55 protein-coding genes (1 of these 55 only partly in view) are annotated in these 57,671 nt (G+C 46.2%); 36 read left to right on the top strand and 19 right to left on the bottom strand.

What is annotated here, in order from left to right; translation table 11 throughout:
- Positions 1-120, top strand: the end of a protein-coding gene (locus ACZ45G_RS20400) for a methyl-accepting chemotaxis protein (RefSeq protein WP_464172343.1). The gene continues 2,007 nt to the left of window position 1, outside the view; only the last 120 of its 2,127 coding nucleotides appear in the window; the start codon falls outside the window, past its left edge; it ends in the stop codon at positions 118-120.
- Between the two features lie 16 nt (positions 121-136).
- Complete coding sequence (locus ACZ45G_RS20395; RefSeq protein ID WP_464172342.1) at positions 137-1,915, top strand: aminopeptidase P family protein; 1,779 nt, start codon at positions 137-139, stop codon at positions 1,913-1,915.
- Between the two features lie 80 nt (positions 1,916-1,995).
- On the opposite strand, the gene ychF is transcribed toward ACZ45G_RS20395, so the two are convergent.
- From ychF to ACZ45G_RS20380, 3 genes are all read right to left on the bottom strand, one after another.
- On the bottom strand, positions 1,996-3,105 hold the full coding sequence (gene ychF, locus ACZ45G_RS20390; protein ID WP_464172341.1) for a redox-regulated ATPase YchF: 1,110 nt from the start codon (positions 3,103-3,105) through the stop codon (positions 1,996-1,998).
- Between the two features lie 260 nt (positions 3,106-3,365).
- Positions 3,366-4,277: a TraB/GumN family protein gene (locus ACZ45G_RS20385; RefSeq protein ID WP_464172340.1), complete on the bottom strand. Its 912-nt coding sequence runs from the start codon at positions 4,275-4,277 to the stop codon at positions 3,366-3,368.
- Entirely contained in the window at positions 4,274-4,855 is a 582-nt protein-coding gene (locus tag ACZ45G_RS20380; RefSeq protein ID WP_464172339.1) for an LOG family protein, read from the bottom strand. The genes ACZ45G_RS20385 and ACZ45G_RS20380 overlap by 4 nt, the downstream gene beginning before the upstream one ends.
- Positions 4,856-5,126: 271 nt before the next feature.
- Here ACZ45G_RS20380 and ACZ45G_RS20375 point away from each other — a divergent pair, with 271 nt between their 5' ends.
- The 6 genes from ACZ45G_RS20375 to ACZ45G_RS20350 all read left to right on the top strand — a co-directional run bounded on the left by ACZ45G_RS20375 (position 5,127) and on the right by ACZ45G_RS20350 (position 9,982).
- Complete coding sequence (locus ACZ45G_RS20375; RefSeq protein WP_464172338.1) at positions 5,127-5,948, top strand: ABC transporter substrate-binding protein; 822 nt, start codon at positions 5,127-5,129, stop codon at positions 5,946-5,948.
- Positions 5,949-6,071: 123 nt separating this feature from the next.
- Positions 6,072-6,731 (top strand): amino acid ABC transporter permease, encoded by a 660-nt coding sequence (locus tag ACZ45G_RS20370; RefSeq protein WP_464172337.1) that lies wholly within the window; start codon positions 6,072-6,074, stop codon positions 6,729-6,731.
- A gap of 7 nt (positions 6,732-6,738) precedes the next feature.
- A complete protein-coding gene (locus ACZ45G_RS20365; RefSeq protein WP_464172336.1) occupies positions 6,739-7,479 on the top strand; it encodes an amino acid ABC transporter ATP-binding protein in 741 nt (246 codons plus the stop codon).
- 32 nt (positions 7,480-7,511) lie between these two features.
- Positions 7,512-8,183, top strand: a complete 672-nt coding sequence (locus ACZ45G_RS20360) for an amino acid ABC transporter permease (RefSeq protein ID WP_464172335.1) — start codon at positions 7,512-7,514, stop codon at positions 8,181-8,183.
- A gap of 40 nt (positions 8,184-8,223) precedes the next feature.
- A complete protein-coding gene (locus ACZ45G_RS20355; protein WP_464172334.1) occupies positions 8,224-9,324 on the top strand; it encodes an alanine/ornithine racemase family PLP-dependent enzyme in 1,101 nt (366 codons plus the stop codon).
- 190 nt (positions 9,325-9,514) lie between these two features.
- Positions 9,515-9,982, top strand: coding sequence for an Lrp/AsnC family transcriptional regulator (locus ACZ45G_RS20350; protein WP_464172333.1), 468 nt, complete (start codon positions 9,515-9,517; stop codon positions 9,980-9,982).
- Between the two features lie 6 nt (positions 9,983-9,988).
- Here the strand turns inward: ACZ45G_RS20350 and ACZ45G_RS20345 are convergent, their stop codons facing one another.
- The 6 genes from ACZ45G_RS20345 to ACZ45G_RS20320 form a co-directional block, all read right to left on the bottom strand.
- Complete coding sequence (locus ACZ45G_RS20345; protein WP_464172332.1) at positions 9,989-11,602, bottom strand: N-acyl-D-amino-acid deacylase family protein; 1,614 nt, start codon at positions 11,600-11,602, stop codon at positions 9,989-9,991.
- 26 nt (positions 11,603-11,628) lie between these two features.
- On the bottom strand, positions 11,629-12,624 hold the full coding sequence (locus ACZ45G_RS20340; RefSeq protein ID WP_464172331.1) for an ABC transporter ATP-binding protein: 996 nt from the start codon (positions 12,622-12,624) through the stop codon (positions 11,629-11,631).
- A gap of 4 nt (positions 12,625-12,628) precedes the next feature.
- Positions 12,629-13,600 (bottom strand): ABC transporter ATP-binding protein, encoded by a 972-nt coding sequence (locus tag ACZ45G_RS20335; protein ID WP_464172330.1) that lies wholly within the window; start codon positions 13,598-13,600, stop codon positions 12,629-12,631.
- Positions 13,600-14,472, bottom strand: coding sequence for an ABC transporter permease (locus ACZ45G_RS20330; RefSeq protein ID WP_464172329.1), 873 nt, complete (start codon positions 14,470-14,472; stop codon positions 13,600-13,602). Before ACZ45G_RS20330 ends, ACZ45G_RS20335 begins: the two co-directional genes overlap by 1 nt.
- Positions 14,473-14,492: 20 nt before the next feature.
- Positions 14,493-15,419 (bottom strand): ABC transporter permease, encoded by a 927-nt coding sequence (locus tag ACZ45G_RS20325; protein WP_464172328.1) that lies wholly within the window; start codon positions 15,417-15,419, stop codon positions 14,493-14,495.
- A gap of 103 nt (positions 15,420-15,522) precedes the next feature.
- On the bottom strand, positions 15,523-17,100 hold the full coding sequence (locus ACZ45G_RS20320; protein ID WP_464172327.1) for an ABC transporter substrate-binding protein: 1,578 nt from the start codon (positions 17,098-17,100) through the stop codon (positions 15,523-15,525).
- Between the two features lie 383 nt (positions 17,101-17,483).
- Here ACZ45G_RS20320 and ACZ45G_RS20315 point away from each other — a divergent pair, with 383 nt between their 5' ends.
- The 5 genes from ACZ45G_RS20315 to ACZ45G_RS20295 all read left to right on the top strand — a co-directional run bounded on the left by ACZ45G_RS20315 (position 17,484) and on the right by ACZ45G_RS20295 (position 22,712).
- Entirely contained in the window at positions 17,484-18,614 is a 1,131-nt protein-coding gene (locus ACZ45G_RS20315; RefSeq protein WP_464172326.1) for an iron-containing alcohol dehydrogenase, read from the top strand.
- A gap of 148 nt (positions 18,615-18,762) precedes the next feature.
- Positions 18,763-19,887 (top strand): acyl-CoA dehydrogenase family protein, encoded by a 1,125-nt coding sequence (locus tag ACZ45G_RS20310; RefSeq protein ID WP_464172325.1) that lies wholly within the window; start codon positions 18,763-18,765, stop codon positions 19,885-19,887.
- Between the two features lie 25 nt (positions 19,888-19,912).
- The gene (locus tag ACZ45G_RS20305; protein ID WP_464172324.1) at positions 19,913-20,821 is read left to right on the top strand and encodes an electron transfer flavoprotein subunit beta/FixA family protein; all 909 of its coding nucleotides are present in this window, start codon (positions 19,913-19,915) and stop codon (positions 20,819-20,821) included.
- Positions 20,821-21,819, top strand: a complete 999-nt coding sequence (locus ACZ45G_RS20300; RefSeq protein WP_464172323.1) for an electron transfer flavoprotein subunit alpha/FixB family protein — start codon at positions 20,821-20,823, stop codon at positions 21,817-21,819. The genes ACZ45G_RS20305 and ACZ45G_RS20300 overlap by 1 nt, the downstream gene beginning before the upstream one ends.
- A 68-nt stretch (positions 21,820-21,887) precedes the next feature.
- Entirely contained in the window at positions 21,888-22,712 is an 825-nt protein-coding gene (locus ACZ45G_RS20295) for a thioesterase family protein (protein WP_464172322.1), read from the top strand.
- 141 nt (positions 22,713-22,853) lie between these two features.
- On the opposite strand, the gene ACZ45G_RS20290 is transcribed toward ACZ45G_RS20295, so the two are convergent.
- Positions 22,854-22,997 (bottom strand): hypothetical protein, encoded by a 144-nt coding sequence (locus tag ACZ45G_RS20290; protein ID WP_464172321.1) that lies wholly within the window; start codon positions 22,995-22,997, stop codon positions 22,854-22,856.
- Positions 22,998-23,247: 250 nt separating this feature from the next.
- On the opposite strand from ACZ45G_RS20290, the gene ubiE reads away from it, so the two are divergent.
- The 14 genes from ubiE (at position 23,248) to ACZ45G_RS20220 (ending at position 37,926) form a co-directional block, all read left to right on the top strand.
- Positions 23,248-24,042, top strand: coding sequence for a bifunctional demethylmenaquinone methyltransferase/2-methoxy-6-polyprenyl-1,4-benzoquinol methylase UbiE (ubiE, locus tag ACZ45G_RS20285; protein WP_464172320.1), 795 nt, complete (start codon positions 23,248-23,250; stop codon positions 24,040-24,042).
- Positions 24,043-24,240: 198 nt separating this feature from the next.
- Positions 24,241-27,282 (top strand): 4Fe-4S dicluster domain-containing protein, encoded by a 3,042-nt coding sequence (locus ACZ45G_RS20280; RefSeq protein WP_464172319.1) that lies wholly within the window; start codon positions 24,241-24,243, stop codon positions 27,280-27,282.
- A 25-nt stretch (positions 27,283-27,307) separates the two neighbouring features.
- Positions 27,308-28,612 (top strand): NrfD/PsrC family molybdoenzyme membrane anchor subunit, encoded by a 1,305-nt coding sequence (gene nrfD, locus ACZ45G_RS20275; RefSeq protein ID WP_464172318.1) that lies wholly within the window; start codon positions 27,308-27,310, stop codon positions 28,610-28,612.
- A 3-nt stretch (positions 28,613-28,615) separates the two neighbouring features.
- The gene (locus tag ACZ45G_RS20270) at positions 28,616-29,128 is read left to right on the top strand and encodes a DUF3341 domain-containing protein (protein ID WP_464172317.1); all 513 of its coding nucleotides are present in this window, start codon (positions 28,616-28,618) and stop codon (positions 29,126-29,128) included.
- The gene (locus ACZ45G_RS20265) at positions 29,125-30,372 is read left to right on the top strand and encodes a hypothetical protein (RefSeq protein ID WP_464172316.1); all 1,248 of its coding nucleotides are present in this window, start codon (positions 29,125-29,127) and stop codon (positions 30,370-30,372) included. The genes ACZ45G_RS20270 and ACZ45G_RS20265 overlap by 4 nt, the downstream gene beginning before the upstream one ends.
- Entirely contained in the window at positions 30,372-31,001 is a 630-nt protein-coding gene (locus ACZ45G_RS20260; RefSeq protein WP_464172315.1) for a cytochrome c3 family protein, read from the top strand. Before ACZ45G_RS20265 ends, ACZ45G_RS20260 begins: the two co-directional genes overlap by 1 nt.
- Before the next feature lie 16 nt (positions 31,002-31,017).
- A complete protein-coding gene (locus ACZ45G_RS20255; protein ID WP_464172314.1) occupies positions 31,018-32,391 on the top strand; it encodes a cbb3-type cytochrome c oxidase subunit I in 1,374 nt (457 codons plus the stop codon).
- Positions 32,388-33,323 carry a cbb3-type cytochrome c oxidase subunit II gene (locus ACZ45G_RS20250; protein WP_464172313.1) on the top strand — a complete coding sequence of 312 codons (936 nt, stop codon included), beginning with the start codon at positions 32,388-32,390 and terminating at the stop codon, positions 33,321-33,323. Before ACZ45G_RS20255 ends, ACZ45G_RS20250 begins: the two co-directional genes overlap by 4 nt.
- A 29-nt stretch (positions 33,324-33,352) precedes the next feature.
- Positions 33,353-33,604, top strand: coding sequence for a cbb3-type cytochrome oxidase assembly protein CcoS (ccoS, locus tag ACZ45G_RS20245; RefSeq protein ID WP_464172312.1), 252 nt, complete (start codon positions 33,353-33,355; stop codon positions 33,602-33,604).
- 23 nt (positions 33,605-33,627) lie between these two features.
- A complete protein-coding gene (locus ACZ45G_RS20240; RefSeq protein WP_464172311.1) occupies positions 33,628-33,903 on the top strand; it encodes a hypothetical protein in 276 nt (91 codons plus the stop codon).
- Entirely contained in the window at positions 33,904-34,131 is a 228-nt protein-coding gene (locus ACZ45G_RS20235; RefSeq protein ID WP_464172310.1) for a hypothetical protein, read from the top strand.
- A complete protein-coding gene (locus ACZ45G_RS20230; RefSeq protein WP_464172309.1) occupies positions 34,132-34,644 on the top strand; it encodes a c-type cytochrome in 513 nt (170 codons plus the stop codon).
- 55 nt (positions 34,645-34,699) lie between these two features.
- Positions 34,700-37,153, top strand: a complete 2,454-nt coding sequence (locus tag ACZ45G_RS20225) for a heavy metal translocating P-type ATPase (RefSeq protein ID WP_464172308.1) — start codon at positions 34,700-34,702, stop codon at positions 37,151-37,153.
- A 410-nt stretch (positions 37,154-37,563) separates the two neighbouring features.
- Entirely contained in the window at positions 37,564-37,926 is a 363-nt protein-coding gene (locus ACZ45G_RS20220; RefSeq protein WP_464172307.1) for a hypothetical protein, read from the top strand.
- A 198-nt stretch (positions 37,927-38,124) separates the two neighbouring features.
- Here ACZ45G_RS20220 and ACZ45G_RS20215 read toward each other — a convergent pair whose 3' ends face one another.
- From ACZ45G_RS20215 to ACZ45G_RS20205, 3 genes are read right to left on the bottom strand one after another with little or no spacing between them, the layout of a single operon-like run.
- Positions 38,125-38,832: a FadR/GntR family transcriptional regulator gene (locus ACZ45G_RS20215; protein WP_464172306.1), complete on the bottom strand. Its 708-nt coding sequence runs from the start codon at positions 38,830-38,832 to the stop codon at positions 38,125-38,127.
- 17 nt (positions 38,833-38,849) lie between these two features.
- Complete coding sequence (locus tag ACZ45G_RS20210) at positions 38,850-39,983, bottom strand: serine hydrolase domain-containing protein (protein WP_464172305.1); 1,134 nt, start codon at positions 39,981-39,983, stop codon at positions 38,850-38,852.
- On the bottom strand, positions 39,980-41,308 hold the full coding sequence (locus ACZ45G_RS20205; protein WP_464172304.1) for a branched-chain amino acid transport system II carrier protein: 1,329 nt from the start codon (positions 41,306-41,308) through the stop codon (positions 39,980-39,982). Before ACZ45G_RS20205 ends, ACZ45G_RS20210 begins: the two co-directional genes overlap by 4 nt.
- A 1,016-nt stretch (positions 41,309-42,324) precedes the next feature.
- Between ACZ45G_RS20205 and ACZ45G_RS20200 the strand changes: the two genes are divergently transcribed.
- Entirely contained in the window at positions 42,325-42,807 is a 483-nt protein-coding gene (locus tag ACZ45G_RS20200; protein WP_464172303.1) for an adenosine-specific kinase, read from the top strand.
- A 153-nt stretch (positions 42,808-42,960) separates the two neighbouring features.
- On the opposite strand, the gene ACZ45G_RS20195 is transcribed toward ACZ45G_RS20200, so the two are convergent.
- Positions 42,961-43,110, bottom strand: a complete 150-nt coding sequence (locus tag ACZ45G_RS20195; RefSeq protein ID WP_464172302.1) for a hypothetical protein — start codon at positions 43,108-43,110, stop codon at positions 42,961-42,963.
- An 86-nt stretch (positions 43,111-43,196) separates the two neighbouring features.
- Positions 43,197-43,340 carry a hypothetical protein gene (locus ACZ45G_RS20190; protein WP_464172301.1) on the bottom strand — a complete coding sequence of 48 codons (144 nt, stop codon included), beginning with the start codon at positions 43,338-43,340 and terminating at the stop codon, positions 43,197-43,199.
- 430 nt (positions 43,341-43,770) lie between these two features.
- Here ACZ45G_RS20190 and ACZ45G_RS20185 point away from each other — a divergent pair, with 430 nt between their 5' ends.
- From ACZ45G_RS20185 to ACZ45G_RS20175, 3 genes are all read left to right on the top strand, one after another.
- Positions 43,771-43,923: a hypothetical protein gene (locus ACZ45G_RS20185; RefSeq protein ID WP_464172300.1), complete on the top strand. Its 153-nt coding sequence runs from the start codon at positions 43,771-43,773 to the stop codon at positions 43,921-43,923.
- A 594-nt stretch (positions 43,924-44,517) separates the two neighbouring features.
- The gene (locus ACZ45G_RS20180) at positions 44,518-44,997 is read left to right on the top strand and encodes a YbhB/YbcL family Raf kinase inhibitor-like protein (protein ID WP_464172299.1); all 480 of its coding nucleotides are present in this window, start codon (positions 44,518-44,520) and stop codon (positions 44,995-44,997) included.
- 162 nt (positions 44,998-45,159) lie between these two features.
- A complete protein-coding gene (locus ACZ45G_RS20175; RefSeq protein WP_464172298.1) occupies positions 45,160-46,593 on the top strand; it encodes an aldo/keto reductase in 1,434 nt (477 codons plus the stop codon).
- Between the two features lie 158 nt (positions 46,594-46,751).
- Here ACZ45G_RS20175 and ACZ45G_RS20170 read toward each other — a convergent pair whose 3' ends face one another.
- Positions 46,752-48,083, bottom strand: coding sequence for an anaerobic C4-dicarboxylate transporter (locus ACZ45G_RS20170; RefSeq protein WP_464172297.1), 1,332 nt, complete (start codon positions 48,081-48,083; stop codon positions 46,752-46,754).
- An 860-nt stretch (positions 48,084-48,943) separates the two neighbouring features.
- On the opposite strand from ACZ45G_RS20170, the gene pta reads away from it, so the two are divergent.
- The 4 genes from pta (at position 48,944) to ACZ45G_RS20150 (ending at position 53,312) form a co-directional block, all read left to right on the top strand.
- Positions 48,944-51,052 (top strand): phosphate acetyltransferase, encoded by a 2,109-nt coding sequence (gene pta / locus ACZ45G_RS20165; RefSeq protein WP_464172296.1) that lies wholly within the window; start codon positions 48,944-48,946, stop codon positions 51,050-51,052.
- A 258-nt stretch (positions 51,053-51,310) separates the two neighbouring features.
- Positions 51,311-52,219, top strand: coding sequence for a sensor histidine kinase (locus tag ACZ45G_RS20160; protein ID WP_464172295.1), 909 nt, complete (start codon positions 51,311-51,313; stop codon positions 52,217-52,219).
- A gap of 325 nt (positions 52,220-52,544) precedes the next feature.
- The gene (locus ACZ45G_RS20155; RefSeq protein WP_464172294.1) at positions 52,545-52,739 is read left to right on the top strand and encodes a hypothetical protein; all 195 of its coding nucleotides are present in this window, start codon (positions 52,545-52,547) and stop codon (positions 52,737-52,739) included.
- 9 nt (positions 52,740-52,748) lie between these two features.
- The gene (locus tag ACZ45G_RS20150) at positions 52,749-53,312 is read left to right on the top strand and encodes a peptide-methionine (S)-S-oxide reductase MsrA (protein ID WP_464179981.1); all 564 of its coding nucleotides are present in this window, start codon (positions 52,749-52,751) and stop codon (positions 53,310-53,312) included.
- Positions 53,313-53,641: 329 nt separating this feature from the next.
- Here the strand turns inward: ACZ45G_RS20150 and ACZ45G_RS20145 are convergent, their stop codons facing one another.
- Positions 53,642-54,577: a UbiA family prenyltransferase gene (locus ACZ45G_RS20145; RefSeq protein WP_464172293.1), complete on the bottom strand. Its 936-nt coding sequence runs from the start codon at positions 54,575-54,577 to the stop codon at positions 53,642-53,644.
- 311 nt (positions 54,578-54,888) lie between these two features.
- Between ACZ45G_RS20145 and ubiG the strand changes: the two genes are divergently transcribed.
- On the top strand, positions 54,889-55,587 hold the full coding sequence (ubiG, locus tag ACZ45G_RS20140; protein WP_464172292.1) for a bifunctional 2-polyprenyl-6-hydroxyphenol methylase/3-demethylubiquinol 3-O-methyltransferase UbiG: 699 nt from the start codon (positions 54,889-54,891) through the stop codon (positions 55,585-55,587).
- On the opposite strand, the gene ACZ45G_RS20135 is transcribed toward ubiG, so the two are convergent.
- Together ACZ45G_RS20135 and ACZ45G_RS20130 are read right to left on the bottom strand one after the other, a co-directional pair.
- Entirely contained in the window at positions 55,574-56,818 is a 1,245-nt protein-coding gene (locus tag ACZ45G_RS20135) for a 3-dehydroquinate synthase (protein ID WP_464172291.1), read from the bottom strand. The genes ubiG and ACZ45G_RS20135 overlap by 14 nt on opposite strands.
- 2 nt (positions 56,819-56,820) lie before the next feature.
- Positions 56,821-57,663, bottom strand: coding sequence for a sugar phosphate isomerase/epimerase family protein (locus tag ACZ45G_RS20130; RefSeq protein WP_464172290.1), 843 nt, complete (start codon positions 57,661-57,663; stop codon positions 56,821-56,823).
- Positions 57,664-57,671 lie beyond the last annotated feature (8 nt).

Genomic DNA, 57,671 nt, shown 5'->3' with positions numbered 1-57,671 from the left:
GTGAATCAGGCCAGTGGGAAAATGTCTGAAAACTGCACCAATATTAACAAGGATACCCAGGAAATGGGGACCCAGACAGCCAAACTGGATCAGTTGATTAACCGATTTATAATAAAATAGTTAAAGGATATATCTTTTGGATACCAATAAAAAAATAGCCCTGTTAAGGGAAAAAATGGCAGGGAAGAATATCGCAGCCCTTGTAGTTCCCAGCGGGGATCCCCACCAGAGTGAATATATGGCAGATTTTTGGCAGGCAAGGCAATGGCTCACCGGTTTTACCGGTTCTGCCGGTACGGCCGTGGTCACACGAGATGCCGCCATTCTCTGGACAGATTTTCGATACTGGATCCAGGCCGTCTCCCAGATAGGGCCATCGGACTTTGAGTTGTTCAAGCAAGGGGAGTCTGGCGTTCCAGAGTTTGAGACCTGGCTGTCCCAGACCCTTTCCTCGGGGGATACCATTGCCATGGACGGAAAAATCGTTTCTGCATCAAATATTAAAAAATATAAGAAGGTGTTCACGGAAAAAGGAATGACCCTTGCCACGGATGTTGATCTTATCGCCGATATCTGGACAGACCGGCCCCCCATGCCGGCATCCAGGGCCTGGATGCTCTCAGACACCTATGCGGGAAAAACACGAGGTGAAAAGCTGGATCAGATTCGCTCTGCCATGGAAAAGACCGGTGCCAATACCCACTTGATGACCACCCTTGACGACATTGCCTGGACCTTTAATTTAAGGGGAGAGGATGTTCGCAACACCCCCGTGAACCTGGCCTTTGCCCTTGTCACCCTTGACCGGGCCATTCTTTTTATCAATCCATCTAAGGTGGATGAAACGCTTGTGTCCGCGTTTGAACAAGACAATATTGAGCTGCTTGCCTATACCCGGGTGGAAGAAATCCTGGGTCGTCTGGGCAAGGAGACCCGGATTCGTCTGGATCCAGATTTTGTGGGGGGTGCATTTTATCAGGCCGTGGACCCCAGGGCCCGGATTATTGAGAAAATCAATCCCGCCACAGAACTCAAGGCGGTTAAAAATGAGACAGAAATCAATCATGTGCGCCAGACCGCAGTTAAAGACGGGGTGGCAATGGTCAATTTTCTTCATTGGATTGAAACCAGAACAGATAGTGACCAGGTTTCTGAAATGAGTGTGGCCAAAACACTCTTTGACTTCAGGAAACAACAGCCTGATTTTTATATCAATAGTTTTGACCCCATCATGGCCTATGGGGAGCACTCGGCCATGTGTCATTATTCGGCAACTCCTGAAAGCGATGTCCCTCTTAGACGTGAGGGCATGTTCCTAACCGATTCCGGTGGCAATTATCTCACCGGCACCACCGATATTACCCGGACCCTCAATTTGGGAACGCCCTCAAAACAGGAAATCAAAGATTATACCCTGGTGCTCAAAGGTCATATCTGTGTGGCCACGGCCTTCTTCCCCACGGGAACCAAAGGGTTTCAAATTGATACCCTGGCCCGGCAGTTCCTCTGGAAGGAGGGTATGAATTTTGGCCATGGTACCGGCCACGGTGTGGGATTTTTTCTCTGTGTCCACGAAGGCCCGGCACGGATTAGCCCCTCACCCATAGATGTGGAATTGAAAAAGGGCATGCTCCTGACCAATGAACCCGGGCTTTATCGGGAAGGCCGCTACGGGATCCGTCTGGAAAATATGATTTTAGTGGCCGAGGACCGCAAGACCGAGTTTGGTCAGTTCATGCGCTTTGAGAACATGACGCTTTGCCATTTTGAAACCTCCATGGTTGACAAAGAGATGCTTTGCCAGGAAGAAATTGATTATTTTAATACCTATCATCAACAGGTTTATGAACGCTTAAGTCCCGGCCTTGACCCGCAAGTTGCGGCATGGCTTAAACAAAAAACAGCGCCGCTTTAACGCCCATGAATCAGAACTGCTTGAGTTGTTAGACCCGTTGGTCCGGACCAGGGCCAACGGGTTCCATATATTAAGCCTGATTACACATTAAACCTGAAGTGAAGCACATCTCCATCCGCCACAACATACTCTTTGCCTTCCACCCTCAGCTTTCCGTTCTCTTTGAGTTTTAGCTCTGTTTTATACTCAAACAGATCGGTGCAGTGGTATGTTTCGGCCCGGATAAATCCGTGTTCAAAATCCGTATGAATAATGCCTGCCGCCTGGGGGGCTTTAGCGCCATTGGGAAAGGTCCAGGCCCGGACCTCTTTTTCGCCTGCGGTAAAATAGGTATGAAGTCCCAGCATCCCATAGGCTTCCCGGATAAGTTGGTCCAGGCCGGATTCTTCCAGGCCTGCAGCTTCAAGAAATTCTGCTTTTTCTTCGGGTGAGTCCAGATCGCTGATTTCAGACTCCAGCTTGCCCGAGATAACCACCACACCGGAGCCATCATTTTGGGCAAGGGTGCGAACTGTTTTTACATGATCGTTATCCTCGTCCAGTTCATCATCTCCCACGTTGCAGCAATAGAGCTGCTTTTTCATGGTAATCAGGTGAAGATCGGCAATCATCTCTGTCTGGCGTTCATCCAGGTCCACCCGGCGCGCGGGTATCCCCTCTTCCAGGGCCTGTATCAACAACGTCAGGACAGGTTCTGTTGACTTTGCTTTTTCTGAAATCTTTTTGTCATTGGATTTTTTCAGCCGGACAAGGTTCTCCTGTCGTTTCTGAACCGTTTCAAGGTCTGCAAAGGCAAGCTCAATACCGATGGTCTCAATATCACTCGCGGGATCAACCCTGCCATCCACATGCACCACATCGTCATCTTCGAAACACCGGACTACATGGACAATGGCACCCACCTGTCGGATATGCCCTAAAAACTTGTTCCCAAGGCCTTCTCCCTTGGAAGCCCCTTTTACAAGGCCTGCAATGTCCACGAATTCCACAACGGCAGGAATAATTTTCTGGGGAACGATATACCCGGTGATCTGACCCAGTCTTTTGTCCGGAACATGTACAATGCCCACATTGGGTTCGATGGTACAAAATGGATAGTTCGCCGCTTCGGCAGGCGCTGAGGTCAGTGCCGAAAATATGGTTGACTTCCCAACATTGGGAAGTCCCACGATTCCACAATTAAGCTGCATAATATGATACCCTTATTACTAATAAAGAAAATCCGACAGGCTATCCTGCCGGATCAATATTCAAAAAAAAATACAAGAAACGAGTTATACAGTATATTGGGTAATTTACAAGTTTAATTTGTCAGAAAGACGGGAATATACCATTCCCCTAAGCCCGGGGCCTGGGTTTTCCATAGGCCTTTTGCACCCGGGGGGGGGGGCGGCAAGCTTTAGAGCGCCGGACAAACAGGTTTGCCGGCATGGCCTATCCACGCAATGCCCTATTGATTTGTAATGGTGAATCCCCGGGTTTTGAGCAGGGCAAAAAGGCCTTGTTCCCCGGCCAGATGGGCCGCACCCACCAAAATAAATTCAACCTCTGGCGTTGCCGCCATTGCTTGAATTTTGGGCATCCAGCGTTGGTTTCTCTCCATAAACAATGAGTGGTAAAGTTCCGGGAAGTCATTTTTCAGAGGGGCCAGTATGGCCTTGTAAAGGCCCGGGAGGTCTCCTGTTTTCCAGGTGGACTTGATGACCGGCAGCAGGCCGGGAAGGGTTGCGAGATCTTTGATGATATAGGCGATCAATTCGTCTTCATTCCCCTGTCCCATGGTTTCAAAAAATGAGATTTGCTCGTCAAGGCTTTCAAGGTGATGAATCATTTTGTCGTCCTTGACCGCTTTTGAAAAAAAGAATTCATCCACTCCGATTCCGCCAACCCCAAGTCGCTCCACTTCCAGCAGGGTCAATGATACCAGAACCAGGCCGGGCTTGAATCGATTCAATGCATCAACCGGTACATCCCGATCGGCCGCATAAATGGTAAGTGCCCGGAAGGTGTCAGGTGTCAATAGATTTTTCAGGGTCCGGTTGTCCGAATAGACCATTTTTTTCATGAATCTTTCTGTGAATTCGGGGTCCTGACTTTTTTGGATGTCAGTTTCAAAGACCAGGGTATCGGATTTGGCATAGGCCGCATCAAAGGCCTTGGGCAAGGGATAGTCTGATTTTCCCAGAATATGAATGGTGCCTCCCAGATAGAAGTGGCGGTCTCCTTGGCTGACCTTCCACACGGGAGATCCGGCCTGGGCTGTTTCAGTCTGGACTGTTTTAGTCTGGGTTGTTTCGGCCAGGGCTGTTCCGGCCAGGAAAAAAAAACACAGGGCCCCGATACAAAATTGTTTGAATTTCATGTGTCCTCCCTGTCAATCCATTTGTTCACCAGTGGAGGGACATAGGTGGTAAACCGATCCAAGAGTGTGGCCGGGTTTTTTTCAACAATGAGCATGGACCGGTGGACATCCTTGACAAATCCTTCCTCAACCGTGTGGTCCAGGAAAGAGGATAAATGGTCATAGTAACCGTTTGCATTGAGAAGGCCGCAGGGTTTTTTGTGAAACCCCAGCTGGGCCCAGGTCAGGACTTCGAATAATTCTTCAATGGTCCCAAGTCCCCCGGGCAGGGCGATGAATCCTTGGGACAGGTCTGCCATCATGGCCTTGCGCTCGTGCATGGACTTAACGATGATAAGCTCGGTCAACCCGGTATGGGAAACCTCCCAGTCCACCAGGGCCTGGGGCATGATGCCGATGACCTCTCCTCCGCCCTTGAGGACCGTATTGGCGATTTCTCCCATTATTCCCACATGGGCGCCGCCATAGACCAGTCCGATTTCTCGGAGCAATAATTCTTCAGCCAGAAAACGGGCCGCTGCCACATACTCGGGTCGCCGGCCAGGGCTTGACCCGCAGTATACGCATATTTTTTTCATCCTTTTATATCCTTTTTATATTTATAGAGCTTTGAATATCCCAGAAGGGAAGGCATTGTCAATATGAATCCTTGTCTGCACGTCTCCGGTCACGCCGACACAATAAGCCATATAATATTTAAACTTTTAAATTTTAAAAATATAATATTCAAAAGTATTATATTTTATATTTTTATAATTGATTGACAAGTAATTATCTTTATATTAAATCAAATTGGATTATAGTGAGTCGTCATGATTTTGATAATGTTAAATGATAAAAGGAGAGCGTATGTTTAAATTTAGTAAAAAGATTTTAGGCGGGGTTTTCATTTTTACAGCACTTTTTATGTGCAGCATCACCTATGCTGCTGATCTTCCGGTGTACAAACTTGGAATTGATGCTGCATTTCCTCCCTGGACATGGGCGGAAAAGGGCGAGATCAAAGGATTTGACTGGGAACTTCTTCAATATATCGGAGAAGTTGAAGGGTTTAAGGTTGAAGCAGCAGACATCCCCTGGTCCGCCATTATTACCGCACTCTCAAAAGGAAAGATTGATATACTGGCAGGGGGCCTGTCCTATACGTGTAAGCGTTCACAAGTCATAGACTTTGCCCTGCCGCATTGGAAAACAGACTATTGGACCTTGGTTAAAACCAATTCAAAGCTCAATTGTGTGACCGCCATGACCAAGGGCGCTAATGTGGGTGCCCAGGCTGGAACAACCGGCTATAGATGGCTCAAGGAAGAACTCAAGGACAAGGGTGTTGACATAAATATCAAAGCGTATGAATCCGTTGAACTGGGCATCAAGGAACTTGAGAATGGACGGCTTGATGCCCTTCATGTTGACTCACCAACAGCCAGAGGCTTTATTGATGCCAAAAGAGATGTAAAATATGTTTGCAAGGGATTGCATTTTGATTACAGCGCCTATGCTGTTACGCCTGGAGATCCCAACAATTTGATTGAAAAAATTAACTCGGGTATTAAAAAGGCATATGAATCCGGAAAAATAGAAGAATTGGTTCGAAAATACCTGCCATGGGCAACTGCAGAGCAAGTTCCGTATCAGGTGGATTATAAAAAGTTTTGCAGCGAATCTAAATAATTATTTTTCACTATGTAGGGTGTCCTCTTATCAGAACAACTGATCTTCCGGTCCGGGTCAGATGACCCGGACCGGAAAGGATGCTGATCTGTTCAACCATTGTTGTTTTCAGGAACAAGGTTTATGGAAATCATTAAAATACTTATTTCAGAGCTTCCCCAATTTGCAAAGGGCACACTGGTTGCAATAGAAGTGCTGATAGGCCTGCTGTTTGTAGGCATTGTGATAGGGCTTGCCATTGCACTGGCTGAAATCTTTGGCAACTCCCTGACAAAATTTCTTGCAACAACCCTGCGGAAATTTTTATGGGCAATTCCTCAACTGGTTCTGTTGTTTCTTGTGTTTTATCTTCCCTTTGACCTGAACCCCATGCTTGCGGCCATCATCGCTTTGGGGCTTTGCTCTTCCGCATTTCAATCCCAGATATTCAGGGGGGCGATCCTGTCGGTACAGTCCGGACAGATTGAAGCGGCAAAAGCCATGGGAATGAGCCGACCCCGAACCATCTTTTATATCGTCATCCCCCAGATGATCCGTCTGTCCATCGGACCCTGGACCAATGAATTTTCTTCGGAGCTCAAGGACACCTCCCTTGCCTATGTCGTGGGTGTGGTGGAAATCATGCGAAATGCAAAATATATTATTGCATATACCTATGGAAATACTGCGGCTGTCTATTTGTTTGTGGGAATTCTTTATTTTACCTTGACCCGAATAGGAACATATTTCTTCTACAAATTAGAAGATAGGCTTTGGGTTCCTGGCTTTGAAAAAAGGAGCTGATCATTTTATGTCCACTATACTTGAAGTTAAAAATCTTACCAAAAAATTTGATGACAACGAAGTTCTCAAGGATGTTTCTTTTGAATTAAAAAAAGGTGAGACCCTTGCCGTAATTGGGTCATCTGGCTCTGGGAAAAGCACATTGCTTCGATGTCTCAACCATTTATCACCACCGGATTCCGGCCAGATTCTGCTGGAAGGCGTCAACATCAACACCCCTGAAACCGACATCAACAGCGTCCGGGCTGATATGGGGTTTGTGTTTCAAGATTTTAATCTGTTTACCCATTTAACCATTCTGGAAAATGTCATGTTCGGACCGTTAAGGGTGAGAAGATGGTCCAAGGATAAAGCCCGGCAGATTGCAACGGCGGAAATCAAGACGGTGGGCATGCTGGATAAAATCGATTCCTACCCGGCACAATTGTCCGGTGGACAGCAGCAGCGAATTTCCATTGCCAGGGCATTGGCCTTAAAACCAAAATTAATTTTGTTTGACGAACCCACTTCAGCCCTTGATCCTGAACTGACAGGTGAAGTACTGAGCGTCATGACAGACCTTGCACACAGCGGCATGACCGCCATTGTGGTCACCCATGAAATGGGCTTTGCAAGATCCGTTGCCGACAAGGTTATTTTTATCGATCAGGGCCTTATTGTGGAGCAGGGACCATCAAAAACACTGTTTTCATCACCACAGCATGAACGAACCAAGCTTTTTCTGAAAAATTTTAGCGGCCTGGAATAGCCGATATCCTGTAAACCGGAGGTGTTAAACAAATGGTCAGCTTTTTAAATTATGCCATTGAGATATTACCCGATATGCTGTCAGGCGCATGGGTCACCATACAGCTGTCCATCGTCTGTATCACCGTGGGTATTCTTTTTGGGATGGCCCTGGGCGTTGCCCGGGTCTATTCCACCCGATTTGTTTATTGGATTGTCACTGCCTATGTTGAATTTTTAAGGGGAACCCCCTGCCTGCTCCAATTATTTTTTATCTATTATGGTCTGGGTGATATGGGTATCTTGCTCAAGCCCATCCTTGCGGCCGGGATTGCCCTGGGCATCAACACGTCTGTATATCAGGCCGAGTATTTCAGAGGGGCCATCCAGTCGATCAAACCCGGACAGATGGTTGCGGCCAGAGCCATGGGGCTTGGAAAATGGGGGGCCATACGGTATGTGATCCTGCCCCAGGCATTGCGGTTGGTGATTCCATCCTCTTCCAATGAAATTATCTATATGTTCAAATACACGTCCATTGCCTTTGCCGTGGGGGTTCCTGAACTTTTGTCCCAGGCAGACATTACCGGTGCCATGAATTTTCGGTACTTTGAATCATATCTGGTGGCAGCCGGTTTTTATATTATCATGGTGTTTTTTGTGGCCAAAGTCATGAGTATCATTGAAAAAAAAGTATATGTCCCCGGGCTGCAGCTGGCGCAATAAGCCCATGATATCTTAATACGAACAGGATTTTACACAGCCGATGACACATCCATGCAGCAATTATCCAAGTTTCCCGAGAATAGAAATCGATCTTGCCAAGATATATCGAAACGCAAAGTCTCTAAGAAAGATATTTCTGGCAAAAGGGATTTCTATGATGGGGGTAACCAAAAGTTTTCTTGGCAGCCCTGAGGTTGCTGGGGCAATGGCTGCAGCCGGAATAGAGCTTCTTGGCGACTCAAGAATAGAAAACATTAAAAAGATGAGGGATGCCGGCATTAAAAATACCCTGGTCCTCATTAGAACACCGGCCATGAGCAAGATTAAACAGGTGGTAACCTATGCCGATATCAGCCTTAACTCTGAATTGGAGATTATCAGGCTGTTGTCCGAGGAAGCAGAGGCCCAAAGCAAGATTCATCGCATCATACTGATGGTGGACCTGGGTGATTTACGGGAAGGTATTCTGCCCGAGGATATGGAAGAAATCCTTGGCAGGTCGCTTACCTTTGGCGGAGTAAAGCCCATTGGCATCGGCACCAACCTGGGGTGTGTCGGGGCGATTCTTCCGGACCAGGAAAAAATGGATGAACTCTCCCGGATTGCCAAAGGATTGGAAAATAAATTCAACCTTCATTTTGACTTAATTTCCGGCGGCAATTCTGCAAATTATCCATGGGTAAAAAACACAGACCGGCTGGGAAAAATCAATAACCTGAGGATCGGCGAGATGATCTTTACCGGATGCAACACCATTGATTATAAGCCGATTGAGGCCCTTGAAACAGACACAAGCTGCCTTGTGGCAGAAGTCATAGAAGTTAAACTCAAAGATTCTTTGCCCCATGGCATCATCAGTACGGATGCCTTTGGGAATGTTCCCGTCTTTTCAGATCGGGGCTCTATCAAAAGGGCCATTCTGGAAATTGGCCGACAGGATGTATTAACCCAGGGGTTAACCCCGGTGGGGGATATGGAAATTATCGGTTCCAGCAGCGATCACACGATTGTTGATTTAAAAGGGACCGATGTTAAAGTGGGAGACCAGATTCGCTTTCATTTGAACTATGCTGGCCAGTTGTCAGCAATGACCTCGACCTACATTGAAAAAGTATACCTGAATGAAGGCCAGTATGAATAATCCCACAAATTTATAATTGAAATTTTTATAAAATCGGAGGGGGAAAATGGATTTGCTTGAAATTGAACGAAAATTGGGTGCAAACAATTATAAACCCCTGGGGATCACAACGGACGATATTGAATAGGCGCTTAAAAAAAATCATGCGGTGATTGGTTAGAACAGCAGATCAAAATGTGGGGTGGGCGATATGAAAAAATTGGATGCTCTGGACAAAAAGCTGATATACTATCTGAGCCAGGATGGTCGGATGCCGGTCAAAGAACTGGTCAAAGAACTGGAAATCACAAGCCCCACCCTGCAGGTACGAATTAAAAATTTACTGCAGTCCGGTGTTTTCAAAATCGCTGGGCTGATCGATGTCTTTAAAATTGAAAAGTTGTTTATGGCGCTGGTGGCCATCCGGGTCATCGACGACTCAAAAATAGATGAAACCCTGAACGACCTGGCAGAATTTCAGGAAGTGGGCAGTGTATATGCAGTGACCGGGCGGTATGATATTTTTGCGGAAATTCTTTTTTCAAACAACATGGAGGAACTGTATAGCTTTATGTCCTCCAAGCTACCTCAACAGGGCAATATAGACTATAGCGAGTCTTTTGTTGTGATGAGATCAAAGAAAAAGTGGACCCTTCTGCCGCCGGGTATATCTTTGTAGAGATCTTTATTGAATCACCTGGCCTGCCATTTTATTCGTGTGTTCTCCTTCATGGATAATACTATGCCCCGCTAGGATCACATGTTCAATCCCCTTTGAATATTGATGGGGGTTCTCATAAGTTGCCAGATCTGATACGGTTTTGGGATCAAAAATTGTAATATCGGCAATCATGCCGGGTGCCAGTGTACCGCGATCCTTCAGACCCATGATTTCAGCAGGCATTGAGGTCATTTTTTGAATGGCTGTTTCCAGGGAGAGCACCTTTTCTTGTCTTACATACTTGCCCAGGACCCTGGGAAAGGCACCATAATACCGGGGATGGACGCTTCCCTTATGCAATTGTCCATAGGTTGCAACGGCCCTGCCGTCACTGGCAATAATGGTCAACGGATGTTTCATGATGGTTTTTATATCCTGGTCATCCATACAAAAAACCAGTGTTGCAACAGACCCTTTTTCCGCGACTAACAGATCAAACACAAACTCAATGGGGTCGACATCAAGATCTTTGGCGATTTGGGACACCCGTTTTCCTTCAGCAAACTTGTATTGGGCCGATTTTACCATGGAGATCTGGACATTTTCCCAGGGCGCAGTGTTATAGGCATGATTCCCTGTTTTAATGGCCTGTTCTATTTCCCGGCGGATCTTTTCCCGGGTGGCATGATCCCTTAAATAGGTCCCAAGTTTTTGATGACCGTCCTGGCAAACCCAGCGGGGAAGATAATCGCTCAAACCGGTTCCCCAGGCCGTATAGGGATACTGATCCCAGGAAAGGCGGACGCCCTTTGAGAGCGCATTTTCCAGAAGGGCAAATAATTTTTCTGTTTTACCCCAGTTGAATGTTCCGCCCAGCTTTAGATGGGAAATTTCAACACGACATCCTGATACTTGTGCCGTATGAATCGCCTCGGCCACCGAAGAGAACAGGGTCTGGGATTCTCCCCTGATATGGGAGGCATACAGTTTGTTGTTACGTTCAATCACCCGGCACAGCCGAATCAATTCATCTGGATGGCTCAGGGAATCGGGAATATATTCAAGCCCGGTTGACAGGCCGGCAGCTCCTTGTTCCAGGCTTTTTTCCAGCAAGTCCTCCATTGCCCTCATTTCCTTTGAGGTCGGTATTGTATTTTTCAGGCCCATTACGGCACAGCGCAATGTCCCAAACCCCACCATGGGCATCAGGTTGATTCCCAATGGCAGATTATTTAAATGATCGATATACTCGCCAAAGCTCATCCAGAATTTTCCAATGTCCCCAGGCTTACCATAATCAGAGGTTACCCCCAGATGATCCTTTAACTGGGGTAAAAATTCAGGGGTCAGGGGGGCTGCACTCATCCCGCAGTTCCCTACGATTTCCGTGGTGATGCCCTGCCGGATTTTGCTCTCGGCTTTGGGATTGATTAAAATGGTCGTGTCGGTATGGGAATGAATATCAATAAATCCCGGACAGACAATCTTTTGTGACGCATCTATAATGGATTGACACTCTATCTCAAGGGAAGGTCCGATCCTTTGAATTTTTCCGTTTTTCACAAAAATATCTGCCAAGAAACCAGGGGAACCTGTGCCATCAAAGATTGTGCCGTTTTTTATCAATACATCACACATGAAAACTCTCCATAAAAAAAAATTTTTTAGACATCATGATCTGAGTCAATGGCATTTAAGGGGAAATGGCATGCCACCTGGCCGCCCTGGGCAGTATTTTTCAGAACCGGTAATTTTTCCCGGCACAGGGGTTGGACATATTTGCATCGTGACACAAACACACAACCGGGCGGCAGATTAAAGGGACTTGGGACCTCCCCTTCCAGGGGGACAAGCTCGTTTTTTTCACCGGGAACAGTTTTAAAGATGCTCTCAATCAACGCTTTTGTATAGGGATGATAGGGTGTTTTTCCAATCAAATCCGCCGAAATAGTCTCCACAATTCGGCCCAGATACATGACAATGACCCGGTCGCAAAAATAAGAGACCAAAGACAGATCATGGGAGATGAACAAAAATGTCAGATTCAACCGTTCCCTTAACCCTTCCAGCAGTTTAATAATCTGGGCTTGAACCGATACATCCAGGGCGGCAGTGGGTTCATCGAGTATCACAAACTGTGGGTTCAAGGCAAGGGCCCGGGCAATGTCCGCCCGTTGTTTCTGCCCGCCGGAGAGTTCATGGGGATAGGCAAATCCATGGTCTGAATTTAACCCCACCAACTCAAGGAGGGCATCCACTTTTTTTTGCTGTTCCCCTTGGGTGAGTTTGATTTTTTGAATTTGAAACGGCTCGCACAGGCTTCTGTAAATGGTATAAAGGGGGTCCATGGCGGAATAGGGGTCCTGAAACACCATTTGCATGTGCCGCCGTTGCCATTGGATCTGTTTTTTTGACATCTTCATCAGATCTGTCCCGTTAAAAGAGATGCTGCCGCTATCGGGTTCAACCAGCCTGAGAATTAGCCGGGCCAGGGTTGACTTCCCGCACCCGGACTCACCAACGACACCGACAATTTCCCCTTTATTAACCGAAAAGGTGGCGTTGTTCACCGCTTGTATGGTCCCGATCTTGCGCAGTAAAAGTCCTCCTCTGACGCCAAAGGAGACTGAAAGATTATTAATTTCTAAAATTTTTTCCATCAGATCAATCCTTATTCCCATTATATTTATGGCAGGCGACCCGTGTGTCTTGTCCCAGTTCAATCAGTTCAGGGACCAGGGTTTCACACGTCTTAAACCGGTCTGGACAGCGGGGCTGATAGCGACATCCCTTGGGGTAATTTCCCACGGTGGGCACATTCCCATAAATGGCATCCAGGGAACCTTTTTTCATCCCAATTGTGGGGATGCAGTTGAGCAACGCTTTGGTATAGGGATGACGGGGGGTGTTAAACACGGTTTTGATGGGACCCAATTCAACAATGTTCCCCGCATACATGACGGCTATTTTATCCGACACCTGGGCTATGACCCCTAGATCGTGGGTAATGAGCAGCAAACCGATCCCCTTGTCCTTGGTCATCTTCAGGAACAATCGCATGATCTGGGCCTGCACCGTAACATCCAGGGCGGTTGTGGGTTCATCTGCAATCAATAATTGAGGGCTGGTGCACAAGCCGATGGCAATGACAATTCTTTGTTTTAATCCACCGGAAAGCTGATGGGGGTATTGTTGAAAAACACGGTTTGCCTTTGGGATCTGCAGCTTTTCCATGATCTCCAATGCCTTGAGCTTTGCATTTCGCTTGCTGATTTTCCTGTGTTTATATAACCCCTCAACAATTTGATCCCCCACCCGATAAACTGGATCCAGAGATGTCATGGGATTTTGAGGGATAAAGGCGATCTGTGATCCCCGAATGGTCTGCATCTCTCGTTCAGATAAAGACAAAAGATCTTTTTCCCCGAACTCAACCCGCCCGCGAATTTTACCCCCGACCAGGGAGGACAATCCCATGATGGCATGGGCTGTTAAAGATTTACCGGATCCGGTTTCGCCTACCATGCCCAGGACTTCGCCTTTTTTCATCTCAAAGGAAACCCGTTCAATGGGGGTTATTATTTTTTTATCCACGCAAAATTCAACTTCCAGATCGCTTACTTTTAAGAATGTCATTAATCGGATTCCTTATTTTTAACATCCAAAAGGTCGATCAGGGCATCTCCGAACAAATTAAAGCCCAAGACTGTCAGCATCATGGCAAGACCCGGGAATAAAATGACCCAGGGAGAAATAAACAGATATGCCGTGCCATTGCTCATCATGGCTCCCCAGCTGGGTGTGGGGGGTTGGGCGCCCATGCCTAAAAATCCCAGGGTGGCTTCCAGGACAATTGCATTTCCAATTCCAATGGTGGCTGCCACAATAACCGGTCCGATGCTGTTGGGTATCAAATGTTTGAAAAGGATGACCATATCACTGGCCCCCAGGGATTTTGTGGCCTCGATAAACACCGCACTTTTCAATGACAGGATCTGGCCTCGGATTAACCGGGCGTATTGCGCCCAGTAGGAGAGTCCAATTGCCACCACCACACTTTCCAGGCCCGTTCCAATGATCGCCACGAGCAGGAGTGCGATTAAAATTTCCGGCATGGACCAGGTCAAATCGGCAATGGTGGTCAGGGCCAGATCAATTACCCCGCCATAGAATCCGGCAAGGGCACCGACGATGACCCCGATAAACACCGATATGGCCACGGACACGACACCGACCATAAAGGAAATCCGCGCTCCTCTGATGACCCGGCTCAATACATCCCGGCCAAAATCGTCGGTTCCCAGAAAATGGGTTAAAGACGGGGGTTCATTCATTATTTCAATGTTTTGTTCCTTGTAGGAATAGGGTTCCAGCAGAGGGGCCAAAATGGCAACAAGAATCAGAAAGAGTATTAACGCGGTTCCGATGAGACCCAGTTTGTTCTTTGACAGTTTTTTCAGGATGACCACCCATGGCGGCTTGTGCTCCCTGACTATGTTTTCTATCATGTACGACTCTCCAAATCCTTTTATTTATAGACATCCCTGACCCGGGGATCTGCATAGGCATACATCAAATCTGCCATAAAGGCGCCAATGATAACCGCCATGGTCAGAAAGATAAGCGATGCCTGTACCACGGGATAGTCCCGCCGGTATAGGGCCGACAGCAGCATGCTTCCAATTCCGGGACGGCTGAAAACGATCTCAATGGTTACCGTGCCTCCTAAAATCCACCCCAGCCGCAACCCGAAAATGGTAATCACCGGCATCAGGGCATTTCTGAAAATATGCTTGATTACAATGGTGGCGCGGCTTAACCCTTTTGCGTATAATAAGAGCACAAACTCTTTGTTGTACATTTCCAGCATGCTGACCCGGGTAATTCGTGCAACAAGGCCAGCCCCCCCCATGCCAACGGTTATTGCCGGCAGGAAAAGGGTTTTTAAACTGCCGGAACCGGAAACCGGAAACCATCCCAGCATCACGGAAAAAATCAACATGAGAATCAGGCCCAGCCAGAAGGCCGGAACTGTCACGCCGAGCAGGGCAATAATCATGGAGATATAGTCAATGAAGGTGTTTTTTGCAACTGAGGAAATAATCCCAAGGGTAATCCCCAAAAAAAAGGAGACAAACAGCGATGCCACCCCCAATCGAATCGTAAACGGCATATTATAGAGAATCATATCCTTTACCGGCTGCTTTTCAATGATGGATTGTCCCATGTCGCCGGTAATAAATTTTTGAAGCCAGAGCCCGTACTGGACCGGAAGCGGTTTATCCAGTCCATAGGCCTTTGTTAATTCCACCCTGTCTTGAGCGGTTGATCCGGGTATGAGCAGGGAGTCGATGGGATCTCCGGGCACAAGATGGATCAGGGAGAAAACCACCAGGGAAATAATAAAAAATATCGGAATTAACAATAATGTTCGTCGTAAAATATAAATCCACATGGGTCTTCCTTAATTCATCCGGTACTAACAGAACGTAAAAAAAACGTCTTACCAAAAAAATAAGGGAGGAAGGGCCCTGTGGCACGTCCTCCCTTTTAGGTGGTTACTTTATCGTCATATCCAAAATTGGAGGGCCGACTAAATTCTTAAACCGTGGTGGTGACGACATGGTCACGCGTTTGCTTATGGCATGGTTGTTGGCTGTATTAATCAGTGGGGCCCAAAGATACTGGGACAGCAGGTATTCATGGTATTTCTTGAAATTTTCAATTCGTTCCTCAGATGTTTTGGATCGGGTCATGGCCTTGTGCATCAAATAATCAGACTCGTTGTCATGCCACATGGACACGGTTGGATATCCCGGCCGGGTGGAATTGAAAAACCATTCCAGAATATCGGCATTGTCCCAGCCATAGGATCGAACCACCAGATCATGATTCCCTTTTTTGAATTCCGCCTTGATTGAGCTTGGATCAAATTGTTCGATATGAATCGCAACCCCCAGTTTTAACAACTGGGCCTGGATAATTTCAGCAATTTTGCGTTCATCTGAATCACTTTTACACCAGAGGGCAAGGGAGAGCTTTTTGCCATCTTTTACCAAGATTCCATCACTTCCGGTTGTCCAACCCTCTTTTGCCATGATAGCCTTGGCGGTGGCAAGGTCAAAATGAATTTCATATTTTTTGTCCACCTTGCGTGCCGGCAACCGGTCGATCAGGTAGGTATAGGCAGGCGCACCAGATCCTTGAAATACTGCTTTTAGAATGCTTTCCTGATTAACAGCAAGGGCAATGGCCTTTCTGATATTCACATCACTTAAAAATTCACGTTTTGTGTTCATGACCATATGAAAATTGGTGTTGCTCGCCATGGTGATGACATTTGCCTTGGGATCCTTTCTAATTTTGTCTAAGAAAAGCGTGGGGGCTTTTTCCAGAATATCAATCCCGCCGGTTTTGAACTCAAGAAACCGGGTGGAATCTTCAAGGATCTCCTTAAAGATTATTTTATCTATCTTTGCGGGCCCCTGATTGTCGGAAAGCGGGCATCCCCATCGATAGTCTTTATTTTTCTTTAAAACGATTTCATCCCCGGTTTTCCAGGAAACAAATTCAAAGGGTCCGGTCCCCACAACATATTTTCGGCCATATTCCTCTTTATATTTTTCCAGGGCCTGTTTACTGGGGATTCCTGTAAAAGAGGAGGTGAAATTATATAAAATATTGGGGTCAGGCCGGCTTAAATTTAAGACAACGGTTAAATTGTCCTTGATATCAACGGAGTCAACTGCAGCAACCATATACTTGGACTGGCCTTTACCCAGATTCTCCAGGAACCATTTGAGCACATCCGCATTCAAGTCAGAGCCATCGTGAAATTTGACCCCTTTTTTTAGTGTAAACTCGATTGTCAATCCATCCTCTGATATTGTCCAGGATTTTAATAAATGGGGATAAATAATTCCGTCAGCCCCCATTTCCACCAATCTGTCATAGACCAGGTTATACACAGTGTTGGTGTTGCTGGTTGTAAACGGATTAAAACTGGACTGACCTGCATCAACCGCGTCCATGGAAATCTTAAGGACTTTTTCACCAGCATGTAGCGGTGAACATAACAGCCCTAAAGTTAAGATTAAAAAACAAAAAAATCGCATGAAATTAAACCGGTTTGCCATGATGTTTCTCCTTTATAATGCATTGAATGATCTTGTCTCAATATGGTGTGGCATACTATAAAAATCTGTTGCCCTGTCCCCCCCCCCCCCCCGCAAGGTTACATTTAACGGCACCTGTCCGGGGGGAAGACTGTTAAAACTTTTAATATAAAATATTTAATATAAGAAAAATTAATTGGTAAAAAATTTTATTTAATAAAATAACACATATTAAAAATATTAACTTTATAAAATTTATTATTTTTATTCTGCTCACCAAGCTTAAGAGAAAAAGACTCGACAACTTGTTCAGAATGGTTTTTAATGCAGGCCTAATAAAAGGGGCGCAAAAATAAAGGCGCCTGGTGCTAATATAAAAAATTAGACATTAAAAAGGAGATTCCATGCAGTTTCATATGCCGGTAAAACTTTATTTTGGCCCGGGTGAGATTCAAAATCTTGCCAAAATACTCGCCCAGGATTTAAAGGCGAAAACTCCGATTCTCGTTACAGATAAGGGTATTGTTGCCTCGGGCCTGGTGGAAATCGTTACCCGGATGCTGCCCGGGATAAGGATCTTTGATACCATTGAGGCAAATCCCAAGTCTGATACCATCAATGGGATCGGAAGGGAACTGCGGCAGATTAAACCGGATCTTGTCATTGGCCTTGGCGGGGGCAGTCCCCTGGATGCGGGCAAGGCCCTGGCCCTGCTGGCAACAAATGACGGGCCCATTGAGGCCTTTGAAGGAAGGGAAAAATATGTCCATGATCCCCTGCCGTTTCTGGCCATTCCCACCACCTGCGGCACGGGCAGTGAGGTGACCTGGGTGTCGGTGATTACCGATGTGACCCGAAAATTTAAGATGAGTATCAAGGGGCCCAAATTGTACCCCACGGTTTCCATTGTGGACCCGGATCTGATCAAAACCCTGCCCAAATCCATTATCGCCTCCACCGGATTAGACGCACTGACCCATGCCGTGGAAGCCTATTTATCAAAACCTGCCACCCTCATTACCGATACAAATGCCCTGAAAGCGGTGCAATTAATTCTGGGGTCACTGGAGAATGCCGTTGCGGACATTGAAAATAACCATGGGGACCGTGAACGTCTGATGTATGGGTCCACCATTGCCGGGTTTGCCTTTGGCAATTCCGATGTAACCGGGGTTCACTGCATTTCTGAATCCATTGGTGCGCTTTATGATGTTCCCCATGGGGTGGCCAATTCCATTTTTTTGCCCCATGTGCTGGCCTATAATCTTCCGGCCTGTGTGGAAAAATTTGCATATCTTGCCAGGAAGAACGGTTTTTTGGCAAAAGAGGATGCCGTTGCCGCTCAATTGTTCATCGCCCATATCACAAATCTTTCCAAACGGCTTGGGATTCCGGCGTTTAAAGACTTAAATATTGGTAAAGGGCAGTTTGAGACCATTGCACAGATGTCTTTTCAAAATAATTCAAATGGGTCCAACCCAAGATCAATGGAACCCAAAGATTATTTGAAAATACTTGAAAATGCATTTGAATAGGGTGTATATCCCTATGTTCTGGTGTATAGTTTTTTTGAAACCAGGGTTGGGATGCGTTTGCAGCGCAGTAATTAAAGGATCGCCTAAAGGATCGCCATAACCAAAAGCATAAAGGATAGGGAGTGTTTACGTGGATTTTAATCCCTGTATGAAACATCAGCTCATTTCCAAAATTGTCAGGGAATTTGCGGAAAATGAGATACAACCCATGGTTGCCGAACTGGACAGGGAGGCAAGGTTTCCCCATGAAATTGTTGAGCGGATGAAACCCCTGCATTTTTTTGGACTCCAGGTTCCCAAAAATCTTGGCGGGGCAGGGTTGGACACCATCAGCTATGCCATTGTGATCGAAGAGTTGTCCCGTGTGTCAGCGGCCCTGGGGCTTTGTGTAACGGTCCACAACAGTGTGGGCATCTCCCCGATCCTGGAGTTTGGCACCCGGGAACAGATCAATCGGTTTGTCCCGGCCATGGCCGCAGGGGATTCTATTGGTGCCTTCTGTCTGACCGAGGCCAATGCCGGATCCGATGCCGGCGGGGTGGAAACAAGTGCTCGGGAAATTCAAGACGGGTATATCATCAACGGCACCAAAATTTTTGTGACCAACGGGGGCGTGGCCGGCACTATCCTGGTGTTTGCCGTGACAGAAGGGGCGGGCAGCACAGCCAACGTTTTTATCGTTGAACAAGATCGGCCCGGGTTTTTGGTGGGTGAAATAGAGGACCTTTGCGGCATGCGGGCCAACCCGGTGTCGTCTCTGTTTTTTGAAGACTGCAAGGTTCCCAGGGAAAATCTTTTGGGGAAACCAGGACAGGGACTAAAGATCGGGCTCAAAGGTCTTGATACCGGTCGTATTGGTATTGCTGCCCAGGCCCTTGGCATTGCCCAGGCAGCCTTTGAAGCGTCGGTCACCTATGCCAAGGAACGCCAGCAGTTTAATAAACCCATTTCTCGGTTTCAAACCATCCAGAACTATTTGGCGGACATGGCCACAAGTATCGATGCCGCACGACTCCTGCTCCATAGGGCAGCGGCTTTTAAGGATAAGGGAACCCCTTTTTCAGCCCAGGCCGCCATGGCCAAACTTTTTTGCAGTGACACGGCAAGAACGGTCACGGACATGGCGGTTCAAATCCATGGCGGTTATGGATACAGCAAGGAATATGACGTGGAGCGGTACTTTCGGGATGCCAAGGTGACACAGATTTACGAAGGCACCAGTGAAGTTCAGCGAATGGTCATTGCCAGGCATATTTTGACCCAACCCAGTTAACCCGTATGGAAATCAGGGCAAGACAATGAAAACATTTAAAATCATCATCTGTATCAAGCAGGTGCCCATGGTATCCGAGCTCCCTTGGGACGCAAAAACCGGTACCCTGAAACGGGAACTGGCCCAGGGAATGATGGACCCCTCCTCAAGGCGGGCTGTGGAAGCTGGCCTTCAGATCAAAGAAATTAGGTCAGCGGCGGGGGAACATACCCAAATTATTGCGCTTTCAATGGGGCCTCCCATGGCAGCAGAAATTTTATACCAGGCCAAGGCGGTGGGGGCGGACAAAGGCGTGCTGCTTTCCGACCGTCGCATGGCCGGGGCAGATACTTTTTTGACCTCGTTTATTCTGGCTCAATATATCAAACGACAAGAGCCAGATGTGGATCTGGTGCTCTGCGGTTCCCAGACCAGTGACAGCGAAACCGCCCAGGTGGGACCCCAGCTGGCAGGGGAGCTTTGCGTCCCGGCCATCGGGTATGCATCTGATATAAAATTGCAGGGGAACATGGTAAGGGTCCAGCGCCATGTGGATGATTTTTTAGAAATCCTCGAAATGGATCTTCCCGGCCTTGTCACCATTGACCAAGGCGCCTATGATCCCCGGTATACTTCCCTTGGCGGGGTTCAGGATGCCTTTTATAACGCTGAAGATACCGCCTCTGAAGATACCGCCTTTGAAGATGCTGCCTCTGAAGAGGGTGATATCGTCCAGGTGGATGCAAAGGGGCTGGGGCTTGATCCCGCGTTTAATGCAGTAAAGGATTCCCCCACCCGGATTCTGGATGTGTATTCTCCCACCACCCAAAAAGAGAACATTGTATTGAAAGGGGCTCCAAAAATAGTTGTGGACCAGCTATTTGACGGATACGGTAAAATAATCAGCTCTGCCATGGGTAAGGATTTAAAAACCCACAGCCATACGGGGGAATAATGACAACAACAAAAGATATATGGGTATTGGGGGATTATCGGAATTATTTTCAAAGCCGGGTCACCCTGCAGATCCTTGCCCGGGCCACAACGCTTGCCCGACGAACAGGGGGAAAGGTCTGTGCCGTGATTTTTGGCCATAAAATGGATGAATATGTGGGCGAATATCTTGCCCATGGGGCAGACAAGGTCTTGGTGATGGATGATCCGGCCCTGAAGACCTATTCCATTGAAACCTATTCTTTTTTACTGACCCGGCTGGTCGAAGAATTCCGGCCCGAGACCCTGTTGGTGGGGGCCACCCGGTTCGGCCAGGAAATTGCCCCCCGGGTGGCAAAACAATTGAAAACCGGGCTGACAGCCGATTGTATCGACCTTGAGATTGATGAGTGCGGCCGGTTGGTTCAGATTGCCCCTTCCTTTGGGGGAAACCTTGTGGCCCGGATCATCACTCCGGAAACCAGACCCCAGATGGCCACCGTTCGGCCGGGGACATTTCATGAACTTGCCCATGACAACCAGGCCAAGGGTGAGGTTATTCGCCTTGCTTTGCCCAAAAAAATGCCCAGAGAAAAAATCCGGTGCATTTCTTCCGAGTACAAACCCTCCAAGACCAAAGGAATTGAACAGGCCGATATTGTGATCACCGGCGGCAGGGGAATGGGGAGCAAGGGTAAATTTAAAAAGCTATTTGATTTGGCGGCCCTCATGAATGGTGAGGTGGGTGCCACAAGGCCCGTGGTCTATTCCAATTGGATCGGCCATGATGCCCTGGTGGGCCAGGCCGGTAAATCCATCAAACCTAAAATTCTTTTTGCCTTCGGGATCAGCGGTGCCATCCAGCACACGGCCGCCATTGTGGATGCCGATTTTATTGTGGCCATCAATAAAAACCCCAACGCCACCATGATGAAAATGGCGGATGTGGCCATTGTGGCGGATGCCAACCAGGTGTGTTCCGGCATTATCCGGGCCATAAAAGAAAAAATCCGGGATTGACCTTTGAAATGAACCCGTGAAATTGACCCGCCAGATTGACCAGATCAAACAGGATAAAGGAAAGTTATATGCATGCATTTGACAGGGATATGGGATTTGTAAAGGAATCAGACGGGGTGCTGACTGTGACCATGTCAGATCAATGGTCCATTAACCATGTCCCCAACGGCGGATACTCCATGGCCCTGTTGACCCGGGCCATGATGGGCCAGGAATTGTCGAACCAGGGAAAGTCGTCGGACAAAGAGCTTGTCGCCTGTATTGCCACTGCAAATTATATGGATCGGTGTGACCCTAAGCCTGCTCAAATTTTCATGGAAACCATTTGTGAATCCCAGCATTTTATCCGGAAACAGGCCCGGCTTGTCCAGGATGGCAAGGAAAGAATACGGGCCATGGGGACCTTTGTTAAATCTTCGGAGACAAGCCTGCCAAACCGCTATGAAAAAAAACCGGAAACCGTTGCCCCGCCGGACCAATGCCTTGAAGTCCCGCCCATGGGGGGAGGTTATTCTCTTTTTGACCAGGTGGATATGCGTCTGGATCCTGCGTGTGCCGGGTGGACAAGGGGCGAACTTACGGATAGATCTGTTCAGAAAGGATGGATACGGTTTAAGGAAAATCGGGCGATGGATGTGCCTAGTATTGCCTTTTTTGCCGATAGTTTTCCCCCCTGTGTTTTTGCCAGCCAGGGCATGCTTGCCTGGGTTCCCACCATTGAGTATTCGGTAAATGTCAGACAATTGCCGGTGCCGGGATGGCTGAGGGCAATTTTTACCACCCGTTTTATTTCCAACGGCCTGGTGGAAGAAGACGGAGAGCTCTGGGACGAAGAGAATAATTTGATTGCCATCTCCCGCCAGATTGCCAAGTATCACCTGCCCCTTAATTAAAAAGTCTTAAAAGTATTGCGGGCACTCAATTTAAGATTAACAATAGAACCCGCTGGACAATAAAAAAGGCAGTCACCCTGGCAAGGAGTGGCTGCCTTTTTTCGGAGGCAATTAATAACTGTATTAAGGAGGGTTGTACGTCTATCCTGCTACATCGACCCCAGTGTCACATCCAATGGAGTCAAAGCTTTCACATTCAAAATTAAGATGTCTTGTGTCAACATGTCCGGCTTCTCTTTCTTCGTCACTTTCAATATAACTTTGTTCGTTTTTATATTCACTCATGGCTGTTTCCTTTGCATAAGTTTGTATTTTTTGTTCAATCAAGCCAAGTTTGTTTGTTTTGCCTGATTGTTAGATATACTATGTGCATAAAACAATAAGTTGTCAAGAAAAAAGTTTATATAACCTAACTTTTTTTATCAGCCCCATGGTCAAAAAGACGGCAGGACATAGAAAAAAATATTTTCATTTATTGTGGCAAGTGTTATGACGGGGCATCTTTCATCACTATCAAATGGACCTGGACAAGAAAATGATCTTCAATATTGATAAATGGTATACTAGAGAAAAACGACTCGAGCAGCTTGAAAAGCATGTATCTGTTACCCGGACGGCAAAATTTGGGTTTACCGACTATGCCGAATCCGATAAACATCACCGGGTCAACCGGCATTTTGATACGATTGCAACGCGATACGACTTGATGAATACCATCCTGAGCGGCGGAATTCATTATGCATGGAAACGAAGGACCGTTGAAACACTGATGATCAAACCCGAACAAAAAATTCTGGATGTATGTGGTGGAACCGGAGATATAGCCTGTCTCTCTGCATCCCGAACAGGTGAAAAAGGGATGTCCGTTGTCTACGACATTAACCGGAAAATGATCGAACAAGGGAAAAAAAAATCCATAAAAGGGGTAACCTTTGTTCAAGGGGATGCTGAATGCATCTCTTTTCCGGATGAGGCATTCGATGCGGTTTCCATCGGATTTGGAATTCGAAATGTCACCCATCTTGAAACCGGTTTCAAGGAGATTTTCCGTGTGTTGAAAAAAGGCGGCACCATGTGTTGCCTGGAATTCTCAAAACCGGATAACACCCTGTTCAGAACGCTTTACGATTTTTACTCGTTTAGGATAATGCCTTTATTAGGAGGGCTCTTCACCGGTTCAACCGAAGCCTACACCGCATTCCCGGAATCCATAAGAGCGTTTCCCCTGCCCGAAGAGTTACGCCTGATTTTAAAAGATATCGGTTTTAAGGATATCAAAATAAAAAAGTTGACAAATGGAATCGCAGTGATCCATTCAGCAAGGAAATAAGGAAAACGATTGACAATTTAAAATCGTTTCTATACATTTATACCATAGCTTTTGGCCGATACTATCTGTGGTGTTCCTGACCGGCCAGCCTTTCGATCCAAAACTTAAGTTTACTCAATAGTCCCACTGAATTGGGAAAATGTATGATAATTTATCAATACCAATGCCAAAAATACCAATGCGACAAAGGGATGCATAATGGATAGGCGAACATTTCTCAAGACCGCCGGGATTGGCAGCATTGCAGCGGTCTATGGCTGTAAGTCAGACTATGACAAAAATATTTTTTCGCTGGTCACGGCACCTGAAGATTTTGTGACCGGTCAAGCCACCTGGTATGCATCCACCTGCATGGAGTGTCCGGCAGGATGCGGTGTCCTTGCCAAAAATCGTGAGGGCCGCGTGATCAAGCTGGAGGGAAATCCCGCCCACCCGGTCAACCAGGGGAAATTGTGCATCCGGGGCCAGGCTGCCCTGCAGTCTGTTTATGATCCGGACCGGCTGTTGACACCCCAGCTCAAAACAGGCCAGACATTTAAACCCATCTCCTTTGATCATGCTTTCGGCATTCTTAAAGAGCGGATGCAGGCCGCATCAGAAAAAGGAAGCAACCGCATCAAAGTGTTGACCGGCATCACATCCGCACCGCTCGCTGCCCTGTTTGCAAGTACTTTGGAAGAATTTGGCGCAAGCCCTGCCGCCATGTACGAACCCTACTCCCATGATGCGTTGAGAGCAGCTCATAAGGCCCTGTTTTCAAAACCAGTGCTTCCCTCTTTTCGTATGGAAAACGCCGATTTTATTCTGGGCTTTGGAGCAGATTTTATAGAGACCTGGCTGTCACCGGTTGAATATATCCGCAAATTCAAAGCCATGCACAGCGTTAAAGACGGTAAAAAAGGGATGTTTGTTCATGTCGGTCCTTACATGTCCCTGACCGCCGCCAATGCAGACAAGTTCCTCCCCATCACTGCGGGAACGGAATATATGGTGGCCCTGGGGTTGATTCGTAAAATTTTGGAAACCAGAACAATTGATCATCTGCCGGATCCGTTTTTAAAGGAACTTGCGGCGGTTGCCGCAGCATATGATGCCAAGTTTGTTGAACGAAACACCGGGTTTTTGGCCGCGGATCAAACCCTTCTGGCCGAATCCTTGCTCGCATCCCACAGCCCCCTGGTCCTGGGGTCAACAGGCGCGACAGCGGCAGACACCTCCTTTGCCCTGGAAATGGCCGTGACCCTGATGAATCTTTTACTGGACAAGGATCTTTCCCTGTATGATTTTGAACGAAGACATGCCCTTGAAAAGGTCATGACGGCAAAACAAACAGCCACTGTCTTTGAAACGGCCGTCACAGACCCCACAGATCTTTTTTTGTTTTATAATACCAATCCATTGTTTACGTTTCCTGCAAATACAAATTTGACAGAGATTTTCAATCGCAAGGATATCTTCAAGATAAGTTTTTCAAATTTCATGGATGAAACCTCCCAAAACGCAGACCTTGTCTTCCCGGTTCAGCTATCCCTGGAGACCTGGGACAGTTATGAGAGCAACACGGCATGTATTTCAACGCTTCAGCCTGCCATGGGTCGGCTCACCCAGGCCCCTTCCATCGGTGATGTCTTCCTTGACCTGTCAGGCCGGGACCTGTCAGGCCGGGACCGGCAATTTGATGACTACTATAAATATCTGGCCGACTACCTGTATACGCATCTGGCGGAAAAGAGCAAAGTCCATTTTATTAAAACAATTCAAATCGGCGGGATATTTGATTCCGACAGCAACGCCAGGGCCGGCAGACCGCCCCTTGATACGGGAGCGGTTCAGGTGTTGAAAAAAACAATAGACACCATCCAACCCGTTGAAAAACAAGGATTAACCTTTCTGGCGGTTCCATCAATTCGGTTGTATGACGGCCGGGGGGCCAACAAGTCCTGGCTCAATGAAATTCCCGATCCGGTTACCAGTATCGCCTGGGAAACCATGGTCATGATTCATCCAGCCACCCTTGAAGAAAATGGATTCGCACACGCAGACATCCTGAGCATCGAAGCGGGTGATAAAATCATTCAAGTGCCTGTTTATTCCTACCAGGGGGTTGCTCCGGGACTCATGGTCATGCAGGCAGGTCAGGGACACAATGCCTACGGCCGTTATGCCGCAGGATTCGGCAGCAGTCCCATTGATCTTTTATCCGGTAATGATCTTTTGTCCGGCAATCCTGGTACCTCTGATTTTCTTTCCTATCTTATCACCCCCAGTTCAGTTAAGCGGACAGGCAAGGTTGATGCGCTTCCCCAGACCGACGGCAGCCGGTCCCAGTATAAAAGAAAAATTGCCCTGTCCATGACCATGGGCCACCACAGCCAAGAAGGCGGCCACGGCGATTCTGTCGGGCATGGCGAATATAGCGGTCATGGTGACGCCGGCGGACATGGGGAAAAACCAGGCGGAGGCCTGGATATGAACCAGTTCCCCCTGACCCTTCCCACCGAGGAAGGGTACGATAAAAAACGGGATTTTTACCCGGCCCACACCCATGAAGGCTACCGATGGGGAATGGTCGTGGACCTGGACAAATGCGTGGGATGCTCTTCCTGTGTGGCGGCCTGTTACGCGGAAAACAATATCGGCGTCTCCGGAAAAACCCAGCTCACCAAGGGCCGGGAGATGGCCTGGCTGAGAATCGAACGGTACCAGGATCAGAACTCTGAAGACCGGTTGATATTTCTTCCCATGATGTGCCAGCACTGCGATAATGCGCCCTGTGAATCCGTGTGTCCTGTGTATGCCCCCCACCACTCAAAAGAGGGGCTCAACAACCAGGTTTACAACCGCTGTATCGGCACACGGTTCTGTGCCCAGAATTGCCCGTATAAAGTGAGAAAGTTCAACTGGTTTGACTGGGATTTGCCCAAACCCCTCAACCTTCAGCTCAACCCCGATGTCACCGCCCGGAGCAAAGGCGTCATGGAAAAATGCTCGTTTTGCGTACAGAGAATAAAAAAGGCCCACAATCAGGCAAAAAATGAAAACCGGGATATCCGGGATGGGGAGGTTCAGCCGGCATGTGTACAGACCTGTCCTGCGGGTGCACTGACCTTTGGCAACTTTCTCGACAAGAATTCTGCGGTTTCCATCCTTGCCCGTGATCCAAGGGCATACCAGGTGCTGGGCTATCTGAATACCAAACCTGCCGTTATTTATCTGAAAAAAATGGTGCAGGCGTTATGAAACTTCAACCGGGGATTTTAAACATATGTCTCAATTGACGTTTGAAACAATCAACACCACGGTCCTGAACACGCTGTCCCGTCCGGGCAAGGGTTACTGGAGCATCATTGCGCTGCTGTTTTGCGGGGCAGCCCTCGGAGCATCTTGCTGGGCATACCAGATCTTTGTCGGCGTGGGCGTGGCCGGCATGAACACACCGGTCCACTGGGGCACCTATTTGATCAATTTTGTCTTCTGGGTGGGAATCGCCCATTCCGGCACCCTGATCTCGGCCATATTGTTCCTTTTTCGTGCAAGTTGGAGAAATCCCATTGCCAGGGCTGCTGAGACCATGACCGTCTTTGCCGTGTGCGTAGCAGGCCTCTTCCCTTTCATCCACCTGGGCCGGGCCTGGCTGGTGTTTTACATGCTGCCCTTTCCCAACCAGCGGACCTTGTGGCCCAATTTTCAGTCTCCCCTGATGTTTGATGTCATTGCCATCAGTACCTACCTGACCGTGAGCAGCCTTTTTTGGTATACCGGGCTGGTTCCGGATCTGGCCATTATCAGGGACCGGTCCGAAGGGGTACGCAAAAAGATTTTTGCCGTACTCTCCCTTGGATGGTCCGGTAAAACCGGGCAATGGCTGAACTATTCAAGGGCCTATATGCTGTTTGCAGGTCTTGCCACCCCCCTTGTCATTTCCGTTCACAGCGTGGTGTCCTGGGACTTTGCCCTGAGTGTGACACCCGGCTGGCACACCACCATTTTTGCACCCTATTTTGTTGCCGGTGCCATTCACTCCGGCCTTGCCATGGTCCTCACCCTGAGCATTCCCTTGAGAAAAATTTTCAAGTACGAGGCGCTTATCACCATGGAGGTTCTGGAAGCAATCGCAAAAACCATTGTCTTTACCGGTATCATCGTGGGATTTTCCTATGCCACGGAATTGTTTATTGCCTGGTACAGCCGGAACACGATTGAAATGGAAACCTTCTGGTGGAGAGCTTTCGGTCATTATGCACCCGAATACTGGATCATGGTGGTCTGCAATACCGTGATTCCTTTGCTGTATTTATCTAAACGAATCAGAACCCATGTTATCCCTTTGTTTATCATCTCAATTTTTGTCAATATCGGCATGTGGTTTGAACGGTTTGTCATCATCGCGGGCAGCGTTGCCCATGACTTTCTTCCCAATGCCTGGGGGCATTACCGTCCCACATGGGTCGAGGGAGGCATCATGGTGGGGGCGTTCTGTTTCTTCTTTTTTCTGTTTCTGCTGTTTATCAAACACCTGCCGTCTGTTTCCATGACTGAAATGAAAGAAATGATACATAAAACGGAGTAATTCATGAGCACAGCCATCATTGTAACAGGTCTTTTTAACACCCAGGAAGACACCCTGGCTGCTGTGGAAAAAATACAGAAAGAAGGCTTTGAGGTAACGGAAGTACACAGTCCCATCCCAAGCAGTGCCCTTGCCCGGGCCCTGGGCAGGAAAAAAAGCAAGATCGGGTGGTTTACCCTGACCGGCGGGATCATTGGATTTGTTTCCGGATTTTCCCTTGCCGTGTTCACAGCCACAAGATGGAGCCTTATTGTCGGCGGAAAGCCCATTCTTTCCTGGATACCATTTTTTGTGATCGCCTTTGAGTTTACCATCCTGTTTGCCGTGCTGGGCAATGTGCTGGGTATCGTTACCCAGGTGGGGCTACCTGACCGAGACTATGAAAAAAATTATTACCCGGAATGCTCAGGCTCCCTGTATGGGATTGAAGTGGCTTCAGCGCCTGAGAATCTTGACAGTCTAAAAGATCTGCTTCACCATACAGGGTCTTTAAAAGAATTAAGGGAAAACAAATGACGTCCATGGATCCAGCATTAACAGAAGGTACGGCATTAACAAAACCGTCCGCACCTTTGAAAAAAAGTGTGTTCATCATTCCTGCGCTCATTGCCGGAGGCGGATTTCTATTCTTTACTTTTTTGGCAGCAGGTGCTCATCCGGAAAAAGCCTGGCTGGTTTACCTGACAAATTTTTTGTTCTTTACCATCCTGTCCTGTGGAGGGCTTTTATTTTCGACCCTCATGCATTTTACCCGAGCCAAATGGAGCCACTCTTTTGCGGCAATTGCAGAGGCCTTTTCCGCTTTTTTCCCTGTGTCGTTTGTCCTGTTCCTCCTGCTTTTCATCGGACAGGACCACGTGTTTACGTGGCTGGGACAAGAGCTGCACGGAAAAGAGGTGTGGCTCAATGTTCCTTTTTTATTCTTCCGGGACTGTGTGGCGTTTCTGATTCTCTATTGCCTTGGGTTTGCCTACCTTTACTACTCCCTTAAATTCAGGTTAAAGGCCGCCCCAAAAAATACGCGGCTGAAAGCTTTTTTGTTCCGCCATTTTGAACAAAACCTCCAAAATCCTGAAACCATCAAACACCGGATGACGGTTTTTGCCGGCTGGTATATGTTTGCCTTTGCCATGTGTCTGGCCCTGATAGGGTTTGATCTGGTCATGAGCACAGACCCCCACTGGTATTCGACCCTGTTTGGTGCCTACACCTTCATCAAAGCCATCTACGCGGGTTTCGGTGCCATTATCCTGCTGGTATCGATTCTTCACTTAACCCCCAGTGTTCCCTTTACCCTTACCCCGGCCCAGCTGGGCGACATGAGCACGCTATTTTTTGGCTTCAGCATTGTATGGGGAGATTTTTTCTATTCCCAGTTTGTGGTCATCTGGTACGGGAACATTCCCGAAGAAACCGCCTATATCATTGAACGAACCATGACCCAGCCCTGGAGCATCCTTGCATGGACTGTTTTTATCGGCTGTTTTATCCTGCCCTTTATCATCCTTTTAAGCAGGAACATCAAAAAAACCCCCTGGTGCATGATTGTTATCAGCTCCTGCGTTCTGACAGGACTGTGGATCGAACATTTCCTGCTTTTGGGACCCAGCTTTCTTGAGCACGATCCGGCTGTGTTTCCCATCGGCATCAATGAAATCATCATTAGCCTTGGATTTTTGGGTCTCATTATTATTGCCATTCTATCGTATTTCAAGGAATTTCCTGAAGTCCTGAACGAGGATTCAGGGGAGGTGGTTTAATGGAAATAATACTGGTATCCCTGACACTTTTAACCCTTATCCTTCTGGTGATCCTGGTGGGAACAGGCGGCAAACCCCTGACCCTTGTTTCTCACTTTCACTCGTTTGTCGCCCAGGTGCAAGAGAATAAAATTCAATTGTTTGTTTTAAGCGCTTTGATTATTTTCCTCGCCCTGTTTGTCTATTCGTTTTATATCATGCCCCATGTGAATGCAGGACCGGTTCAGCCCATTGCTTTCAGCCACAGGCTGCATGCCGGGAACAAACAAATTGACTGTCGTTTCTGTCATTCATATGTGGACCGGGCGGTTCATCCCGGGATCCCGCCGGTGGAAAAATGCCTCTACTGCCACAACTTTATTATTCCCAACCACCCGGAAATCAGAAAAGAGCACAATTATTTTGATACCCAGACGCCCACACCATGGACGAAGGTTTTTTATGTGCCCGAGCATGTCATGTTTAACCATGAGCGCCACATAAAAAAAGATTTTGAGTGTGAAGCCTGTCACGGAGATATCGCCGGAACTGACCGGCTTAAGCACCATGAATTTAAAATGGAGTTTTGTATTCAATGTCACAGGAAAGAAAAAGCCAACCTGGACTGCTGGCTTTCTTGTCACAACTAATAGAGGAGCGTTTGCTTTGCCCGAGAACCCGACCCGACCCGACACTGCCACTTACCTGACAGCAAAATGGTTTTCCCTGACCTCCGCCGCCTGGATGATGCTGGCCACCCTGGCAGGTCTTACTGCAGCCCTAGAGCTTGTGGCCCCTGATTTAACCGGCAACATTGCCTGGCTCCTTTTTTCAAGACTTCGCCCCATGCATGTCAACCTGGTATTGTTCGGATTTGCGACCCCAGCCCTTCTGGCCTGCGCGTTTTATATGCTTCCCCGGCTGCTGCGGACTGAGCTTTACAGTGAACGGCTGGGCGTTATCACGGTTGTCTTGTGGAACATTGCCCTTGTGGCCCTGGTGATCACCCTCGCTCTTGGGTATACACAAGGCCGGGAATATGCTGAAATGATCTGGCCCATTGATGTGGCCATCGTCGTTGCGTTCAGCCTGATTTTCTTTAATTTCATGATGACGGTAAAAAACAGGAAGGAAAAGATTCTGTATGTTTCTGTCTGGTATGTGCTGGCGGGAACCATTCTCACTGCCTGTACCTACAGCCTGGGAAACGTTATCTGGCAGCCCGATTCGGGCGCTCTGGTCGGCATTCCCGATGCCATTCTTCTCTGGTTTTACGGACATAATGTGTTCGGGCTCCTGCTGACACCGTTTTCAGCTGCCATTGCCTATTATGTCATCCCCCAGGTCTGCCGGACACCCCTGTACAGTCACACGCTTTCACTGCTTGGCTTCTGGGCCCTGATTGTTATTTACACCCATATCGGAACCCACCATCTGCTGCAGGTGCCGGTTCCCACCTGGCTCAAGGTGGTCGCCATTGTGGACAGTATTGCCATGGTGATTCCGGTGATGGCCTTTCTCATTAATATCTGGTACACGGCCAGGGGAAAGCTTGGATTAATCAGTGAAGACATTGGTGGAAAATTTGTGTTTACCGGGACCATCATGTATTTTATCGTCAGTATCCGGGGGTCCATGATGGCACTGCCCGATGTCCAGCGGGTGACCCACTTCAGCCACTGGGTGGTGGGCCATGCCCATGTCGGTGTCCTCGGGTTTGCCGGGATGATTGGCCTGGGAGGCGTTTATTTCATCCTTCCGAGAATAACGGGCAAACCGCTTTACAGCCAATTTTTGGCCAATTTCCAATACTGGATGATATTGATCGGCGTGGTCGGGTTTACCATCGTCTTAACCATTTCCGGGCTCATCCAGGGCAATGCCTGGCTGAACGGAGAAACCGTATACCGGGTACTCCCCCAAATCCACATCTACAACATTGTCCGGGCGTCACTGGGGTTGTTAATTTTTCTTGCGGCTGTTTCAGGGTTTTATAATATTTTCAGATCACTCTTTTCAAACGCCGGAGAAACATCATGAAAATGACACCTGTGGCGGTTGTCGCCGGCAGCCTTATTATCCTTATTTCAGTGGTATTGGTGGTCATCGTTCTTCCCTATGCCAACACGAGCAAAACCATCCCTTCGGATCTGTTCAGAAACCGGACGGTTATGGAGGAAAAAGGCCGGGCACTCTATGTCAGCAACGGATGCGTTTATTGCCATACCCAGTCGATCCGATCGATTGACTGGGGGCTGGGCGCAGAAAGACTGGCCCAGGCCGGGGATTATCTAAAGGATTACCCCATACTCCTGGGCTCCCAGAGAACAGGTCCTGATCTGTCCCAGGAAGGCGGAGAGCACCCATATGACTGGCATCAGGCCCATTTTATCAACCCCAGATATACCCGGCCGCTGTCCATCATGCCCCCATTTGAATTTTTAAAACAGGACAATCTGGACATATTGATCCAATATACCCAGAGCCTCGGGCTCAAGAATGCCGACCTGCGAATGGAGAGACAAACCCTGTGGAAAAAGAGATCTGTTGACGCCTATACGTCGGGTGTGAACGAAAACGTGGCATGGATTCACGACAATGTCCCCAAGGGTTGGCGGGATATTCCCACCCCCTATCCAGCGACGGAGGCGGGCCTTGCAAGGGGTGAAAAAATATACCAGGATTTTTGTTTTGGCTGCCACGGACCCGTGGGAGACGGCATGGGTCCGGCCCAGCCCTATCTGTATCCGCCTCCCTTAAATTTTACCATCCTCAAAGGTCGGGGGATCAGCGGGGGGATAATCTACTACCAGATCATGAACGGCATTACCGGAACCGCCATGCCCTATTTTAAACGGGAACTGGAATCTGAAAAAATATGGGATGTGGGAAACTATATTGCCAAATATTTTATTGACCAGATCGATGCCAATGAGGAACCCAGAGGAATTGATGCCGCATATGAACCTTAACCCATTTGAACACGTATAAAGGCAGCCACATGTATTATCCATTTTTTCTGGCATATATCCTGACCGGACTTATTATCGGCGTTACCGTGTTTGTATGGGCGCTGAAAACCGGGCAGTTCTCGGACCAGCAGCGGGCAAGGTTTCTGGCCATGGAGGAGACCACGCCCAAGACAGCACCGTCAGCAAAGGCCGGACGTGATCTGTATTGTGTCGTTTACTTAGGTCTTGCAGCCGTTGTGGCAAGCTTTGCCCTTGTGGGCTATGCCCTTTTTTTCCGATAGGCAACAATTATGAGGACTTTTAAATGAGATTTTTTGAACTTTTAAATACCCAGCAGGTACTGGCTCTGATCATTCTGACCCTCATTTTTGCGATCCTGTTTGGCGTGACCTTGTGGGTTCTCCCCATGTCCGGGCCCAAATCCCGGGTTTCCAACATTAAAACCATCCAGCAGTTTGCTGACGGCATTGAAAAGGCAGACGGCCCGTTTCCCATGATCATCGCCCTGATTATCGGCGGTACCGTTTTATGGGCGATCTATTATATTCTGTTTTACGGCCTTTCGGAGGTAATTTTATAAATGGACACACAAAAACCCAAAGAGTCCCTCGTGCGCACCTGTCTGTGGATCACCACCATGGTGGCCATCATCCTGGGTGTGGGATATTTTTCTTTTATCGTGGTGGCGGACAAAGGCATTCCCACCTGGGATTACCGGCCGGTGAAAAGCATTCCGTCTGAATCCCCCTATGCCGTATATCAAAAAAATCCTCTGGGCCAGCATGTCAGCGGCAAGGAGGCAAATTAAATGAAAAAGGTGCTGTTTCTTGGAATTTTTGTGTCCCTGGTTTTAACAGGGGTCTATACGGTCATTACCCTCTACGATTCAAATTTGAAAGCAGGGAGAATGTATCAAACGCCTGCGATCCGGCCCCATGAGGAACCCCAGCTTGTAATGGACAAACGGACTATTGCCGACACAAAAAGTGAAGCACTGATAAGGGAACTGTTGAAAACCGATTTTATCATGAAACCGATGGGGTCTGCCCTGCTGCTGGCAAAGGGAGAAAAGGAATACAGAGTCTTTTGCTTTCACTGTCATGGCCCCAACCTGGACGGGCTTGGAACGGTGGGGCAGAGTTTTTTTCCCCTGCCCACAAACCTGACCACCAAAAAGACAGCCGGCATGAGTGATAAAGAATTGTTTGCCTTCATCAGCTATGGCGGCAAGAAAGCGCCTGCCCTGGCAAGCTCCATGTCCGTTGAAAGTCGGGAGGCGGTTATCCAATATATCAGGTTCAAGCAGAAAACAACCCTTTGAACATCTCCTATTCTATCATGCTGGGATATCTTGTCCCTTATACAAAGGGCAGACAATGAAAACACTGGTTCCGTGCAAACTCTGCGGTCTGCCGGTTAAAACTTCCGTAGATCCGTCAACGGATTTTTTTTGCTGCAATGGCTGTAAAATGGTCCATACCATGCTCATGGAATCGGATCAGTACAAAGATACACAAGATTTTAAGGATACCGACCTTTACAAACAATGTGTTGCCGCAGGCATCATTCCGGACACCTCTGAACAAACAGAGGCATCAGCGGAACAAACCCCTGAGGCCGTTGCTGATAGTGAGACTCCCATTGATGCCGGCAATTTTTTGACCCTCAATTTTCAGATTCAAAACATGTGGTGCCCAGCCTGTGCATGGGTTGTCGAAAACACGCTTACCCGTTCAAAAGGGGTTATAAACTCCTCGTGCAATTTTTCCAGCGACCGGGGAAGCGTGTTGTATGATCCCGTAAAAACATCTCCGGAAAAAATTTATACCGCCATTAAAAAACTGGGATACCCTTGTGCTGATCTGGATCAAACCCCTCAAAAGAACAAAAAAGAATTTATCCGTATTTGTGTGACCCTGTTTTTAACCATGAATGTCATGATGCTCAGCTGGTCCATCTATTCAGGGTTTTTCATTGAGCTGTCACGGCGTTCCGTGCAGCTTCTGGCCTGGCCTGTTTTCCTGATGGCCACCGTTGTCGTGTTCTACGGCGGATATCCCATACACAAACGGGCCCTTGGCAATATTACATCCGGATGGCCGGGCATGGAAACCCTGATATCAACCGGTTCCTTTTCCACCTATTTTTACAGCGTGTTTCATTTCTACAAGGGAAGCATCCATCTTTATTTTGATGCTGCATCCATGTTGATCCTGCTGATACTGACCGGTAAAATGCTCGAACAGTCTGCAAAAAACAAAATTTCCGAAGGATTGGCGGGATTTTTTTCCCTGGTTCCCCAGAAAGTCAGAATCTGTGCAGCGCAGTTTCCAAAGGGCCGGTATGTTTCTATAAAACAATTGTCTGAAGGGGACTCATTCCTGGCGGAGCAGGGAGAGATCCTGGCTGCAGATGGCATAGTCACCAAGGGCGCTGCCGTCATTGACGCGTCTTCGATCACCGGAGAGGTAAAACCGGTTAATATAAATTTCGAGGACGCGGTCAAAAGCGGCACCCGGATTATTTCCGGGAAAATTCAGGTAAAAGCCGTGGGAGTGGGGGAAGACTCAATTCTCGGCAGAATGCTGGCCATCATGGAAAACAGCCTTTCCGAAAAAACCGCCCAGACCCAGCGCTTAGAGAATATTTTAAAATTTTTTGTCCCCTCGGTTATGGGGCTGTCCGTGCTCACTTTTTTTTTCTGGCTGCTGTACGGGCTGACCTCTTACGACGCATTTAACCGGGGGATATCTGTCATGGTAATTTCCTGCCCCTGCGCCCTTGGTATTGCCATTCCCCTGGCCCTTGTGGCCGGGGTCTCTGCCGCTAGGGAGAAGGGGATCCTGGTAAGAGATTTTGAAGCATTCGAATGCATTGACGGACTGGATACCATTGTTTTTGACAAGACCGGAACATTGACCACGGGCAGGCTTAAGGTGCTGGGCATGGACACGGCAAATGATTTTTCTGAACAAAAGGCCTGGCAGATAATCCATGCCATGGAACAAGGGTCGGACCACTACATTGCCCACACCATCAAAACCTATGGAATTGACCAGGACTTAGTGCCCCTTGAACTGGAAAATCTCATTTACCATCCCAACGGGGTAAGCTGTGGTTTTCAGGATGAGGCCTATTGTTTCGGGAGCATGAATTTTGTGAATAAAATCAACCGTTCAGTCCCCTCTTTTATATCCCCTTCCAGACAAGGGGCCCAGATCATATCAACGGTTTTTTTATCTGCAAATGATATCATTGTAGCGGCTGTCCATCTGGGGGATTCAATGAAACCAGGTGTAACCTCTCTTGTCGCAGATCTTGATAAAATGGGACTTGCCTGTTTTTTGATTTCAGGAGATGCAAAAAAAACCACCCTGGCCGCCGGAACCTTCGTTGAGATACCGGAGGCGAATACCCATGGTGGATTTCTGCCCCATGAAAAAGCCGAATTTATCAAGGCGCTTAAACAAACCGGCAAAAAAGTTGCCATGGTGGGTGACGGCGTAAACGATGCCCCTGCAATGGCCCAATCAGATATTGCCATGGCCGTTCATTCAGGTCTCAACCCGGCCGAAGGTGTTGCCGCCATTACCCTCATGCAGGAGACCCCGGTCCAGCTTATCGATTTTATAACCCTTGCAAAACGCGTGAATCGTAAAGTCAGGCAAAATCTCATATTTGCGCTGGTTTATAACATCATCAGCATCCCGGTGGCAGCCAGCGGACTATTAAATCCCATCATTGCGGCAACTGCCATGCTTTTAAGCAGTCTTTCCGTGACATGCAATACCCTGCTGCTGGTAAAACGAGAATCGAAAAATAAACAGTGATCCAAACCCTAACCTATTCATGGTGTTGTGTCGCAACCTATGCAATGGCTGACAATCAACTATCAGGGCTTTATATAGGCATATCCCAACCCATGCAGACGGGCTAATTCCGCGACACCACTCGGAACAATATCAGGTTTGCCCACATCATAAAGATCATTTTTACAGGAGTTTCGTAGACCAAACTCGCGTGGCGTTTCCCCTTTATTGACAGGCGTTTTCAGTTTTCTTCTCCGTAAGACCCTACCTGTATGTCCGGGAGATCGCCCGGATCAACGGGACGCCAAAAGTTATTTCACAAACTTATATCGGCTCACCAGATCGTGTTGCCAGCCTTGCCAAAGGCCAATCTCAGGAATTAAAAATACTGAGGGCTGAAGAGTTTGGCACATTATGGTTAGCAAAACAGATTGATCGAGACATTGATATCTGCTCTATCATCGATGCCCTTCAGCGATGATATTTCTTTGGTTGTCAAAGGGAATAAGGGATTAAGCGTGCTCCTGGGCTGCGCCCATGCCGGTGTCGTCAATATTTTAGAAACAATTTCCCAGCACTTTGATACCCGGCAATTTCACACCGTGGCCGGTGGGATGCACATTGGAGACAGCTCGGATGAATTTATCCAAAGGGTGGTTGACGCTTTGGTGTCTCGATTCAAGGTTACTCGCTGGAGGCCCGGGCATTGCACAGGTTTCAAGTCTGCGGCAGCCATAGCTGTAAAAGCCCCGGACGTTTCCTGGGCAGGAGCCGGGACCCGTTTAAGCCTTTGATCTGCCTCGGTAAGAAATGTTCTTGCATCAAGAACTTTAGAGAAAGTTGAAACCTGCTATCTGTTCTGAAGATTGGAAATCCTCCCGTACTCCCTTGCCTAGGCAAGGGAGTATTTGGCCGTCACTATATTTTTTGAAGCGCAACTATCCTGTGGCGTGTGATAGATATATCACTTTTATCGTTGTGAGGATTATATTTTATGATTTGATAATATTTTTGAACTCCTCAAGGACAAGATTTATGTGATAACTCATCCAATTGGAAGCTCCGGCTTTGTCTTTTTGTTTAATCGATTTCAAAACTTCTTCAAATGATCGAATGGTCTCATTAATAAAACCGGCTGACAGACGATCCGTGTCAAAAGCGGCATAGTGATTGTCGACACTAACGATGACAAGATTAATCATTTCAATTAAAACGAAATTTTCAGTAGCTTTGGCCAGGATTGTGTGAAACTCTCGATCAGCCAGGATAAACGCCGGGTAATCATCTTTACAGAGCCTCATCTTTTCTAAGGCCGCTTTTAAACGCTGAACTTGTTTTTTATCTGCTCTTTCAGTAGCCAACTCGGCGGATCGGCATTCCAATGAAACCTGAACCTCTTTCAAATCCAGTAAACTACTCGCATTGAGAGCTGAATTCAATTTGGGGAAAGATGGATCTTTTTCAGGAACCGGGATTTGAATGAAGGTTCCTTTCCCCTGTTGTACTTTCAGGTAGCCAATCACGGCCAAGGCATTCACGGCTTCACGCACCGAAGATCGTCCAACTCCCAGAAGCTCGGATAGTTCCCGCTGGGACGGAAGCTGACTGCCCGGCGGCAGTTTGCCTGAATTAATCTGTTTGATGATCTGTTCGGCAACCATTTCGGATGCCTTGTTTCTTTTTATAACTTCAAATGCCATTAATCCTCCGTTCTTGATTAGCGTGGAAGGTTTCCGATTACCAGGTTACAAAGCCCCGGCATATTGATTTCATTCTGAAACTTTGTCCAGGACGCTTCACCTTCAAGCGTATTCTCAGGTTGTCCGTAATTTGTCAAATAGACCACAACCAAATCTAAAGCGGGATCTATCAGAAGAAATGTTCCCGCCCCTCCCATTTTACCAATAGCCTTATTGGAAACAAGATCGCCAAAGAATGAATAGGGCACATTCGCATATTCCCAGAACCACACCTTCGGTCCGCTTAAAATGTAATGCAGGTAGGAGGTTGGTGTTTCGTATAACGCTTTATTGGTGACGGCCCCGATCATTTTTTCAATGGTTTGCTTTCCGAAGACAGAGTTGCCGTTGAAAACACCTTGATTTAGCAACATGAGGGAGAATTTAAGCATATCATCCGCAGTCGTAAATATACCATCTGAGCCAAGGACTTCTCCCATGTAGTGTTCCAGGTCCTGGCAAAGACTTCCCCGAAGATACCGATCACTATCCGAGATTCCCGTAGCCGCACACCTGCTTTGGTTAGGCGGCCTGAACATCGTGTCGTTCATGTTCAACGGCTCGAAGATTAAGTCCCTGGCCGCTGTCCCAAGATTCTTCCCAATGATTTGTTCAAGAAGTTTTCCCAGAATTCTGCAGGAAACATCGCTGTAAAAAACCCTGGTTCCGGGTTGTGCAAACAGCTTCTGGGTATAGTGCAGTTCCCAAGCCTTTTCCATATTTTTTTCAAATGCGGCTTTTTCGCAACCGGGCGGATCGTCAAGGGGGATACCTGCGGTAAAATTGAGCATATCCCTGATGGTTACCTTTGTTTTGGATTTATCGGTTCCAAATTCCGGAAGATAATCAACAAGCTTATTTTCAAGGCTTAACCTTCCTTTTTCAAGCAAGTGGAACGTCAGGGGCAATGTCACCATTACCTTTGTGATGGACTCAATATTGAACAGCGTCCGGGAAGTCACTTTCTCGACCGGTTCTTCAGAATGGTCAAGCATGAATCCTTTGGAAATATTCACAAGGGTTTCCCCTTTATGGGCAACCAATACCTGGCATCCCGAAAATAAGCCGTGTTCAATTTTTGGTGAAACAAATGACTCGACTAATTTTTTCATGCTTCTTTTCCATTTTGTTGATTAAGCTGAGGAAAAACCCGGGTTAATAACCAGATGAGGGCAATCACAATGAAGGTTGGAATTATCCAGCCAATCCCCTGGCTTCCGAAGGGACAGGAAGCTGAAAAGCTAGAAATGGGATTGTCCGTTATTCCGTAGAAACTCAACATGTCCCCAAACCCAAAAATCAGTGCAGCGATCACACCGGCTATGACAGGGATACGGATCTTGTCAAATTTACTGTAAAGGGCGGTTATAATTATGACAATTATTGACGGATAGAGGAGTACAAGCCACGGTATTGTAAACTTTACAATTTTGCTGAGTCCGACCAGACCAATGATAAAGCCGGCAAGGGTGGCCGTGATTACGATCCAGCGATACTTGAGCTTTTCGCTGCTCATTTCCGCAAACATATCACCTGCCATTGAAGATATGGCGGCGGAAGTGCTGAGGCAACTAAGGGCCATGATGATGGCAAAACCGATGAGTCCTGCCTGTCCCAGCAATCCTTTTGCTATTTCTGTCGACAATACGCCGATTGAGGCATCCATGAATGCCGGGCCCGACGATTTGCCAAGGTAAACCAATGCGGTGGAGGTTATACTAAGCAACAAAGCCGTGCTGATTCCAATGATATTAAGATTAATGCCCCTGTTACGAGCGCCGGAAATGTTTCTTATTTTCAGCTCATGAAGTATCCAGCCCCCAAAAAGGAGTGCTGCAATAGCGTTCATCGTGTTGTACGCATTGAGCATCCCGTCTTTTAAAGGTGTTTCGGAACCAGAAATGGCAGGTGTCGAAAGTGGACTTGCCACCCCTTTAATGACCATAATAACAACAAAGACAATAAGTGCCGGCGCAAGAAATCGACCCAGCTTGTCCATCACCGTTGCTCTGGTGAAGGCGATATAAAAACTTAAAAGAAAAAAAACAGCCAGCGACACCCAAAGTGGAACGGATGGAAACAGGGGAAGAACCGCCATTTCATGAGTTGCGGAGGCTACCCGGGGGAGAATAAAAAAAACCGTTATCAGCACCGGAATGGCCGTGTAGATTTTTCCAAAAAAATTACCCAGGGTTTTTGTAGCAATCCCGCTTAAGGACTGATTCTGCTGGGCGCAAGCAAGATAGGCCAGCCATACACCGATACTGTTGATTAAGGCATAACCGATAGATGCGGTAAACCAATGGGTTCCCGAATCCCTACCCAGAATTGGGGGAAAAATAAGGTCCCCCACTCCGAAATGAGAAGAGAACATGGCCCCACTAATAAGAATCAGTATGGGGATCGGTAACAGCTCTTTTTTAGTCAAAGTCTTCATCTGTTCTTCCTTTTTGTCGTTTGGTTTGAACATATCAATTGCATAAAGATTAGAAATCAAGCAAATATTTTCAGCAATAGACTCTATGACATCTTAATTCAGATGGTAAGACGTCAGACCATTTAATAAAATAGGAAGTTCCTTTTGTCAAGAAAAGTAAGAAACTTTCAAAACAAATCAATGATTTGATTGGGATGTTTGAAAAGGTTGATTATACAGTTGAAGACGCACTGGATATTGTACCTAAACTAGAGTCGCCAACAAATTTAACACCCAAAAGGCCCAAAAAGAAGACTAAGTCTCAGAAATCAGTGAAAGCTACTATTCTCAAAACTATCAAAAAGAACAAAGACGGCATTAAATAAATATAATGATCTTCGCCAAGGGGTATTGGATGAACCCTCTCCAGAATATCAGACCGTCCTTTTTTTTCCCACATGGCAACATCTTCATATTCGTCCTAAAAATGATTTTTGATTGTTGTCATATTTTGCTTTGAAAGCGCAATTGTCATATTTTTAAATCCAATGATGAACAAGAGAGATTTGTTTGAATGACAACAACGATGATCCGAGCATAACTCTTTTTATTCAGTTTCAGGCTTCATCAGATCTTTTTCATCAGCACTTATCATTTTCTGACAATAATGACAGACCATATTTAATTTTTTAACATTCCCTTTGAAAAGGAATCTATTGCAATGTGGGCAATAATAGGATTTCAGATTTGGATCACTCAGCATTGGTGGAATTATCGGACTTGTAATATTTGTATTGTCCATTCTTTCTCTCTGTAATTGGTTAAATAGAAAAATTTAATATATCATAAATTGATCAAAACCCAGAAGTTATTTAAAAATAAGGTTTTCCTGGCTGATCTTTTTTTCGGGCTCTTCTTCAGAATCTTGCTCAGGGATGACAAGAAAACATTAGCTCCTGATTGTTTTTCCTGATAAATATTATTATATTGAAACCTGTCAACACGTCTCTTTAATTAACTAATATTTGGAGGATAAAATGGAACTTAAAACAATAACAATTGAAAATCCGGATGAACTGAATTTCATTCTCGGTCATTCTCATTTTATTAAAACCGTGGAAGATATCCATGAAGCCATTGTATGTACCGTGCCCAATGCGAAATTCGGGGTGGCATTCTGTGAAGCATCCATGGAATGCCTGGTTCGATACAGCGGAACCGATGAAGAAATGATTGAGTTGGCTAAAAAAAATGCTTATGCACTTTCTGCCGGCCATTCTTTTATTATATTTATGAAAGACATGTTCCCTATTAATATTCTCAACACCATAAAAAATGTGCCCGAAGTTGCCAGGATCCATTGCGCAACTGCCAATCCTGTGGAAGTCATCTTGGCCGAGACCGATTTGGGCAGGGGAATCCTGGGGGTGATTGACGGGTTTTCATCAAAGGGTATTGAAACCGAGGAAGATATTGAAAAGAGAAAAGGTTTTCTCAGGATGATAGGGTATAAGCAGTAATGTGAAAATTATACAGCAAGCGTTGACTTAAAAGTCACAGGGCAAGTGAGCAGTTTCCATCATTGGTGTTGATTTTGCTGGTGTCAGGAGAGGAAAGGAGCATTCTCCAAAAGATCAGCATTGTGCGGATAAAGGTGTGTTCACAGTAGAAAATCATTTTAATCTATCAACGCAAACCCAGTCAGTTGATCGGTTTTCCTGCACCCAAACCTTGCAGACAACCTTTGTTTTAGCTTTTCTGCTTACAGAATATCCGATCGCTAAAACCGTCATTGCTGTTAATACTGCTATAATTTCTATCATCTTGCACCCCCTAAATCGTTTGTTATTCTTGATGATTGGCAGAGCCTCAAAGAGGCTCTGCTTTCCATTTTTATCTGAACTGTATGTTATCCAGCCACATCAATTCCAGGATCACATCCCAAGTGTGTGTCGGGATTATCACATTCAAAGTTGCTGTTTCTGGTGTCCACATGGCCTTCATTTCTTTCTTTGTCACTTTCGATATAATTTTCAACTTTATGATTTGTCATTTTGTCACCTTTTTGGGTTTGGATTTAGCCTTGTCTGGCATTTGAACATAAGTTAGTCATGCCAAATAAAATTTCAATGGGGTGATAATAATAATTTAATGATAGGCAATAACTATCATTAATTATACGAGAGAACCCAGATCAGCACATATGAGTATGCATCCTCAAAATTTCTGCAAATCTTTATAGACTTTTAAGTCTCTAAAAGATGTGTGGAAAAAACACAAGCAAAGTTATTACCCTAATATCATGGAAAATGATTATCATCGTGACTCACTATAACGCTGGTATACATTTAACTCGAATTGGAAAGTTGGAAGGCAGTCAAAAGTGATCATCCTGTCTATTATCAGATTCTATTTTCCTACCCATAGGTGACAAGCACTGGTGCTTCACGTTTTGGGAAGAGTAAAAAAAATTGGGCACCACCATGATGCCGCTATACATGGAATACCCTGAATTCAGCCGGAGCATTTGCTATCTTGAGCGGGAACTCTATGCCGGGGGAAAACAATTGTCGGCACCCTGGCAGCCACAGCACCTTTACAGCCCGGGCAACCAGTTGACCCTGGCCGATATATAGATTACATTTTAGCAGATTCTAAAAAATTTCTTCCCGGGATCTGAACAAAAATCAAGAGGATCTCCAATATAAGGTTATTTCGGGAGATCTTTTTCGAATTAATTATATTTTCAGTGATTTGAATTTTTGAATTATCTTTACAAGTCCTTTAAAATATTGTTATGAAATCCTAGTTGCGTTTAAAGAAACTGACCGGATTTATTTAAGTTTATTATTGAAAGGCCCAGTACTGAGTTTGGTTCAACGGTAGTTCAATTATTTGTTGTTTTTTCCTAAATGATATGAATTTGAGATAGCATCAAACGGCATTTTTTCAAATTCCAGTCTATACTATACCGTAATTTCACAAAGACAAAGTTTGTGAGCTAAACATTAATTTTAAATTTTTAAACGATTATATTTACAAGCATCAAAAAAAACATATTCATATAATGGCATGCACACGAAATGTAAAAAAAAGATTTTTTTTATAAGACAAAAGAAGCAGGCGTGTCTTGACGATCTACAGGTGATGCCGTTGACAGGAAAAACGATCAGCAGTACCCTGACCTATAATTACGTAATTTAGAAACCAGAAAAAAAGGAGATACCATCATGGGTTTTGCACCAACAAAAATGCAGTTAAAAAGCGATGCGTTTGAACAAGATACTCTGATACCGTCCAAGTTTACCGGTGAAGGAGAAGATGTTTCCCCGGCGTTGTCATGGGAAAACCCGCCTGGAGGAACAAAGACCTTTGCCGTTATCTGTCACGATCCGGATGCCCCGCTGGTAAGCAGCAGAGGCACCTATGGTTTTGTTCATTGGGTGCTGTATAATATTCCCGGAGATGTGACGCATCTGGATGAAGACACCCATTTGTATACCAACGGCATTACCGATTTTGGAAAAAATGGCTACAACGGTCCAATGCCGCCTAATGGGCACGGCCTTCACAATTATTATTTCTGGGTACTGGCACTGGAGAAGACAATGACACTGGCACCAGGACTAACCCTGTGGCAGTTTCTGGAAAAGGCAGAGCCATATCTTATCGGAATGAACCGTCTTATGGGGCGCTATAAAAGGGATTAAGGGGATTCAAAAATTTGATGGAAATGGAAGATGATTTTTAAATAGAGCGTTCACCTTTATGTCAACGCATATCGAGGGGTGGTAAAAGCATTCAGATAGATATCTAAAAGGAGAAGATGGTACAGGTGGTGGTGATTGGAAATAAAATTAAGGAGAAAGATTATGAGGCAACTTATCACACGCAGGTTGGGACGGACCGGGAGACAGGTAACCACGATGGGTCTCGGAGGCCAGGCCTCTATCCAGTGGCCCGCAGAAGGTGTGGATCCAATTGCTATCATCGAAAAAGCTTATCAACTGGGCATTAACTATATAGACACATCGAATATCTATGGACCGAGTCAGAAAAATTTTGGTGAAGCCTTTCGCCGTCTGAGGTTGTCCCCTTCAGTAGAAGACTACAACCACACCGCTCGTGAACAGTTGTTTATCTCCAGTAAAACCCATATCCGTTCTGCAAGACGCCCGGATGGCGAACGCTTTCGTTCAGATTTCAGTGAGGGTATGCTGGATAATTTTGGTGTTTCAACGTCGATTGATGATGTCCGCCGCTCTTTGAGTCTATTATTTGGGGATGGTCAGGGGGGATACCCTGAAGGGGCATATCTGGACTGTATTCAGTTTCACAATATTAACACAAAAGATGAGGTTGACATGCTGTTTGAGGGATTTGATGAGCCAAGTCCGGATCGACCCTGGATCGGATCTCTGGTTGCGATGCTGGATCTGCGGGAAGGCACCAACCGGACAGGCTGTAATCCTAAAAAAGAAAAGCTGATTAAACATATCGGCATATCCGGTCATTGGAACACAGCAGCACACATATATGCCATCCAAAGAGACAATCACCGGATTCTCGACACTCTTTTGGTCACTATTAACCCCAGTGATTGCAAATATATGGGGCATCGTCATAATGCCATCGCCGTTGCTAAAGCTGCTGATATGGGGGTAATCGGTATGAAGGTCTTTGCGGATGCTTCATATTATCACAAGGAGGTCAGGTTCTCTAATAATCCGGAGGATGTATACCACGATGTTGGTTCCGAGGAGATACCAAGTAGAGATCTCATCCGATACGCACTTTCTATTGAAGGCATTAGCACACTCATTGTCGGTATTGGCCATATTGATGATAAGGCTGGAAAATGCCAGCTTGAGCAGAATCTGTCAGCAGCTCAGCTCGCGGAAATCCTGGAAGCAGGTGAAATGAACCGGATTGAGAAGATGGTTACTTCCGCAGGCAAGGATTCGGCGAATGCTTACTTTCAACGGAAAGCAACCGGGCTCACTGCGCCTCGAAATGTGGGGATTGAAGAGGATTCGGCCATGCCGGGTCTGAACCGCTGCGCAGTCCGTGTTAGTTGGCAGACCTCTTACGCAGGTGCCGAACCAATCGAACGTTATGAGGTACTTTGTCATGGGGATGTGATCGGTAGGGTCCCCCATGTTCCCCAGATCACTCAGCAAGCATTCCATTATGATGATATTTTGAACGAGGATCAAAAGAAGGGTACTCGTCAATATAAAGTTCGAGCTGTGGATGCTGCGGGGAACCAGGCTGAAAGTCAAGCATTTGAGATAGACCTCCTTTAGTCTAACGTAGAAACCCTGGCCCTCGGTGCCAGGACAGAGTGCCCCGGCCCCGGCCTTATTTTGCTATCAAAAGGTGTTGAAAAAAAATTTGCAGGGGAAACGGCCCCTTTTTGAAAGGGGCCGAGCTTGAGGTTTGTGAGCATTGTCTGTCGAGGATTTTAGATAATCACCTGTGCCCAGAAATAACCGATTATGCAGGATGTGACCACTGAAATCAGGCCGGGCAACATGAAACTATGGTTCAGGAGGTACTTACCTATCTTGGTGGTGCCGGACCGGTCAAAGTTCATCGAAGCGATATCACTTGGATAGTTGGGGATAAAGAAGTACCCGTAGACCGACGGTAAAATCCCTACAAGTACTGCCACAGGGATCCCGAGGGAAAAACCGAGGGGCATGACGGCGAGCACTGTGCCACCCTGGGTATTAATCAGGACGGATACACCGAACAGTGCGAAGGCAAACGCCCAGGGAGCTGCCTGCACCATCACATTGATTGATTCCTTCATCGCGCTGATATAGGTACCAAAGTAAGTATCAGACAGCCACGCAATACCATAAATGGCGACAACAGCGACCATACCTGCCTGGAAGACCGTACCCTGCACGACATCGGTTGGTTTGACCCGACAGATGAGCAGGATCAGACCACCGATGAGGAGCATCACTATCTGAATAACAAGGCTCATTTTGATGGTTTTGGCTGGTTCTCCAAATGTTGGCAGCAGGCCTGGAAAGATTGCGAACAAACCAATGAGAATCAATGCACAAGAGAAGAGGAAGACGGACAACTTTGCCGATTTTGGAAGTGTCTTATTCAAGGAGGTAATGGTTTCACCGAACATGTATTCCTTGATGTCGGGATCGGCCAATCGTTCCTGGTATTGTGGATCATCAACAAGATCTTTGCCCCGTCGGCTTGAATACAGGGCAGCGAGGAAGATGCCGATTATGCAGGCCGGCCAGGTGACAGCAAGCACCTGTAAAATGGATACACCGGTGTTGTTGCTGTTAGACATTGTGACGAATGCAACTACCGCCGCAGCAATGGGAGAACAGGTGATGCCCACCTGAGACGCAATAGAAGAAACCGCCACCGGTCGTTCCGGCCTGATACCGTTTTTCAACGAAATGTCGGCAATGATCGGCATCAGAGTATAGACTACATGTCCAGTACCGCAGAGTACCGTCAAAAAAAAAGTACAATACGGTGCAAAGAAGGTAATCCTTGTAGGATGCTTACGCAGAAAGCGTTCAGCGATTTGAATGAGATAATCCATTCCTCCGGCGGCCTGCAGGATACCCGCTGTGGTGACAGCGGCAATGATGATATAGATTACTGTGGTGGGGGGGGAGCCCGGCTGCATCTGGAAAACGAACACCAGAATAGCAAGACCGATGCCGGAGATAACACCAAGGGCGACACCGCCCCGTCGCGCGCCAAAGTAAAGACACGCCAAAACAAGAAGTAATTGAAATACTGGGAGCATGATTGCACCTCCATTAAAAATGATTTGTTTTATTTACACGGATATATAAAAAAATGAATTTTATTTTTTGTCAATTTAAGCCTTTGTCTAGGATTCTCCCTTTAATAATTTTTTATAAAATATTACTTAATATACATATCCTTTTTTTATAACCGACAATAATAAAGCAATAAAAAGGCCATCGTAATATAACAATTGAATAAATTAGCTCAATGTATTCCAGATGGCTTGTCGTCTTGCTATATTCCGAAAATAAAATAAAAATGAATAGAAAAGCTATATATGAAATTGAGATAGACCGCTGCGCGGTGGTTTTCCTTCGAACGATCCCAAGACAAGGCTTCTTTTTTTTGCCTCAACAATGATACAAAACTATAATGATTGTTGCCGTATCTATATATTAATTTTTTCTTGGTTTTTCGCAAAATATTGTTTATCAAGGGTATTCAATAGGATTCCCATGGCATAAAAAAGTCTTTGTTTTATTCCATTTTCCAAGTGGTTTCATTCAATAAATTTTAATAGACATGATATCAAACTTTACATTCTGAAAAAAATCCTGACACCAAATGAAGACTATATTTTTACTTGAGAGAAACATCAGAAACGCCTCAGATATGATTCATTTGCTTTTAGTTAAACAGGCATTTAATATTTTGTGGCTGGATTTTCATAATTGGTGTACCATCGGGGCTGTTGTCAAAAAAATAATGTGACAGGGTCTTTCATGTGGAATTTACGAATTCCATTCGTCCATGGGACCAGAGTGAAATGGCTCGGTCTATGGATGGCAGGCGGTAACGGAGCGATTCGGTCTGTGGTGGAAATGAATATCTTGCCTGACTCAGAGGAAAAATATAATGTCGAAAAATCTTTATATCACAGCGTTAGAACCCAAAAGCGGCATATCATTGGTTGCTTTGGGAGTGATGGAATTTCTTGTTCGAAACTTGGGGCGGGTTGCTATTTTTCGACCGATAGTGAACATGAAACATGATGTGGATGGAAAGGACGATATTATTCATTTGATATCAACCTACTACAATCTTGATATTCCTTACCGCCAGATGTATGCATACACGTTTGAAGAAGCGAGGACACTCGTCGCTGACAAACAGTATGACAAGCTTCTCGAAGGTGTACTGGAAAGCTATAAAGCGCTTGAAAACGAATATGATTTCGTTCTCTGTCTGGGGACAGATTTCCAGAGTGATTCGTCAGCGTTTGAATTTGAGCTCAATGTAGAAATTGCCAACAATCTTGGTTGTCCGGTTTTGATGATTGCCAATGCTCATGAGGGATCTATTGAGGGAGTGGTCAAGTCGTGTCGGTTTGCCATCGAGTCTTTCGAGGAAAAGGGGTCAAATATACTGTCGATCATTGTCAATAGAACCCCAACTCCCCTGCAGCAGGAAATGTTACAGTCGCTGAGAGAAAAACTCCAACAGAAGATAGAACATATTTATTCAATTCCTTTCGAAGAGACACTTGATCGACCGACAATGGCAGAGATTGTCAAAGCGCTTGATGCAAAAATTATCTATGGCAAAGAGCAGCTCAACAGACCGGTGTCCCGTTTTGTTATTGCCGCAATGAATTTGAGAAATTTATTACCAAGACTTGCAAATGATAATCTCATCATTACGTCGATTGACAGGATCGATATTATTCTCGGCATGCTCGCTGCGTATCGGTCGTCCAATATGCCCAATATCGGTGGCATGGTTCTCACAGGTTATTTGAAACCCGATAAGATTCTGCGCAATCTTCTTAAGGGGATGGATGATCTTGTGCCAATTATTAAAGTTGAGACTGATACATTTACTACTGCTTTGCAAATAAAGGCTATTCACAACACAATCACCCCAAATTCAGTTCTTAAAATCGCATTTGGACTGGGGTTGTTTGAATCCCATGTGGATACCTCAGAGTTAAGGAATAAAATTGTCGGCTACAGCATGCTGGTCATGACGCCGAAAATGTTTGAATTCGGTCTTATAAAACGGGCTCGTGAACATAAGCAGACCATCGTGTTGCCCGAAGGCGAGGACGAGCGAATCTTGCGAGCAGCCGAAATACTCATTCACCGGGATGTGGTGGAGATTATTCTGCTTGGCAACGTCCAGACTATTAAAAGCAAGATTGTGACACTTGGTCTGGCTCTAAGTGGTGTTAAAATTATTGATCCTGTGAAATCTGATTTTTTTGATGACTATGCTGAAACCTATTTTGAGTTAAGAAAGCATAAAGGAATTACTCCAGACAATGCGCGTGATGTGATGTCTGCGGTCAATTATTTTGGAACTATGATGGTTTACAAAGGACACGCCGACGGCATGGTGTCTGGAGCGGCCCATTCAACCCTGAACACGGTGAGGCCATCTCTGGAATTCGTAAAAACAAAACCTGGAAGTACCATCATGTCTTCGGTGTTTTTTATGTGTCTTGAAGACAGGGTCCTTGCCTATGGTGATTGTGCAGTTAATCCCAGACCTACTGCGGAGCAACTGGCAGAAATAGCAATAGAATCATCAAAGACTGCAGTGCTGTTTGGTATAAAGCCTTTTGTGGCAATGCTTTCATACTCTTCCGGTTCATCTGGGATAGGTGAGGAGGTTGATAAAGTTAAACGAGCGACAGAGATTGCCCACCGACTGGCACCTGAGTTACTTCTTGAAGGGCCAATCCAGTATGACGCGGCTGTGGATCCTACGGTTGCCGCAACTAAAATGCCGGACAGCAAAGTCGCTGGCAGGGCGACAGTTTTTATATTTCCAGATCTTAATACAGGCAACAATACTTACAAAGCAGTTCAACGTTCTGCAGGGGCAGTTGCGATAGGTCCGATTATGCAGGGCCTTAATAAACCTGTCAACGATCTTAGCCGTGGTTGTGTTGTAACAGATATTGTAAATACCGTTGCAATTACGGCTATTCAGGCCCAGGCAGAAAAGGGGTTGGTGTCATAATTCTATATTGTACATTTCAGCTGTAATAACAGATGGCGTTCATGGGTCGCAATTCATTTTGAAACAGGAGTTTCGTGGATCAGAAGGCATGTGGCGCCCATCACCTTAATTGGCGGGGCTTTATCGATCCATTACCTGTAAGACCCCACCCTCATCAATCAGGCGGCCAAAAGCCGATAGGACTTCGGTTTGGGTCTTACTTGGTGTCTCAAGGCGACGTGTTGGTTTTCTCGCTCCTTTCTGCAGTGTCAAGATTGAATGGAGATACTTGTTGAAGACTTAGCAGTTGATGGGAGGATTCTATTACATAAGGATGATATTTTTGATGCGCCCTGTGGTAGAGTCCTTTTCAAATGGGAAAATCAAAACAGGCTTTTAAATGTTTTCAAAAGTACAAAACTTAAAAATGAAATTTTAAGTTATTTGAATGAGCAAATTTTCTTGGCTGAACAGCGCTACTTTGAATCCGAAAGATTAAGGGCAAAAGAAAAACAGTACATCAAACAATTACAATCCACGTTAACAGAACTTGTTTCCATTGAAGAAAGAGAACGCAGAATAATTGCTGAAGACCTACATGATACAGTAGTCCAAACACTTGGTTTTGGGATTTCTAAGTTTAAAAATGTAATTGATGATAAATTATTACAAGAGGATAAACAATTTTTCGAGGTGCAACAAATATTTGGGCAGGCGTTAGAAGAAGTGCGGTCAATGACAGCTAAAATCAGTTCTCCAACCTTACGTTTTCTTAGTTTAGAAGAAGCACTGGAGGATTTGGTTTTAGAAGTTAGATCCGAACATGGAATACAGATTGATTTTTCCAATAAAATAGATAAACCTTTGAATTTGAATGATTCTTTACAAACGATACTTTATAGATCAGTCAGAGAACTTTTCGTTAACATGATAAAGCATTCAAAATCAAATGAAGTTATCCTTGAAATTTCAATGGAGAATGAATTTTTACACATTAATTTTGGAGATAACGGTATTGGGTTTGATAGTTCAATAATAAAAAATAATTCAAAATCAAGTTTCGGACTGTTCAGTATTATCGAAAGAATCAAGATTTTAAACGGACAATTTAAAATCGATTCTAAGTCCGGTGATGGGACAAAAATTGAAATTACCGTTCCGATAGGAGAGCGTTCAGATAATCCATAAATATAAGGACCAACATGCCCCCTAAAAACTTCAAATGCATACAATGCGGTAACTGCTGTCTTAACATCAGCGATGCTTTCCAAACAAGTGTCAGTGATGAAGAAATTGCCATGTGGGAACACTGGCGGAAGTAGACTTGAACCAAACAAAAAAATGACCTACCTAAAATAAATACCCGCAACTCCAATATATCTACCGAGTCCCCTCTACAGATCTGTATTCATTGGTTTGGTCAAAAGTTTATATTGTGTTTATGCGCCACCATTGTCCCTTATCCAATCCGTGCTTATCTTTAATTAATTCAACCCGATAAGGATACAGAAAAATGAAATATAAACTTATTGCAAACCCCTTACAATATCTAATACTTGCCTTGCTCATGGTGTTCCCAGGCCTTGCTGTCGATGCTCAGGCCACGAATGACCCAGGAACTGATAGAGACATTATGGCAAAAGCCCTGCCGCCCATCGACCAGAATCTGCCAAAGGTTTTTGATACAGCCTCTTTTGGATTAGGGTGATTCTGGGGTATTGAATCCCAGTTTGGGATTATCGAAGGCGTAATCAGAACCCGAGTGGGCTATGCCGGAGGAAACACGGATTCGCCAACCTATAGAAGTATCGGTGACCATACTGAAACCGTTCAGGTGGACTTTGACCCAAAAGAGATCACCTACCGTCAGGTATTAGAGATCTTTTGGAAAAGCCATAGTTACACCCAGCAGACGGGCATGACCCAATATAAAAATGCAATCTTTTATCATAATGATGAACAACGCCGGGAAGCTATGGCAAGCAAGGACGCCCTGGAACAGAATGCCGGCAAGACGGTTCGGACCGACATTGTGCCTTTGAAAGCGTTCACTCTTGCAGAAGATTATCACCAGAAATATCTCTTAAAACATTCTGCCTTGAAGCATTTACTCGATAAGTTTTATACACGTCATGCAGACCTTGTGGATTCAACGGCCGCTGCTCGTCTCAATGGTTATGCTGGACAGAATGGGACCAAGGCCCAGCTTTTACGTGAGATTCAAAGTTTGGGAGTGAATGAAGAGGGAATAAAAGTATTGAAGAAACTGGTAGGGGAATAGAGGCGCTTCAACACGTCTTTGAAATTTGGATAGGCTTTGAACCGTTAATGTGTGTCTCCAATAAAAAACATTTCGGCAGAGTCTTTATGTATCAACTATATTTTCACAAAAATTGTTTTATTGAAAATTATTTACAGACTTTAGAGATGTTGATATGGAATTTCAGATCAGAATTTGAAAATAGTATTTGTATGGGAAAATTAATCAAAGAGGGCTTGGTTTAGGAATGGCTGTTATAACCCCCGGCTGCAAGCGGACGCGCAACCGCCGCAAGCCTTCTAAATTTATTTAAATGAAATTGGTAATTTTAAATCCGGGTCGATACTTTTTTATAGAAATAAATTCATCAATACCACACACAAAAGAAAAAACGGGTAATAACTTGCCTTGTTGAAAAGACTCATTGCTGCTTGATTTTCGCCGGTTTTCCGAAGCTTTTGTGCCGGCAGCATCAATAGAAAGAAAGAGCCTGTCCCGAAAACCAGATATGAAAACCAACTAAAATCAACTGGAGACATAAAGAACACGGCTGCCATGACAATAAAAGCGGCAGCCAGAAGTCCCATGATCAGGGAACTTGCAATATCCCGCCCAAACACCAGCGGGAGTGTTTTTGCATTTATCTGCCGGTCTTCTTCGATATCGGTATAATCATTGGGGATATTCTGTCCCCCGGCTTCCCACAGAAAAAAGAAAACAAATATGAAGCATAAAAAAAGCGCATCGGGACTTGTGTCCACGGCAAAGACAGCGGCAACAGGGCCGGCCGATTTTACAAACCCGTTGATGACAATCCTGAGATAAGTGATTTTCAACAGATAGCAATAGATGGCTTCCAGCAGTGCGCCACCCAGAAAAATCAGAATACAGACCGGGTTTAAATAATATGCGCCCAGTACAGCTGCAACAGACCAGAACCCTGCCCATGCTGCAGCAGATTTCAGGCTGATCACGCCCTGGGCAAGGGGATGCCGGATAAGGATTGAGTCCAGATCAGTTCCTTTTTTGTCGTCCGGCCGAATATTGTTTCGATCGTCCTTGTATCCGACAATATCATTGAGTGCATAAACCGCTGTATATCCTGAAAAAACAGTGATAACGCCTGCCAGGACAATGCCCGGATCCGGGAAATGCCCCAGATAGATCAGGGCGGCAAAAACAGGTGCCATCATATCGAGCACGCCATGATGGGTCCGTGAAAGTGCAAAAAAGAATTGAAGTTTTTCCGGAACCAATGTGTCATAAAAAGACATTACATATTTCAATCGCCACCCCATCAAAAGAAGAACAAAACATCAAATACCGTTTTGAAGACTAACTTTCATCCAGTCGAACAACTGCAAGCCCATGCATTGATTCTTTAAGATTATTGTTGTAGATAACCGGATCTTTTAGTAAAAAATAAAAGACAGACAATGTTTGCATCAAAGTACCGATGAACCCATTGTAATAATCACGCATGCTGTAATAATTACGCATGGACAAAAAGTATAAACGGATCAGGTGAAAACTTCAAGAAATTATTCACTAAAGCGCCTGAAATAAAACAATAGACAAAGGATTCCCAAGGAACCGGATGACACACAATATCTCTTTGAGTGAAATAGAAAAATTCAACGATTTCGCAACCGACTGGTGGGATGAAAATGGAAGGATGAAATCCCTTCATGATATCAATCCCTTAAGGCTTGAATACATTATGCAGCAAACAGATCTCAGGGGGAAACGGGTCCTGGATGTGGGCTGCGGTGGCGGGATACTCACCGAAAGGATTGCAAGGCAGGCTGCCGTCACCATCGGCATTGATGCATCACCTCACATGACGGCCATTGCCCGGACCCATGCGGAACAATCAAGCCTTGATATCCGCTATATCGACACGGACATCGAACATATCACCCGGTTCACCCAAACGGGTTTTGACGTCATTTTGTGCATGGAACTGCTGGAGCATGTGCCAAGCTATGAATCGGTCATTGCTGCCTGCAAAACTGTTCTGAATCCAGGGGGGATGGTCATTTTTGCAACCATCAACCGAAACCCGATGTCGTTTCTCCTGGCTGTGGTGTGTGCGGAATATGTTCTGGGGCTTCTGCCCAAAGGGACCCATGACTGGTCATCGTTGATCAAGCCTGACGAACTCAACCGGGCCTGTTTTGAGGCGGGGTTGAAACAGATGGATATCACCGGGTTTTCATACAATCCGATTACCCGGCGATACTATTTGTGCAAAAATTGCCTGGTCAACTATCTGGCAAGCTTCACGTCTGCCTGACCGTTTCGGTGATCCGGCTGTTTTTGGCCGCATCACCCAAGGCGTTCTTAAGAAAAGCGATCCCTTGCCTGACAATGTCAAAGTCCATTTCATGGCGTTCACATGTCTGTCCGATTCCATCGGGCATGGTAAACGTCAACCTGCCCCCCAGGTGCTGCCGGAACTCTTCGAGCCCGTTTTCTATTTCAAGGCGGCCCGAAGTGTCCGTGATCGTAAGATATTGACTCCAGATCGGGAGTCCGCAATTTATCAGCGCTGTGATGATACGGTCCAGTTCGGCCCGGGAAATCAGGGAGAGCTGCCATGCATAATAAGAGTCCAGGGCGATACCGACTGAAACTGCCTGGCCGTGCCCCATGGAAAATTCGGATAGCATTTCAATCTTATGGGCAGACCAGTGACCATAATCCAGGGGCCGTGAGGATCCTGTTTCAAATGCGTCGCCGCTGTGGGCGATATGATCCAGGTGAAGCCGGGCGCATCTTTCAATGGTTTCTTCTATTGCCGCCGGGTCCCTTTGTTTGAGCCGCGCGCTTTTTTCCTCAAGAAACAAGAAAAAGGAGCGGTCGCGTATCAAAGCAATCTTAAAGGCTTCGGCCACGCCCCCGATAAAATGTTCAAAAGACAGTGTCGCTAAGAAACCATAGTCATTGATCACCGCTATGGGCAGAAAAAAGGTTCCGATACAATTTTTTTTGCCATACTGGTTTATCCCGTTTTTTACCCCAATGCCGGCATCGTTCTGGGCCAGGGTTGTCGTGGGAATTCGGACCAGCTGTATCCCCCTGTGGAAGATGGCAGCACTGAACCCGGCCATATCCAGCAGGGCGCCTCCGCCCACAGCGATAACCACGCCGTGCCGGTCGAGTTCAGCGTCGTCCATGGCCTTGGTTGCCCGGTGCACATGGTCCCAGGAGTTTTTTACCTGTTCACCGCCGGGAAACACAACCGGTTCGCAGGCCAGGCAAACAAGATCCTTGTGGTGTTCAAACCATTGGGCAACATCATTTAAAAGCCGGGGATTCCGGCGGGTCAGCCCGTCATCAATCATCACCACTATTTTTCTGGCCTGGAGTTGGTTTTTCACCACAAGGGTCTTGATCAGGAGAGGATTGCTGATGTTGAACACGTCCCGGGTAAAACAGACGGGGTAATGATAGGACTGAGCAAATTTGAGCGGGATGACGGTCCGGGGGGAATGGTCTTTGGGTGACGTTATTTTATCGTTCATAATTAAACCGAAAATCCGTATTTTTCCATTACAGGCTTTAATGTCTCAATACTTTTCAGACCGGCTTCGCAAGGAGCCTGGGTATACGTATAAAGTTCAAGACAAATATCTTTGTTGTAGTTCAGCTCTTCGAGCCGTTTAAAAAATGCGTCATAGTCTATGGCGCCAAGGCCGGGAATAAGATGGTGATGTTTTCTTGTCGGCGCAATGTCTTCAATGTGGATATGACCGATTTTTTCAAACAGGGTTTCAAGGGCGACTTCCGGTGCCTCACCCACACAATAAAAATGACCCACATCAAAGTTGACCCCCAGGTTTGGGGATGCAAACTCTTTGATAAACGAATTCATCTGGCGGCTGTTTTCTATTAAAAGGTCGGGTTCCGGCTCAATGAGAATATTTACCCCCAGGCTTTCGGCTTTGGGGAGCACTTGCTCAAGCCCCTGGCGGAAAAGGGCCAATGATGCCTTCCGGTCCCTTTCAACCGGCGGCCCGCCGGGGGGTACCGAGATACACGGGCTTCCTAAAAATTGGGCGATATCCAGGCAGTTGAGTGTATGGTCAATTCTTTCCTGCCGTCTTGATTCATCCGGCTCTATCCAGGAAGGAAGCCAGGTATTGCCCACGGCAAAAAGGGTGAAACAATTGAGGTTCGTAATCGTTAAGTTTAGCGCGGTAAGCGATTGCTTGAAGCGTTCAAGATCCTTGTGGTTCGCATCCGGGGGATACAGATGGGGCCTGTCACACATGATTTCCACCCCACGAAATCCTGTCTGGGCAATCAATTTAACCGCCTCGGCGAGAGAATGTTCAACAAACGCATTGGTGCTGTATGAAAAAACCATTAATTTTA

The organism is Desulfoconvexum algidum (assembly GCF_055382125.1).
This window is presented reverse-complemented; position numbering and strand designations above follow the sequence as displayed.

Excerpts from the sequence above, each read along its gene's own strand:
- ychF (WP_464172341.1), bottom strand. The coding sequence starts at position 3,105 with ATGCAGCTTAATTGTGGAATCGTGGGACTTCCCAATGTTGGGAAGTCA.
- ACZ45G_RS20385 (WP_464172340.1), bottom strand. The coding sequence starts at position 4,277 with ATGAAATTCAAACAATTTTGTATCGGGGCCCTGTGTTTTTTTTTCCTG.
- ACZ45G_RS20380 (WP_464172339.1), bottom strand. The coding sequence starts at position 4,855 with ATGAAAAAAATATGCGTATACTGCGGGTCAAGCCCTGGCCGGCGACCC.
- ACZ45G_RS20375 (WP_464172338.1), top strand. The coding sequence starts at position 5,127 with ATGTTTAAATTTAGTAAAAAGATTTTAGGCGGGGTTTTCATTTTTACA.
- ACZ45G_RS20370 (WP_464172337.1), top strand. The coding sequence starts at position 6,072 with ATGGAAATCATTAAAATACTTATTTCAGAGCTTCCCCAATTTGCAAAG.
- ACZ45G_RS20365 (WP_464172336.1), top strand. The coding sequence starts at position 6,739 with ATGTCCACTATACTTGAAGTTAAAAATCTTACCAAAAAATTTGATGAC.
- ACZ45G_RS20360 (WP_464172335.1), top strand. The coding sequence starts at position 7,512 with ATGGTCAGCTTTTTAAATTATGCCATTGAGATATTACCCGATATGCTG.
- ACZ45G_RS20355 (WP_464172334.1), top strand. The coding sequence starts at position 8,224 with ATGACACATCCATGCAGCAATTATCCAAGTTTCCCGAGAATAGAAATC.
- ACZ45G_RS20350 (WP_464172333.1), top strand. The coding sequence starts at position 9,515 with ATGAAAAAATTGGATGCTCTGGACAAAAAGCTGATATACTATCTGAGC.
- ACZ45G_RS20345 (WP_464172332.1), bottom strand. The coding sequence starts at position 11,602 with ATGTGTGATGTATTGATAAAAAACGGCACAATCTTTGATGGCACAGGT.
- ACZ45G_RS20340 (WP_464172331.1), bottom strand. The coding sequence starts at position 12,624 with ATGGAAAAAATTTTAGAAATTAATAATCTTTCAGTCTCCTTTGGCGTC.
- ACZ45G_RS20335 (WP_464172330.1), bottom strand. The coding sequence starts at position 13,600 with ATGACATTCTTAAAAGTAAGCGATCTGGAAGTTGAATTTTGCGTGGAT.
- ACZ45G_RS20330 (WP_464172329.1), bottom strand. The coding sequence starts at position 14,472 with ATGATAGAAAACATAGTCAGGGAGCACAAGCCGCCATGGGTGGTCATC.
- ACZ45G_RS20325 (WP_464172328.1), bottom strand. The coding sequence starts at position 15,419 with ATGTGGATTTATATTTTACGACGAACATTATTGTTAATTCCGATATTT.
- ACZ45G_RS20320 (WP_464172327.1), bottom strand. The coding sequence starts at position 17,100 with ATGGCAAACCGGTTTAATTTCATGCGATTTTTTTGTTTTTTAATCTTA.
- ACZ45G_RS20315 (WP_464172326.1), top strand. The coding sequence starts at position 17,484 with ATGCAGTTTCATATGCCGGTAAAACTTTATTTTGGCCCGGGTGAGATT.
- ACZ45G_RS20310 (WP_464172325.1), top strand. The coding sequence starts at position 18,763 with ATGAAACATCAGCTCATTTCCAAAATTGTCAGGGAATTTGCGGAAAAT.
- ACZ45G_RS20305 (WP_464172324.1), top strand. The coding sequence starts at position 19,913 with ATGAAAACATTTAAAATCATCATCTGTATCAAGCAGGTGCCCATGGTA.
- ACZ45G_RS20300 (WP_464172323.1), top strand. The coding sequence starts at position 20,821 with ATGACAACAACAAAAGATATATGGGTATTGGGGGATTATCGGAATTAT.
- ACZ45G_RS20295 (WP_464172322.1), top strand. The coding sequence starts at position 21,888 with ATGCATGCATTTGACAGGGATATGGGATTTGTAAAGGAATCAGACGGG.
- ACZ45G_RS20290 (WP_464172321.1), bottom strand. The coding sequence starts at position 22,997 with ATGAGTGAATATAAAAACGAACAAAGTTATATTGAAAGTGACGAAGAA.
- ubiE (WP_464172320.1), top strand. The coding sequence starts at position 23,248 with ATGATCTTCAATATTGATAAATGGTATACTAGAGAAAAACGACTCGAG.
- ACZ45G_RS20280 (WP_464172319.1), top strand. The coding sequence starts at position 24,241 with ATGGATAGGCGAACATTTCTCAAGACCGCCGGGATTGGCAGCATTGCA.
- nrfD (WP_464172318.1), top strand. The coding sequence starts at position 27,308 with ATGTCTCAATTGACGTTTGAAACAATCAACACCACGGTCCTGAACACG.
- ACZ45G_RS20270 (WP_464172317.1), top strand. The coding sequence starts at position 28,616 with ATGAGCACAGCCATCATTGTAACAGGTCTTTTTAACACCCAGGAAGAC.
- ACZ45G_RS20265 (WP_464172316.1), top strand. The coding sequence starts at position 29,125 with ATGACGTCCATGGATCCAGCATTAACAGAAGGTACGGCATTAACAAAA.
- ACZ45G_RS20260 (WP_464172315.1), top strand. The coding sequence starts at position 30,372 with ATGGAAATAATACTGGTATCCCTGACACTTTTAACCCTTATCCTTCTG.
- ACZ45G_RS20250 (WP_464172313.1), top strand. The coding sequence starts at position 32,388 with ATGAAAATGACACCTGTGGCGGTTGTCGCCGGCAGCCTTATTATCCTT.
- ccoS (WP_464172312.1), top strand. The coding sequence starts at position 33,353 with ATGTATTATCCATTTTTTCTGGCATATATCCTGACCGGACTTATTATC.
- ACZ45G_RS20240 (WP_464172311.1), top strand. The coding sequence starts at position 33,628 with ATGAGATTTTTTGAACTTTTAAATACCCAGCAGGTACTGGCTCTGATC.
- ACZ45G_RS20235 (WP_464172310.1), top strand. The coding sequence starts at position 33,904 with ATGGACACACAAAAACCCAAAGAGTCCCTCGTGCGCACCTGTCTGTGG.
- ACZ45G_RS20230 (WP_464172309.1), top strand. The coding sequence starts at position 34,132 with ATGAAAAAGGTGCTGTTTCTTGGAATTTTTGTGTCCCTGGTTTTAACA.
- ACZ45G_RS20225 (WP_464172308.1), top strand. The coding sequence starts at position 34,700 with ATGAAAACACTGGTTCCGTGCAAACTCTGCGGTCTGCCGGTTAAAACT.
- ACZ45G_RS20215 (WP_464172306.1), bottom strand. The coding sequence starts at position 38,832 with ATGGCATTTGAAGTTATAAAAAGAAACAAGGCATCCGAAATGGTTGCC.
- ACZ45G_RS20210 (WP_464172305.1), bottom strand. The coding sequence starts at position 39,983 with ATGAAAAAATTAGTCGAGTCATTTGTTTCACCAAAAATTGAACACGGC.
- ACZ45G_RS20205 (WP_464172304.1), bottom strand. The coding sequence starts at position 41,308 with ATGAAGACTTTGACTAAAAAAGAGCTGTTACCGATCCCCATACTGATT.
- ACZ45G_RS20200 (WP_464172303.1), top strand. The coding sequence starts at position 42,325 with ATGGAACTTAAAACAATAACAATTGAAAATCCGGATGAACTGAATTTC.
- ACZ45G_RS20195 (WP_464172302.1), bottom strand. The coding sequence starts at position 43,110 with ATGATAGAAATTATAGCAGTATTAACAGCAATGACGGTTTTAGCGATC.
- ACZ45G_RS20190 (WP_464172301.1), bottom strand. The coding sequence starts at position 43,340 with ATGACAAATCATAAAGTTGAAAATTATATCGAAAGTGACAAAGAAAGA.
- ACZ45G_RS20185 (WP_464172300.1), top strand. The coding sequence starts at position 43,771 with ATGATGCCGCTATACATGGAATACCCTGAATTCAGCCGGAGCATTTGC.
- ACZ45G_RS20180 (WP_464172299.1), top strand. The coding sequence starts at position 44,518 with ATGGGTTTTGCACCAACAAAAATGCAGTTAAAAAGCGATGCGTTTGAA.
- ACZ45G_RS20175 (WP_464172298.1), top strand. The coding sequence starts at position 45,160 with ATGAGGCAACTTATCACACGCAGGTTGGGACGGACCGGGAGACAGGTA.
- ACZ45G_RS20170 (WP_464172297.1), bottom strand. The coding sequence starts at position 48,083 with ATGCTCCCAGTATTTCAATTACTTCTTGTTTTGGCGTGTCTTTACTTT.
- pta (WP_464172296.1), top strand. The coding sequence starts at position 48,944 with ATGTCGAAAAATCTTTATATCACAGCGTTAGAACCCAAAAGCGGCATA.
- ACZ45G_RS20160 (WP_464172295.1), top strand. The coding sequence starts at position 51,311 with ATGGAGATACTTGTTGAAGACTTAGCAGTTGATGGGAGGATTCTATTA.
- ACZ45G_RS20155 (WP_464172294.1), top strand. The coding sequence starts at position 52,545 with ATGAAATATAAACTTATTGCAAACCCCTTACAATATCTAATACTTGCC.
- ubiG (WP_464172292.1), top strand. The coding sequence starts at position 54,889 with ATGACACACAATATCTCTTTGAGTGAAATAGAAAAATTCAACGATTTC.
- ACZ45G_RS20135 (WP_464172291.1), bottom strand. The coding sequence starts at position 56,818 with ATGAACGATAAAATAACGTCACCCAAAGACCATTCCCCCCGGACCGTC.
- ACZ45G_RS20130 (WP_464172290.1), bottom strand. The coding sequence starts at position 57,663 with ATGGTTTTTTCATACAGCACCAATGCGTTTGTTGAACATTCTCTCGCC.